Origin of the sequence: Cellvibrio zantedeschiae (assembly GCF_014652535.1) — a bacterium.
Lineage (GTDB): Bacteria > Pseudomonadota > Gammaproteobacteria > Pseudomonadales > Cellvibrionaceae > Cellvibrio > Cellvibrio zantedeschiae.
On the sequence record NZ_BMYZ01000001.1, the window covers coordinates 1,612,923 to 1,670,593 of the forward strand.

The window sequence follows — 57,671 nt, forward strand, 5'->3', positions numbered from 1 at the left end:
TTACAAGAGCAAGTGTATTTAGTTTTTAGCGGGCCTTCTAATAATGTCTTGCCCGAGAATTTATGATTATCAAGGCAATTCCTAGACCTTTAGGCGTACTACGAATTGCCTTGGCAATTTTCTCCCTTTCCCCTCTAATGATTTCTCCTTTATAAACCCCGCGTTGCCAATAGCTGCGCATAGTGCGGTTTGCAATCCGAAGACAAACACTTATGGATGGCTACCGAATCCGTTTAAGCGAACCCGGTAGCCTCCTGTACAACCTAAGGCTTCAAAAATTTATTTACATCAAGCCAGTGTATAAATGCATCAAACCATTTATTGCTGGTGCGATCTGGGTTGCCCAATCCAAAACCGTGACCACCATTTTGATAAAGGTGAAATTCCACGGGAATCTTCGCATCATACCAGGACTTAATTACCCCAAAATCGCCGTGAAAAAGAAAATCGTCAGAGGCGAGGGCGAAGAACATAGGCGGTGCATTTTTAGGTACTTCAACAGGTTCGAGGCTGCCGTAAATTGGTGAAATAAAAGCTAGCTTCACTTTCTTTGATTGGAGCGCTGTTGCCATAGTTAACCTTGCACCAGCAGAAAAGCCCATCATGCCGATTTTATTTACGTCTACATTCCATTCTTTGGCACGACTCGTAATTAACGCGTAGGCGGCCTCGGCATCTTGAAGCTGGTTTGTGAGATCGCCACTTGGTCTTCTAGGCGCTGATTTATCACCAGCCTTTGCTGCGTCGGCCATACGTTGGTTCATTTGGCCCTCAAACGCCTCAAGGGTATCTGCTGTAGGCTGAAGGCGATACTTCAATACAAAAGCATTAATGCCGCGAGCAGCAAGCGCTTCTGCAACTTCCCAGCCTTCATTTCCCATCGAAAGCCACATAAAGCCACCACCGGGGGCAACTATGATGGTGGTGCCGTTTGCTTTCTTAGGATCAGCCAGGAAGGGGGTTAAGGTCGCCGTGGTAATGTTCCGGGCCATGGGATCGCCCCATTGACGAAACCAGGATTCTTTTGCCGGTTGGTTAGCAACACCACCCGTACCCAGTGGAATGGCACGCGGCTCTTTAGGCGCATCCATGGGGTACATTTTTCCGTCTTGAGCGAACACGGCCGTGCTGCCCAACCAGATAAAACCTAGCAATAATAATTTTGAAAAGATGTTTGATGGCCGAATCATAATTTTTCTCCTAATAATATTTACAGCTTCCATTCAAAACTCATAATTACCGTGCAGACGTTTTATCTGGGTAATTTCAAGAGGTAAGAACAGAAAATTAGCTTACAAATGGAGAATCCTGCGCAGAAGGAACACGCTATTTTTATAAAATTTCTAGCCAGAGCGAAAAAATGATCAACTTTAAGAGCCACGCACTTTTTCTACTGACACAGTGCATCTGTATATTATATTACAACTGTAAAAGCAACTAATGACGTGCGAAGCTTATTTTGCTTGGAATGTGGAAATTTAACTAAGCTGGGGCTAGGGCTCTTGCACTAAAGAATTTATAAGTTGTGTCGCTATCTAGAAAAGTCAGAAAGTTACCATGAACCAAATTCGTACATGTGCGTTGGTATAGATCATGCGTTATAAAAACAAACATACTAAACCGTAAATATTTTTGAAAAACCTCACTAAATTGGTGACCGATAAATTAATTTGGCACCAGAATTGGTCAGGTTTAAATTTAAATCGACTATTATTAGTTGCTTGTAATAACTGAAGCCATCAGATGGCATTATGCGAAAATGAGGATATTGCAGTGATTGTCAGAAACACTGAGAAGTTCGATACCTTCGAAACTTGGCGACAGTCAGAAATATTTCATAATTTCGCATAATGTATATTATGTTAAATTACGTATATGCCTCAATATCTAAGCTCGCGCCTGCTTTTTAGGGCCCCAATAATTGAATAACTGCGATCGACTATGAAACATACCCAGCTGTTAGAGCGTTTGTACGCTGAAGTAGAAACAGTCATTTTAAGCCGCCAACATCCTGTCACGGGTCTTTTGCCTGCCAGCACCAGCGTTAATATTCATGGCGATTACACGGACGCCTGGGTGCGCGATAACGTTTATTCCATAGTGTGTGTTTGGGGGCTTGGCTTGGCCTTCCGGCGCCAAGGCGAAAATAGCAAAAGCGACCAGCTTGAGCAGTCCACTATCAAGCTAATGCGTGGCCTGCTGCAATCGATGATGCGACAAGCCCCAAAAGTTGAAAAATTTAAGCATACGCTCAATAACATCGATGCCCTGCATGCAAAATACGATACAGCAACCGGCTTGCCGGTAGTTGCCGATAACGCCTGGGGCCATTTGCAAATTGATGCAACCTCCCTTTATTTGCTGATGCTCGCTCAAATGACGGCGTCTGGTTTACGCATAATCTGCACGCACGACGAAGTGGATTTCATTCAAAACCTCGTTTATTACATCTCAAGCGCCTACCGCATGCCCGATTATGGGATTTGGGAACGCGGTAACAAGGTTAACAATGGGCGCACTGAGATTAATGCCAGTTCTGTCGGCATGGCTAAGGCCGCAATGCAGGCACTTGATGGCTTCAATCTTTATGGTGAACATGCGTCCAAACGCGGCGTTATTCACGTAATTGCCGATGCAATATCTCTGGCTAGAACCACCCTAACCTCGCTGTTACCGCGCGAGTCTATGTCTAAAGAAGCGGATAGTGCGCTTCTCAGTATTATTGGTTTCCCTGCGTTTGCCGTTGGTAAAGAAACTTTGGCAACGCAAACTCGCGATTCAATTTTAACGAAGCTCGGCGGTAATTACGGCTGCAAACGCTTTTTGTTGGATGGGCACCAAACTGTTGTAGAAGAAAGTTCTCGTATCTATTACGAGCAAACCGAATTGGGCAAATTCGAAAATATTGAATCTGAATGGCCGCTATTTTTTACTTATTTATATATCAGCGCATTGTTTGACGGCAGCGATGCCACCGCAAAACATTACCGCAAAAAACTTGAAGCGCTCATGGTTCATGTGGATGGTGTTGGACTTCTCCCGGAACTTTATTATGTTCCAAAAGAAAATATCGAAGCCGAAAAGAAAAATCCTCGTTCGCAAACACGTGTGCCGAATGAAAACGTTCCACTGGTATGGGCGCAAAGTTTGTATTTAACTGGTTTGATGATGGATGAGGGTTTGCTTCGCACTGAAGACCTTGATCCTTTGAAAATGCGTCGTCGCTCCACAAAATTTGTCAAATCCCAAATCGCACTGGTTGTTCTTGCCGAAAATGAGGAAGTGAAATCCGCGCTTGCAAAGCAAGGGGTTATTGCTGAAACCATTCAGGATATTAAACCCATGGCAGTAGTGAGCGCCCCTAGCCTTATGGAAGCTTATGCGCATGTTGGTGAAAATAAAGCGCTTGGCCTGAGTGGCCGACCACGTCGCCGTTTGCAAAGTTTAACAACCTCACAAGCACACGAAATTAACAACAAAGTTTATTTGTGTTTAAGTTGGTTGCAAAGTGAAAAAGAAGATTACCGCATGTTCGATTCGAAAATGGTTATCGAATACGTTACGCAAGAAATTCAATATATTCACAAACATTGGTTGAGCTCTGAAGTTGCTGTCTTTACATTTTTAGTAGACAAAAAACTCTGTAAAATTCCAGATGCAAATAGTTTATTTGCCATGTTTCGCGATTATCAATTACGCAGTGAACAAGAATATGTGGGCTATGCATCTGCGAACCTGGCTTATAGGGCATCACGCGTAAACCAGTTAACTATCCCCTACTTTCATGTGAATTCAATTACTTCGCTGAATGAGACCAGTACGATTTTAGATAAAGAATTGGATTGCACATGGTTGGAGCCCACGGCAAAAAATATTCTGACTAATTTCAATACAGAAAACGACATTATTAATTTTAGAAAATCCGTTGCCTATTTAACGGATCGGCCAATGGATTTTGTCATTGATGATTTGAACACTAATGTCACCATTCGTGATTTCATCAAAGAAATCTATTACCGTGCACAAAGCAAAAATAATTGGTTGTTAGCGCGTTATTGTTTTGCGCGTATGAACTATTCACCGGTTGACCTTGGGGATAGCTTAACCGTTATTGCAGCACGTAACTTATCCATTACTGTGGGCGACAATAACTATACCGAAATTAAAGCAGACCAATCCTTCTCAAACACTGAGTTCTTTGAGGGGATTTACCACAATTTTAAAGATCCGCTTGAGCAAACTCTGGTGCTCGAATTGTTGTCTGCAATTGGCGGATTGATTCGTACCGAGCCCAAACTTTTTGATGGCTTACGCTCTATTCAGCTGCGTAATTTCCTAATGCTGTTTGCAATGGATAAGGATGATGCTGAAGATGTGAGTATGCTTGAATGGATCGGCTTGCAATCTCCCGCAAAAATATACAAGAAGTTAAAAAATGTGTTGATTTCCCGTACCAAAGTTTTTTCGCAGGGTGTAAATCATATTGTTCCCTACAAAATGTATCACGATGAATACACCATGATGAACGAAATTCTGGCTGCAGATGCTGCTAGCACTGATTGGTTGGAATGGCGTTTGGCGCGTGGATTGATTACGCATTTCGACAATCATTTCCTGAAGGAAATTTGGAACAGCCTTAGTCATGCTAAAAAACTGGTATTTGGTGTAGGAGATCCGGAAAGCTTTGTATTAGATTGCGAGATGATTCGCAGCTCTATGACTGCAGGCGAAGAAAGTTTTGCATTGCTAATTGATCAATTAACACATCAGCTCCACCCCGCTTATTACAAGAGCGCGGTGGTCGAAGCGCTTTATGCATTTACACAATATTGTGCAATCAACTCAAATGCAAAATTTAAAAAGCCAATAGTGTTTAGTGAAGTGCTTGAGCGTTCGGCAAAAGCCTATTGCGTTGAAGCTTATAAGGATAAGCTTCCCAACAGCTCACGCTTCCTGGATTTATTCTTGCAGCAATCTCCACATGTGCTGAATCTTTATATACACCTGACTTATTCAGCCATGGCAAAGCCTGATACCTTTGAGCCCATAATGACTTAAACATTTATGGCTTTGAAAATAAAAAATCCATCGTAAAGATGGATTTTTTATTTGGCGATTACAAATTTAAAATAGTTAACGACAGATAGCCCCTACCCCTTCAATCAAGTTAGAGGCCGCCTCACCATAACAACCTTTAACGTTGTCGATGTATTGGCTTGCTACAAATAAATTGTTCACACAAGATGCATCGCTAATCAAAATACCATAACCACCGGAACCGGTAATCACAAGACTGTTAAAAGTATTGCCTGCGGCAGGTTTGGTAATGTCATCATCCACTTGCGCTAAAAACACACCGTGTTGTTTAGAGTTGCGAATGTGCACGTTGGCGAAAGAGTTATTGGATGAGTCACGCATAAAAATACCTACAGTACTGGTATTTGTAATCGTCACGTCACTGAATTTGTTGTTATCAAAATGAATATCGGTAGAGATACCCGCGCCCTTATTGTTGTATAAATTTATACCAGAAAAGGTGCTGTTCTCAGTTTCATAACCAGCGAAACCGTCAAATTCATTATCGTAGGATGTATAGTCACGGATCATTAATCTGTAGCAGCCCAGTTCAGTCACCAGCCCGCCCGAAATGGCGCCGTACACTGTCACGTTATCAACCACGCAATCTTCGCAACGGCGAATGGTTATACCATTATTGCGCAATGGAAATTGATCACTGCATGGCCCACCCATACATTCTGAAGTTTGATTGACGCGATTGCCATCAATGTGCAAATTTTTAACTTGAATGTAACGGCGGGTCACCGTAGGAGACCGAACAGTTTGCCCCATCACAAATACAGGAATGTTGGCCTTATCTGCAACACGCAATAAAGTCGCAGCACCTTCGCCACGAACAATGATGTTATCGCGATCTAAAATTATTGGAGTTGCGCAAGTATATTTGCCTGCCGGGATGATTACTTCGCCGCCGATGGCTGGCAATCTATCAATCGTTTTCTGGATTGCGTCGCAGGTATTACCTTTAACCGTAACTGCGAAGCTTTGCTGCGAACAAAAAGCGATTAATATCAACCCGACCGCCCTTACGAAAAACCTTGCACTTCTCATCAAAAACACCTCAAAAAATATCATTACTCGCTACAGCTTTACCGCTACGAATTTTTGTCTCTCTTTAAAAGTAGCCTCCCTTGTCCACTTTTAAAGAAAAATGCGCCAATAGAACAAAACAATCTAATTTTTAAATACTTAGAACTTGCCTGGAAGAACGGGATTACAGTTCTCAATAGTGACCCGGCCTTGCAATACATGCCCTTTAGAGTATTCCGTAAAATAACAGGAGTTAGTTTTGGGATCGTAATTTTCAATCCACAAATGATCTTCCTTCCAGGTTGCGGACAAATGCATTTGTCCTTCTGGCACGCTAATAGTCATAACGCCGCCGTAATTTTTCACGAACATTTGCTCGTATTTAAAAAAGAACGCGCCCCACCCCACCACAATAACGATAAGGGCCGCTAAGGCGCCGTATTTGTAATTAACAAAACGGCCAATGATCCAGCCTAAAAGCCCTGCAAAGAGAATTACTGCAAGCCAGTATAGATAAGTAATCATAAAAAGCTCCTTAAAATAAAAAACTGCTTGGCAATGACTTGCCAAGCAGTTTTAGTAAAAATTTGCAGTATTACAAAGGAGTTTGCGGCTTTTGTAAACGACTATTTACGACGGAAACCAAAGGTACCTAATGCGGCTAAAAACAACAAACTTATAAGCCCGGTAGAACCACCGCCTCCGCCGCTGCTATTGTTAGATGAGCCGCCACCACCATTTGAAGTTGGTGTGTATGTTGTTTTAGCCGGCGTTAAATTTGCTGCTGTATCAACATTTGCATCAATAATGACAATATTTAATATCATCACCAAATTTTTATCAGTAACAGCCACATTATTATTTGCATCTGCAGTTGTGTAATTGCGTAAAGGCAAATCAGTAAAAGCAGAGTTTGTACCCAAGTTAAAAGTATTCAGCGCAGCCATGGCATCAACAATTGCCATGCCATTACCCGTTACTTCTCCGAATACTGTGAAGCCACCATTTTGTGAGTCCAGATTGCCACTGTTATCTACCGAATTGAAAAACCATTGATTGGTCGCTGAGTTAGGATTGCCGCCTACTTTAGCCATTGCGATAGTGCCACGTTTATTTGCATAAACCGGCTCGTTAATTACCGCAGCATTTTGTGTAACTTCTACCAGGGGAAACTTGTTGTCATATTTAAAACCACCACCCTGTACAATAAAACCTGGTACGGCGCGATGAATAATTGAATTGCTATAGGCTCCAGCTTTTACGTAAGTTAAAAAGTTTTCTACGGTTTTAGGTGTCGCTTTATCATAGAGATTAACCTGAAAATCACCCATGACGGTTTGGAACTGAACAATAGTGGCCATGGCTTGGGGCGCTGCCAAGAGTGCGGCAGAAAGACCCAATAATTTAATGTGGCGCTTGATGTTCGTCACCGCGTGTTTTGATTGGTTGATAGCATTTAAAAACATTCATATCCCCTGATACATCGACTACATTATTGAATGCACATCTTAACGAGAGATTGCACATCCCACAGCTATTAATTTGTTGTAATTTGTAATTTCACAATATTTGATTATTTAGAGATTACTCTGCCTCAATCTTTACCCAGCGGCCATTACCTTGAGGTTTTACTTCAAAGCGTGCCCATTGACGAAACTCACTGCGCAGGCAAATTCCTGTTTGGTAGGCGCCATCTCCAGCGAGGACCTTATAAATAACGCGATCTTTTTCAGGAATCACTCCGTCATCAGATCCATCCAACACTTGGCGCACACTCCACAATTTTCCGAGTTTGCCATTGCTGTAAAAGTTACCGGGAATAATATCCGCAGGGTGAGTAATATTTTTTTCCGCGTGTTGCTTTGCAAGCTCTAACAATTCGGTGAGATTTTCGGCAGTGATATCAACATAAGAATTCAATTGCTGCATGGCAGCTGCAAAATCTTCTTGTGTTAATTCAAACTGGCGTTCCGCCGGCTGCGTCTGTTTAGATTGACGGATACGTTTATGAAGATGCGCAGGATACCGGCGCCAATCGAACAGTGCGTTAAATAAAACTGCCATCAATAAAATTGCAATCACGTTAACGAGGATCGGCATAATTAAATAGTGATAACCCAGCAGATGCACTTCTGATCCACCAATAACCGCCGCTAATGAAGTGGCGCCACCTGGAGGATGTATGCAACGTGTGTAGTGCATAACACCAACAGCAAGGCCCACTGCAAGTGCTGGAGTCCAGGTTTGATCTGGAAATAATTTTTGGCAACTAACGCCAACAAATGCAGACAAAAGATGACCACCAATAACTGCCCAAGGTTGCGATAGTGCGCCCTGCGGCACGGCGAATAACAAAACAGCAGATGCACCCATGGACGTAACCATTACCAGCGTGCCCGCGTTCTCCATAAAGCCGTGCGGAAATTGCCAACGTGTAATCCAGTAGACCGACAAAATACCGAGCATTGCTCCTATTGCGGAAATCCATTTTTCGCCATGACTTGTCGTATTGCGCTCAAATCCAAATAATAAACGCAGCTCATGCAAAATATGTTTTATATTCATAAGTAAACTTGTGGGAAATTATTAGTTGCGATCAATCGCGAAGGCGATGACCCTTATGATTTTGATTAGATGAATTAACTAGCGAGTAATCACAATTTAATTAAGCTGTTTTAAATTGATTGCTATCCATGAGTCGAACCCAGGTGCGCTGCAACATAAGTGCATCATTGCTAGCGCGATGACGCTTTAATCCGAGCTCCTTTTCAATTTCTTGATGTAGTTTGTTCCAGCGTGCCGCTTCGCATTCCGGCATGATGCTCGCGAGATGATCGAGCTTAAAACTAGGGCTAAGATTGGCCGCATCAAACAACACCGCGAGCCACGCATAATCATGTCCCCATGCATCTGAATAAACCGTCATTCCTTTTAATTGGCGATTTAACCAATGCGCAACTTGGTCAACGGGTTTACCAAACGCCATAAGTAAATCGCGAGTAATTCCGTGTACCGCATAAGCCGACTCATCCCAATGGGTCCACTCCGGTTCCGGGCGAATCAAGGTGCAGGCCAAACGGCCATTAGGCAGCGCAAAACCCACCTCAATGGGATAGCTGCTGCTGCCAAATCCGGATGCTTCCAAATCAATCACCGCAGGGATTGTTGGCACCGCCACTTCAGAACTTGCATACATTAACTCTTTCATTATAGTTTTTTGAATCCTGTATGTTGGAGCGAAATATTAGTCCACCTTGGACACATTCAACTGTTTAAACAGTTTTAATGAGAACGCCAATAATACGCCCACCGCTAACACCAATGCCACCCAAAAAAGCCATTGTTTCCAATCTATAACCGATTTTGATCTAGAAAATGCATCGGGAGACACCTCAAGTGGATGCAAACTGGCCCCAACCCATACAGGTTTTGAGGCCCCAATGATCTGATTAAACACCTGTTCGCGATTGTTGGTGTGAGTTCCTTCTTCGATTGCCAATACATAAGGTGGTTTATTGTTGGTAATGATTTGCAATTGGGTTGGTTGCCAACCGAATATAAGATTTGGCGCAGCAATATTTTTAGCAGAATCGTTAAGTTCGATACGCCAATATTTGTCGCGATTGGCGTAAACACTAACAGGACTACTTTTTTGCCATTGACTACCAACCTGCGCATTAAACCAAATTCCCTGATGGCGCAGCTGCCAGTTTTGCTTTTCATTATTGCGAGAAAATATTTTTGCGCTATCACCGTAAGTATAAGTGCCAAAATCAATTGCGAGCGTATCTATAGGTGTGACCTCGTTGCGATTAAACTCCCAAGCCGCAACTGGATAAGTTTTACTATGCGAGCCAGGCAAATAAACGGTTGTTTGCGTTTTTGCCGTCGTGCCTTTTAAGCTCCAGGTTTCCTTATTGGTTTTTTGAATAACCTCTCCGATTTTTTGCTCACCAACAACCTGTGTGATTTGCAAATTTTCTGCACCACGTAAAATTTTTAGCCGCAGAAATTCAAAATCCTTTTTTGGGATTTTTACATCAATATAGTTTCGCTTTAAAGTTTCATCTTGCTGGGTAATTTGTACTAATGTTGATCTTGCCAACGAGTACCAATTCTTCAGGTTGCGAGTGCCTTCAAGCTCCACTTCTAAATACTGATTATTTATTTGCCCAACCCAGTCAACAGTTAAACTTGTAAGTTCGTGGTCAAGCTGGCTTATGTCGACTAAATAAAACTCCGGCGTAGCGTTATTCAGAGTTTTATCGGTGGTAGCGACCTGTGTATTGTTGCCGCGAACACTAATCTGGGAAGTGTGTAATTTACGTAACGTATCAGGTGTTGCATCTGGTGCTACCGGAAAAAATCTTAATGATTCAGATACAACTTTTTCTTCCGTAACTCTTGTGTCATTTGCAATAGAAACCAACCGGTAAGGTAAAGGGTTTTGCTCTGCGTCCAATACAACCAGATCCTGGAGTCCCGCTTCGCGACTATACTGATAAATTTCATGGCTCAAGGGAACTTGTATAAAGGTTCCCTCTACATCGTTGACTTGGTAGATTGGAGTTGCGCAATAGCTATTCATGCTGAATAAGGTTGCGCCAAGCAAAACGATGATGGAAAAGTACCGTTTTACATTATGCATTACAAAGCTATTTGCAAGGCTATTCATTAATAGTTGCCTCTTTGTCTCGACCATTGATATTTTCTTCAGTATCTGGTGATTTAATTTTTGCAGGAATCGGCGATAAATAACCGATCAATAAAATGAGTGCTCCTACTACCAGGAATGAAATAATCCCGGCAAGGGTGTCCTTACCAGACAAATCTTTGGCAATGAGTTTTATAATCACCAAGCCCAATAATCCAGCACCTATCATCCATAATTCGCGACGCTGAATTTTTCGCGATATATTCATGATGACTAGCGCACAGACCGTCCACAAAATTGACAATGCCATTTGCACTTCAACTGCATTCCATAAGCTATCGAAATAATAGGGAATAGATTGATAATGGCTTATAGCTCGCAAGGTGGCGACATTGAGCCATACAAACAACATTATGCCTAGCAAGCCCGCACGAACAGCATTTGAAATAAAACTAACTGCATCCAAAAAGTGACGTTTAGCCGCATATGCAAACACTAAGACGATACCGAATTGCGCTAAATCGAGCGGATTTAAAACCGGCAAGTAATGCTCTGTATTAGGCTGATTTTTATGGCATACGGCAAAAAACCAAATAGCAGAGAGTGCAAACAATGGAGCGGGAATCCAGTTTTTAAACTCTTGTTGATACGAAGTAAAAGGCCATATTTTTTTCTGCCCTGCACCAATCAGGACGATTACAGGAATCATGAGTGCGGCGAACCAAATCATTAACCCGGCGGTCCCCTGCAAATTAAATTGCGCTTTTTGCCAGGACACTTCCCAAAATATAAGGCCGAATATCCCCCAAGCTGTGAGCACATGCCAGGTGCGGAGCAATATACTTGCAGATGTTTGCATAATCTTTTCCCGATCCAAAAGAAAACCGTATTGCACGACAAAAAACAGTGCAATTGCAATCAAGCTAAAACCGTGGCTGGGATGAGTGTCATTTTCGTTAACAAAAAATACGATAATGAACAGAAGTAACATGAAAGGCAGAAGTGAATATACGCTCTTGATTATTGTATCCCACGACAATTTTTTGCCGATGAGAATTAAACTGACAGCGGATAAAGTAGCAAACAACATAATGGCAGCGAACAAATGCTGATCCATCACATGAACATTCATTTCGTTAATGCCGGCTACAAACCACCACAGAACTCCTAAAGCGATACCCACTGGAGCAATGATTTTTTCAGCCGAGCCTAAACGGTCGCCAAAGCTATATGAAAGATAGGCAATGATAAAACTAGTTAAGGCTAAGAGTGCCAAGCCAAGGAAATCACCGCTTATAACCGGTGTTAATCCGGTATCAATACCTTCAAAAATAATTAACGAAAAAACTGCTGCGCAATGTAACAAGTAGCCTACAACGCGCGGACGTAAACGCTCTTGTCGCAAACCGACCCAAACCAAACCGGTTGCCTCAAGCGCCCAGGTTACCGATGTCCAGCTTGCATCTAACGCGAGCGGAACTGCGAGCGTTGCAAATGACACGCCTAGCGCAAGAAACGATTCAATTAATACGCGGTGCGTCTGCAAATAACGGCGGCTCATTATTAGTGATAAAGCGATATACACCGCCGCCAATACAATCGCACTGATGGCCAAACCATATTCAGTGTGCTTTAACAAAGCAGTTTGCAAACCAAAAGCAATTAACGGTAATCCAAAAACCAGACTACCGTCTACCATTCCTTTAAGGTTGGTTGGCTGCTTGAAGGAAAACAAAATGGAAACTGCAAGATAAAGAACAAAAAATGCGATCAAGAATGGCTGGGTTGTTTCATAAAAAACTGGTTGGTATTTCAACACACCCCACGCAGCGGTAATTACAAAGGTGAACATAAAACCCACCCAATTTAATAATCGCCAAGCTTTTTTGAGTGCGATTGCCAGAATGCCAAAATTCAAAATTAGGTAGAAACTAAACAGACCGACATGACTCCCGTCTCCTGTTGACGTCAAAATAGGAGCGAGGAATCCACCAGCGGTTGCGAGAATGGCGAGTAACTGGGTGTTTTGCAAAAGCGCTAGCAACACGCCCAATATGACAACTACAAACAATAATCCAAATGCAATGCCGAGTGGGATCAAGCCATAAATTTTTGCTGCAGCAAACAGCGTGAGGTAAATAACAGCGATCCCGCCACCTTGTAAAACCAGCCCATAGCCCCCTACTCGCTCGCGCGTTTTCCAACCAAAAACTAATAATGCAATTGCGCCTAGTATAACGCCCGTTAAGCGCAGCTCTATGGGAAACAAGCCCTGGCTTGATGCATATTTAACAAGAAAACTTACGCCAAAAAACATGATCACCATACCGATATTTACAATCGGATTTCCTTCGGTAAAAAAACGGCGCACAGCTGCAAATATTTTGTCGCCTACATCGGGCTCACGTGGAATCGCGGGTTGTATAACAGCGCGGATAATTTTGGGTTGCGGAACGGCTTCAGGTAGATCGAGATCCAGCTCAAGGGATTCAGTAACTTTTGAAGATTGAGTGTCAGTTTTTGCAACGGCGACAGGTTCTGATGCAATCGCCTCATTGACGACTTCTGCGAGCGGCTTTTTAACTATCGGAGCGTCTTTAGTTGCAAACTTATCCAGCAATTCGTTTTTTAGCAGGGCGAGCTGTTGGCTGGTTTTTACTTGATCATCCTTAAGCGCCTGGATTGATTTTTCGAGTAAACCAATTTTTTGAATTTGTTGGAGCACTAGTCCGGCCAAGCCACCAACAAGCGCACCAAGCCCCCATCCGTGATAACCTAAAAATCCCCACCCAAAAAGAATACCCAGAATTGCGCCAGCAACCATCAACCCCATCGCAAACTCCCTTAGGCTCTAATCGCCTGTTTTATTGATACGTTATTTTGACAGCAAAAATAGTTTTTGTTACAGAGACGCATCGCAAAAGCTTTAATTAGCCAAAACAGCTTTATGGCTTTACGTTAAAATGTGCTGACTATTTTCAGGTGCTCATTGTAGATGTCCATTGCTGCGCGTTTAATTTCGGTTCCCTACTACCCCAGTTCCGCCGATTGGTTTGTGCAAGTGCGCCAATTGGCTATGCCGATTTGGTTAGATTCCGGCCGCCCCCACAGCAATTATGGCCGCTTTGATATTATCAGTGCAGACCCAGCAATCACCCTTAAAACTGTCGGCCAACTAACGCATGTTGAAGCTGATGGTATTTGTAAAAGCTCAACAGAAAATCCATTCACGCTTCTGCAAACCTATCTTCCTCACCATCACAACACCTTAGAGCAGCTTCCTTTTTGCGGTGGTGCCCTGGGCTACTTTGGTTATGACTTGGGCCGAAGACTGGAAAACCTCCCGGAATTAGCGCGGCAGGATATTGGTTTGCCGGATATGTGTGTGGGTATTTATCCCTGGGCGATTGTGCAAGACCATCAGGAGCAGCAGTCCTGGCTTGTGATCAATCAGCATATGGCCCCGGCTTATAACTTTTTGGAAATTGAGAGGGTTTGCTCGAACGAGTTCCAAAAAGCCAGGCTTCACGACTTAAAGCAAACTCTCAAGAGTGATGAAAATTCATTTAATATCAGTAACTTCGAAAGCAATCTTAAAGTAATCGACTATAGCTCAGCCATTAAAAGAGTTAAGGCTTACATTACGGCTGGTGACTGCTATCAGGTTAATTTTGCGCAACGCTTCAGCGCCGAGTTCGAGGGTGACAGCTTCTTAGCTTACCTTAAATTGCGTGATTCGCTCCCATCCCCCTTCTCTGCTTATATGGAACTTAAGGAGGGGGCAATACTCAGCTTGTCCCCAGAGCGGTTTATAAAGCTGGAGCAGCAAGTAGCCGAAACCAAACCCATCAAAGGAACTATTGCTCGCGGCAAAACACCTGATGAAGATTTAGCAAATGCAAAAGCTCTGGAAGCCAGCCTGAAGGATCGTGCTGAAAATTTGATGATTGTGGATCTACTCCGTAATGACCTCAGCAAAACCTGTACAGATGTTAAAGTCCCCGAATTATTCAGCTTACAAAGTTTTGCCAACGTTCATCACTTGGTTAGCACTGTGACAGGAAACTTGAAACCTGGAGCAACCGCACTGGACTTGCTCGCTAGCAGCTTTCCTGGCGGTAGCATTACTGGCGCCCCTAAAATCCGTGCGATGGAAATTATTGAAGAACTTGAGCCGGTAAGACGCTCGGTTTATTGCGGTAGCCTTGGCTACATAAGTGCCTGCGGCAATATGGACACCAATATCGCGATTCGCACCCTCCTTTGTGACGGAAACAAAATCCATTGTTGGGGCGGCGGTGGAATAGTTGCAGATTCAGAAATTGAAAAAGAATATCAAGAGAGCATCGCGAAAGTGAAAGTGCTTTTGGAAACCCTGGAACAAAATTTCAGTAAACAAAAATCATAAGCGAGGAGAGAAAATGTTAATCCAAAATCATCAAGTAGATTTGGAAACGCCCACCGGAATCATGCGTTGTTATGTGTATCGCCCGAAAGAAGATGCAGCGACGGCAGATAAAAAATACCCTGCAATTTTGCTCTACTCCGAAATTTTTCAGCAGACTTCGCCAATTCGTCGCAGTGCGCAAATTATGGCTGGCCACGGTTTTGTTGTGATAGTTCCAGAAGTATTTCACGAGTTAAATCCAATCGGCACGGTCTTGGGTTATGACGATGCCGGGCGTGATAAAGGTAATGCCGATAAGGTGGCGAAGTATCTCGAAGCTCACGATACTGACACCCAAGCGATGATCGATTACTTGCAAACCCTAGCCTACTATTCTGGAAAAGTTGGCGCTATGGGTTTTTGTTTGGGCGGCGGTTTGGCTTATCGTGCAGCGATTAACCCAGCTGTTTCTGCAACCAGTTGCTTTTATGCGACCGACATTCATTCAGGCCTAACACCATCGCAAGCTGGCAATGATAGCCGCACGCGCACAAAAGAAATTCGCGGTGCTCTGCAAATGATTTGGGGTAAACAAGATCCACATATTCCGCCAGAAGGCCGCGCGATTGTGTACAAAGAGTTGGTTGATGCAAACGTAAACTTTAGCTGGCACGAAGTGAACGGTGTTCACGCTTTTATGCGTGACGAAGGCGATAGATATGATGCCGAGTTGCAATTGTGGGGTTACCAAACTGCGATTGGATTTTTCAGGACGAATCTTTACTAATTATTTCTGGATTAGCAAATAAAAAAGCCGAAGTAAAAACTTCGGCTTTTTTTGTATCAACTTTGACGAATCAAAACTTACAAAGTCAGTTCACGATTACTTGCTTTGATAAATTCTTTCTTCAAATCTTCGTAAGTGTGTACCGCTGGGAATTGCGGGAATTGTTCGATTACATTTTGCGGCGCATGGAACAAGATGCCTTGGTCAGCTTCGCCTAGCATTGTTGTGTCGTTGTAAGAATCACCGGCAGCAATTACACGGTAATACAAAGTTTTCAAAGCCAATACCGACTGACGTTTTGGATCGCGTTGACGCAAGGTGTAACCTGCAACCATGCCGCGCTCATCAATATTCAAACGATGGCACAATAAGGTTGGGAAGCCCAATTGACGCATCAAGGGTTGTGAAAATTCGTAGAAAGTATCTGACAAAATAATCACCTGGAAACGCTCGCGCAACCAATCTACAAATTCAACAGCGCCTTCTAATGGCTTCAGAGTGGCGATTACATCCTGAATTTCTTTCAGACCAAGATTGTTTTCTTCCAAAATGCGGATACGTTGTTTCATCAACACATCGTAATCAGGAATATCGCGTGTAGTCGCTTTCAGCGATTCAATTCCTGTCACCTTTGCAAATTCAATCCAGATTTCCGGAACCAAAACACCTTCCAAGTCGAGACAAGCAATTTCCACAACAACCTCCAAATTAGCTAAATATGTAGCCGGTATAATTTACGAATTTTAATAAAACAAAATTTCTATAAATAAAATGCCGACTCAAGGTCGGCATTTTACGTCAACACAGAAACATTAGGGCGTGGGTGCAACCCAAATCAGTTGCGTAATCTGTGCGATAAACATCAGCGGGTTCGGAATAATACCAATAATCAAAATGAATGCCGCCGCACCTAACACCATGATCCCGCCAGTACGTTGACCCCAATTAAACTCGGCATCGAAGCGATGCATATGTTTCTTGGCGAGGAACAAGCTGATGATGGTACGTAAGTAGAAATAAATGCTGATTGAAGAACCAAGCACTACGAATGCAAGTGCAATCCAACCCCAAGGACCTGCACCAACTGCTGCGGTAACTACATAAAATTTACCGATAAAGCCAGCGGTTAACGGAATACCTGCAAGTGAAAACAGAGCCAAGGTGAAAATCGAGGCCAAGTAAGGACGGCGCCAGAACAGACCGCGATAGTCGTTTAGCATGTCGGCATCACGTCTATCTTTTGCATGCGACATCAATGTGACCACACCGAAAGCCGCCAAAGAAGTCATCACATAAATTGTTAGATAAACAGCAAAACCTTCCACGCCAAACTGAGGGCCACCCACTAGTACCAACAACAGCAAATAACCAAAGTGTGCGATAGATGAGTAACCTAACATACGTTTGATATTGTTTTGCTTGAGCGCGAGCAAGTTACCTACCAGCATGGAAATACAGGCTACGGCGATCATAGTGAATACGAAAGGCATTGAGGCTAAAACATTTTTGGATTCGATAATTGCAAAACGAACCAACACAGCAAAGACCGCAACTTTCGCTGCCGTCGCAAGGAAAGCGCCAACGGGTGCGGGTGCGCCTTCGTATACATCTGGTGTCCACAAATGGAATGGGGCAAGCGACAGTTTGAAGAACAAACCAATTACTAACATCATGCCGCCAACAACAATCAATAAGCTTGGTGCCTCAGTAATTTTTGCACCGATTTCGGCAAATGCGAGTGAGCCAATTTGTGCATAAATTAAAGCAATACCGAACAACATAATCGCTGATGCAGTTGCAGACAAAACCATATATTTGATCGTAGCTTCTAAAGAACGTGCGCGATCATAGGTGTAAGCAACCATACCGTAGAGCGCTACAGACATCATTTCCAAACCTATAAACAGTGAGGCCATATGATGCGCACAGCACATAACAATGCCGCCAGCAGTCGCAATAGAAATCAATAAATAAATTTCTTCACGATTGCGCTTGGATGATTCGATATAAGCATTCGTTAAAGTTGTTGCCCCTAAGGCCGCTACCAAAGTCAACGCAGAGAAAAATAAAGCAAAGCCATCAACCACAAATAACGGAGTAACAGTTTGCGGGAGTAATGAAGCTGCTTCCGGAAAGAAATAAGGTTTAAACGCAACATAGACAGTTGAAATTAATGCGATGTTTAATCCAGCTACGGTTACCGTAGCGTTCCACCAGTGATTGCGTTTAATAGCAATTGCAAGCATGACAAATACGGTTGTCGCGCAGGTAATCAATAAGGGCAAAAGCGCCTGAAGATTTTCTAAAGTTATTGTCATTGCAACCTCACTGCGCAACAGGAACAGTTTTAGAGGCAGTAATTATCTGCTCAACACTATTCATAACTGCTGCTGATGTATCCAAGACTGGTTGAGGATATAAGCCCAACCAAACCATAATCAAAATCAAGCTAACCATCATGGTCAGTTCACGCGCATTGATACCAGGAAGTTGCTCTGTACTTTGCGGAGCACCATGGATGGAGCGCTGAACCATAATTAATGAATAAACTGCACCAAGCACCAAACCGGAAGTCGCGAACAAAGTGACTGTTTGATTAACTTTAAAGGTTCCCACAAGAATCAAGAACTCACCTACGAAGTTACCAAGACCGGGTAAGCCGAGTGACGCAGCAGCGAAGAACATAGCGATTGGAGGAATACCAGACATGCGAGCCGATAAGCCGCCCATTTTATTTAAATCGCGCGTTTTCAAACGCTCATAAAGCTGGCCGGAAATAATAAACAAACCAGCAGCTGATACACCGTGAGCCAACATCTGCACAACCACACCTTGCATTGCGATTTGATTGAAAGAGTAAATACCAATCAACACAAAGCCCATGTGCGAAATTGATGTGTATGCAATCAGGCGTTTGATGTCATCTTGTGAGTAAGCAACAAAAGCACCGTAAATAATACCGGCCACACCCAACCACATGGCGATAGGAGCAATTTCTTGGGATGCATGCGGGAAGAATGGAATTGCAAAACGCAACATGCCGTAAGCAGCGGTTTTTAACAGAATACCCGCTAAGTCCACTGAGCCAGCGGTGGGCGCTTGCGAATGCGCATCTGGCAGCCATGAATGGAAAGGAACAACCGGGAACTTCACTGCAAATGCGATGAAGAAACCGAGCATCAAAATCATTTCCATTCCTTCACTCATTTGCGTATTGCGCAAAGCAGCGTAATCGAAGGTCAGGACATTGGTTTGCATGTAGTGAACGAACACCAATCCAACAATCGCCAACAACAAAAGCAAACCTGAAGATTGGGTGTAGATGAAGAATTTGGTTGCTGCACCTACCCTACTGTTTCCTTCAACTGATTTATGGCCCCACAGGGAAATCAGAAAATACATTGGAATCAGCATCATCTCCCAGAAGAAGAAGAACAAAAACATATCCAGTGCGAGGAATACACCGGCAACTGCACCGAGAATCCACAACAAGTTCAAATGGAAAAAACCAACTTTACGTTGCACTTCTGACCATGAACACACAACAGCTAACACGCCTAAAAAGGCAGTTAACAACAACATCAGGATCGATAAACCGTCCAAGGCTAAATGAAAGCTAATGCCAAAACGTGGAATCCAATTAACTTGAAGCTCTTCTGCCCAAACTGATTGGCCAGATGCCAGGTTAGCAAGTGAGTAATCGTATTTGAGCCATAAATGTAACGTGCATGCGAATAACGCAAACATACTGATCAAAGCAATCCAACGTGGAGCTTTGTTGCCGAAACGTTCGGCTTGCCATGAAAGCAAGCCGCCAATAAATGGGATGAGTATGAGCCAGGTAAGCATCTTTTCTCTGGTTCCTTAAGTTCTTACAACAACACAAGCGCGGCGAGAATAATCACCACACCGGCAGCAATAGTGGCAGCGTACCAACGTACACTACCGGTTTGAGTTGCACTCAACAGTCTGTATAACTGCGTAATGCTGGCAGGAATCAGATTGAAGGTTTTATCAACTGGATCTCTACGCAAAATTCGCGTGAGGAAAACATAAGGCTTAACAAGAACCTGATCGTACAACCAATCAAAACCCCAAGCCGCAAACCAGAACTTGGTGAGCACTTTACCAATTGATGAAGACGCAATTGATCTAACAATTTTGGTATCGAAGAGGAACAGGAACGTTGCCAATAAAGTACCAATAACAGCAGTTGAGATAGTCATGATTTCAACGAGGTGCTTGATGCCCTCTTCTGCATGTGGATTAGTTGGCAATACACCATCAAGTGGAGGGGCAATCAACGCACCTACACCAGTAGAGAGAACCAAAAGAATCCCGAGCGGTAACCAGTAGTCAGCACCGTGAAGCGCATGAACTTCAGTTTTAGCTTCGCCGTGGAAAGCAACGAAGATCAAACGGAATGTATAAATTGCGGTCATGAATGCACCAGCCAAACCGGCGTAGAACAATTCAGGATGGCTGGTTGCATAGGCTTCCAAAAGGATTTCGTCTTTTGAATAGAAACCAACAGTAACCCAAGGCAAAGCAACCAGAGCTGCACCACCTATGAGGAAACAAGCGTAAACAAATGGAATCTTTTTACGCAAACCACCCATTTTGAAAATGTTTTGCTCATGATGACAAGCGATGATCACTGCACCCGATGAGAGGAACAACAACGCTTTAAAGAATGCGTGAGTCATCAAGTGGAAGATCGCTGGCTGATAAGCTTTGACGCCCAATGCCAAGAACATATAGCCAATCTGGCTCATTGTTGAGTAAGCGAGAATGCGTTTGATATCGGTTTGAACGAGCGCCGCAAAACCAGCAATGAATAAAGTCACTGCGCCTACGACACCAACGAGGTAGAGAACGTCTGGAGCCAATTCAAATAGAACATGTGTACGCGCAATTAAATAAACACCAGCAGTTACCATGGTTGCAGCGTGGATCAATGCAGATACAGGGGTTGGGCCAGCCATCGCATCGGCCAACCATGTTTGCAATGGCAATTGCGCAGATTTACCTACAGCACCACCCAACAACATCATTGTGGCGAAAACAATTGCGGAAGAACCAACAGTAAATACGGTAGGTGCTTTGGCAATTACTTCTTGAATATTCAATGTGCCCAAATGTTGGTAAAGGATAAACAAGCCAATGGCCATAAAGGCATCACCCACACGGGTAACAACAAAGGCTTTACGTGCTGCAGCACCATTAGCAGGATCGCGATAGTAGTAACCGATCAACAAATATGAGCAGAGACCTACACCTTCCCAACCGAAATACAAAGACACCAGGTTATCGCCCAATACCAACAAAATCATGCTGGCAAGGAAGAGGTTCATGTAGGAGAAGAAACGCGCATAGTCTTCATCGCCACGCATATACCAAGAGGCAAATACATGAATGAGGAAACCTACACCCGTAATTACGCCCAGCATGGTCAGCGACAAACCATCCAGGTACAAATTAAATTCAGGTGTAAAACCTGGAATACTTACCCATGTCCACAACGGCAATACAAACGCGCCTGACTCAGGTTTGTGTTGCAAGAAATCAAAGCCAGCATAAGCCGCAACGAGCGCAGCCAAACCAACGGAACCTACACCTACAAACGCCGCAACATTTTCAGACAAACGTTTGCGCGCTGATACAAGGATCAGGAATCCGATTAGAGGAAATAAAATTGTTAAATAGAGTTGGTTCATCCGCGCATCTCACTTGCTGCATCAACATCCAGAGACTGGTAGCGACGGTAAAGTTGAATAACGATTGCCAAGCCAATTGCAGCTTCTGAGGCAGCCAGAGTCAAAATTAAAATAAACATAATTTGGCCGTCGGGTTGTACCCAACGCGCACCGGCAACTACGAACGCCATAGCGGCAGCATTCATCATGATTTCAATGCTCATCAATACGAAGAGCAAGTTGCGGCGAATCAGCACACCGGCCAAACCCACTACAAAGAGCAATCCGGCCGCTAAAAGGCCATGCTCCACGGGAATTCCGTGGGGAATACTAAGCATTGTTATTCTCCTTATCGTCTTTATCTGCATCGCGGCCCAAATGCCAGGCGGCAACCATAGCGGCGAGCAACAACATGGAGGCTAGTTCTACCGCCAAAACGTAAGGGCCAAATAAAGCAATACCTACTTCTTTTGGACCAACAGTAGTGATGGTAATCAGAGTTTCAAGATTAGGTTTGATGGTATAAACCAGTTCAACCAAAAGCGCCAAAGACAGAAAAGATGGGCCGATCCACGCACGCGGCGATAGCCATTTTCTTTCCTGGTCATCAATCACAGCACCGAGGTTGAGGATCATCACCACGAATACGAAGAGCACCATAATGGCTCCAGCGTAAACGATCATTTCGAGTGCAGCAGCGAAAGGCGCACCTAATGCAAAGAAAATCATTGCCACAGCGAGCAATGAAACCACCAGATACAACAAAGCGTGCACCGGGTTGGCGTTAGTGATAACTCGAATCGATGCAATCAAAGCAATTGCAGCGGCGAGGTAGAAAGCTATTGCAGGTCCCACGTCGGTATATTCCTTTGATTGATTAAGGTAAAAGGCTCTTCACGTTTACCGGTTGTGCTTCGTTTTGCGCACCACCTTTTGGCTTGCCTGCAATGGCCAAACCAGAAACGCGATAGAAGTTATAGTCAGGATATTTTCCCGGGCCAGAAATCAACAAATGCTCTTTCTCATACACCAGATTTTGACGTTTGAATTCCGCCATTTCGAAATCCGGTGTCAATTGGATTGCAGTAGTCGGGCAAGCCTCTTCACACATACCGCAGAAAATGCAGCGCGAGAAGTTGATACGGAAAAACTCCGGAAACCAACGACCATCTTCACGCTCGGCTTTTTGTAGAGAAATACAACCAACCGGACAAGCAACCGCACAGAGATTACAAGCAACACAACGCTCTTCACCATCGGGATCGCGCGTCAGAATAATGCGACCACGGTAACGTGGTGGAACATAAGGCATTTGCTCGGGATACTGAATCGTATCGCGCTTGCGCCATGCGTGGGTAAATACCATCCACAAGCTGCGGAACTGAGTATATGTACCGTGTAAAAGTTTAATCATTTCTGTACCTCAACCTTAAGCCGCTGTGGGTTCTAACAACAGCACTACCGCAGCAGTAGCTACCAGGTTTACAAGCGTAATTGGTAAGCAGACACGCCAACCGAAATCCATGATTTGGTCATAACGTGGACGTGGCAAAGCCGCACGAACCAGAATGAACATCATGATAAAAAACGCTGTTTTAGTCGCGAACCAAACAAATGGTGGAATAAAACTCAACGCGTCGAACGGAGGCAACCAACCACCGAAGAACAAGACGGTAATCAATGCAGAAACCAGAACCACACCAATGTATTCACCCACGAAGAACATACCCCACTTCAAACCGGAATATTCAGTGTGGTAACCCGCAGCGAGATCTTGTTCTGCTTCTGGGGCATCAAAAGGTGAACGGTGAGTTACTGCAATACCGGCAACGGCGAAAGTCAGGAAGCCGAGAATTTGCGGGAACACAAACCAGCAATCTTTTTGCGCATTAACAATTTCTGTCATATTGAATGAGCCGGTGATGGTCACAACGCCCATCAAAGACAAACCCATAAACACTTCATAACTTACTGTTTGTGCAGTAGCACGAACACCACCAAGCAACGCATATTTATTGTTGGAAGACCAGCCGCCAAACATTACCGCGTATACAGCCAAACCAGCCATCGCAAAGAAGAACAGCAGGCCTATATCCAAATCTGCTGCAACCCAACCTGGAATGATTGGCACAATTGCAAACGATAAAAGCAAACCGCTCATCGCAATCGCAGGAGCCAACCAGAAAGTTAACTTATCAACGAAAGGTGGAGTCCAGTCTTCTTTAAAAAACATTTTGATCATATCAGCAGGCAATTGCAGCAAACCGAAAGGACCAGCGCGATTGGGGCCGTAACGATCTTGCCAAAGTGCGAGCAAACGACGCTCAACAAAGCTGAGGAAAGCCGCGCAAACAACCACACCAAAAAGTACGATCAACGATTTAACAACGGACCAAATAATTGCGATAACTTCAGGAGTGAAAATATCCATTACACACTCCCCTTCAAGCTAACAGCCAAACCGGAAGCGACCTTCGGTATACCAGACAGAACCGGAACACCAACTACGCCCGCCGCCAAATCAGTTGAAACCTTAACCGGCGCAACAAACACAGCACCGCCCGCGATAACTTCAGCGTTTTGACCATTTACCAAACCGAGTTTTTGCGCATCGCTAGATGACACAGCTACGTAAGGAGTCGCGATACGCGTTGCAAACACTTCTGAGCGCGATGACATTTCGTCACTGCCGAACAAGTGATAAAGCGGTGCAGATTGCAAACCGGAAACCGCATTTGGAACTGCGCTGAAATATTCAGCGGAAGCAGAAGCTTCAATCAAACGCACACCCGGATCACCTGCACGTAAGCTGCCACCTACTTCATCCTGGAATTTGTTCCAAGCTTGCGGTGAGTTCCAACCTGGAGCCCAGGCAAATGGAATCAATTGCGAATTGTTGGTTGGTCCAGAAATACCTTCCATAGAGAAAGACATCGCTGAATCCTGATCTTGTGGTTGGCGAATTTCATGTACGTTTTGGTTTGCACGCATTGCAGTGCGACCAGAATAACGACGCGGTTCACGCGCAATACGCGAGCCGTGAATACGCAAACTTGAATCAGGCGCAGCCGCTGAGATTGCTGCTAATGCTGAATTAGATTGAGCAAGATTTGCAGTCACATCATCCAACACAGTCCAATCAACTGACTTGTTATCCAAGGTTGATTTGATTGCGTGCAACCAACGCCAGCCTTCGCGAATTAATTGCTCAGGCTTGTAGTAAGACGCATCGAAAACCTGGAAGAAACGTTGCGCACGGCCTTCCATATTTACGAGGGTACCGTCGCCTTCTGCAAAGCTTGACGCTGGCAATACCAAGGTCGCTTTTTCAGCAGTAGCAGTTGATTGGTGATCAAGAACGATAACAGCTTTCGCCGCTTTCAAAGCGGCATCAACCAATTCTGCAGGAGCGCGTTGATACAAATCGTTTTCAACAACAACCAATACATCAGCTTGTCCATCGCGAACTGCAGTCAAAATAGTTTCTACGGATTCGCCACCTTGTGTATTAAGCAATGCAGTACCAAGACTGTTTGCTTCCAACAAGGTTAGAGAAATTCCAACGTCTTTTTCACGCTTTTTCAGCGCGTAAGCGATGTTTGCAGCAGCCTGGATTACAGCTTCAGATTTCAAACCAACGCCGGAAATAACGAGTGGTTTATCTGCAGCTAACAAACCAGCAGCAATCGTTTGTGCCTGTGCAGTTTGTTCATCAGACAAACCTGCAACTGCGGGCGATGATGAATCAATAATATTGGCAACTGCGAAACCTAAACGCGCAATATCTGCAACAGAAGCGCGAGTCGTAGTTGCAGCAATATCATCCAAACGCGTTGCAGTTACGCTTGCGATATACACCGGGCTTTTTTCAGATTGCGCAATATTTTTAATAGGAGCTGCGTTCCACTCAGGAACTTTTTTCGCTGCCGCCATTTTCAATGCGAGAGTTTTTGATGCTTGACGAACAGCAAGCGAAACACGTGCAGCAGTTTGAGTAACATCTTCACCCAAAATAAACACTGCATCAGCTTTTTCAATGTCACGCAGATTTGGAGTAGTAACACTGCCCTCTTTCAACACTTTATGAACGAGTGCATTAAGTGCTTGTTCTTCAGCTGCAACACCGTAAGAGAACTTACCGGCACCAACCAAACTTGCCAACGCAAAATTGGTTTCTAGAGATGCGCGTGGAGAGCCAATACCTACAACGCGTTTACCGCGCAACAAATCAGCAGCTTTATCCAGCGCAGAATCAATAGTGAAAGTCTCTGAGCTTGCATTCAAACGAGGCTTAGTTGGGCGATCTTCACGGTTTACATAACCATAACCAAAACGACCACGATCGCAGAGGAAATATTGGTTTACTGAACCGTTAAAACGGTTTTCGATACGACGAATTTCACCGTAACGCTCGCCCGGGCTGGTGTTACAACCAACCGCGCAACTTTGGCAAACGCTGGGTGCAAATTGCATATCCCATTTACGGGTGTAGTGATCAGCGTGAGTCTTATCGGTGAACACACCCGTAGGACAAACTTCAGTCAAGTTGCCAGAGAATTCGCTTTCCAGATCACCGCTTTCAGGACGACCGAAATACACATTGTCGTGCGCGCCGTAAACGCCGAAATCTTTACCGCCTGCGTAATCGTCGTAGTAACGAACACAACGGTAGCACGCGATACAACGGTTCATTTCGTGGTTAACGAATGGGCCGAGATCCTGATTGACGTGAGTACGTTTGGTGAAGCGGTAGCGACGGGTATTATGGCCAGTCATTACGGTCATATCCTGCAAATGGCAGTGACCACCTTCCGCGCACACCGGACAATCGTGCGGATGGTTGGTCATCAACCACTCAACAACGCTTTTGCGGAATGATTTTGCTTCTTCGTCTTTGATTGCAATGTAAGTTTTATCGTTGGCGGGCGTCATGCACGACATCACCAAACGACCGCGAGTGTCGTTTTCGTCGTTGAATTGCTTAACAGCACACTGACGACAAGCGCCAACAGAACCTAAAGCAGGATGCCAACAAAAATAAGGAATATCGAGGCCAAGACTCAAACATGCTTCGAGCAAGTTATCTGAGCCGTTAACATCGTACTGTTTACCGTCTACGTGAATGGTCGCCATTCTGCGTCTTACCTTTCTTTAAGGTCGTTACCGTTTAAGACAACTCGAAAGTTATTACTTAACGGATTTAAAGTTTAAAGTGATCGTGAAATCACTTCGTGAAAAACTACGCGTTAAAGCTGTTAAAAATTATTTAAGCCTTAATCCCTTTCGCAAATTCTGCGGGGAAGAATTTCAACGCGCTTTGCAGTGGTTCCATAGCTCCCGGGGCGTGTGCACAGAAAGTTTTGCCCGGGCCGAGGAAGCGAGTGAGTTGTTGCAAGGTGGCGATATCGCCCTCCTGCCCTTCACCCGCTTCGATGGATTCTAGGATCTTCACAGTCCACGGCAAACCATCGCGGCAAGGTGTACACCAGCCACAAGATTCGCGCGCAAAGAACTGCTCAAGGTTACGCACTGCTGAAATAATGTTTTGTTTATCGTCCACAACCATGATCAAGGCGGTACCCATACGGCTGCCGGCTTTCATGATGGTGTCGTAGTCCATCGCCAAATCAAGGTGTTCTGGCATCAAGAAGTCGGTTGAAGCACCGCCCGGCAACCAGCAGCTCAGCTCGTAGCCATCAGCCATACCGCCGCCGTGGGTATAAAGCAATTCGCGACCGGTAGTACCGATTGGCAGTTCCCACAAACCTGTGATTTTTGCGCGACCTGAAATACCGTACATTTTGGTACCGGCATCAGGACTTTTACCTTGCGACAAACCTTTGAACCAATCTGCACCGCGCAACAAAATCGCGGGAATGTTCATCAAGGTTTCAACGTTATTTACGATGGTTGGCTTGCCCCATGCGCCCGCTTGCTGCGGAAATGGTGGCTTAGTACGTGGGTTGGCGCGGCGGCCTTCCAAGCAGTTAATCAATGCAGTTTCTTCACCGCAGATATAACGGCCAGCGCCTAAGTGAACGTGAAGTTCAAAATTGAAGCCTGAACCTAAAATGTTTTCGCCGATGTAACCAGCTTTGGTCGCTTGCTGGATTGCAGCATTTAAGCGCTCGCCAGCGATAATGTATTCGCCACGCAAGAAGATGTAGCCTTTGCTTGCGCCAATCGCATAAGCGGCAGTGATCATGGCTTCAACTAACTGGTGTGGAAGCTCTTCCATCAGGAAGCGGTCTTTAAAGGTGCCCGGCTCCATCTCGTCTGCATTACAAACGAGGTATTTCTGGCCAGCATCTGGCCCCATTGGAATCAATGACCACTTAACGCCAGTCGGGAAGCCTGCACCGCCACGGCCACGTAAGTTAGATGCCTTAACTTCGGCCTGTACATCAGTTGGCTGCATGGCAACTGCTTTTTTCAAAGCTGAATAGCCTTCCAGTGCTTCGTAATCTTCAATCGTCAACACTGACTTACCAGCTTTGGTGTAGCGCCAGGTCAGAGGATGTGTTTCCGGGCCTACGTTGGTTAGGCCGACATTGATATTGGAGGTCATTTGTATTGCTCCAATACTGAGTCAATGTTTTCTGGAGTCACATTGAAATGGGTTGCATCGTTAACCATCAACACTGGAGCTTTATCGCAAGCGCCCAGGCAAACAATCGGTAGCAAAGTGAAGCGATCATCAGCCGTGGTTTGGCCTGGCTTGATGCCAAGCTTTTGCTGGATTGAACCGTAAAGCTGGTCAAAGCCCATCAGGAAGCAACCAATACTGTCGCACACTGCAATTACGTGACGGCCAACTGGTTGGCGGTAGATGCGGTTATAAAAGGTCGCAACACCTTCAACATCGCCCGCGCCTACACCGAGGATATCGGCGATTGCGTACACAGCGCCATCTGGCACCCAGCGACGCTGGCTTTGCACGATTTTCAATGCATCAATAATCGCAGCGCGTGGCTCCGCGTAATGATGAATCGCGTGTTCAATTTGTTCACGCTCGAAAGCACTGAACTCAAAGTCGCCAACGCGATCGCTGGCAATTGTCTGGGTAGTATTAGCGGTCAACATCGGCCATCACAAAGTCAATTGAGCCTAGGTAGGCGATAAGATCAGGGATCATAGAACCATTGATCACAGACGGAATTTGCTGCAAGTGCGCAAAGCTTGGTGTACGTATACGCGTACGGTAACTCATGGTGCTGGCATCGGAGGTCAGATAGTAGCTGTTGATGCCTTTGGTGGCTTCAATCATCTGGCAGCTCTCGCCTGCAGGCATAATCGGACCCCATGATACCGACAGGAAGTGCGTAATCAGGGTTTCGATGTCTTGCAAAGTGCGCTCTTTTGGCGGCGGACAGGTCAGCGGATGGTCAGCTTTGTACGGACCTGCTGGCATGTTTTCCAAGCATTGCTTGATGATACGCACTGATTGATGCATCTCTTCCAGACGCAATACTGCTCGCTCATAAGCATCGCCATGTTGGCCAACTGGAACATCAAATTCGAAGTTCTCATAGCCAGAATATGGGCGCGCTTTACGCAAGTCGAAGTCAACACCAGTTGCACGCAAGCCCGGGCCGGTTACGCCCCAAGCCAACGCCTGGTCTTTGTTGTATTGCGCAACATCAACAGAACGCGCAACCAAAATAGAGTTTTGCAGGGCAGCTTTTTCGTATTCTTTTAAACGTGCTGGCAACCACTCAACAAATTCACGCACTAAACGATCCCAACCTTTTGGCAGATCGTGGGCAACACCGCCGATACGATACCAGGCCGGGTGCATACGGAAGCCAGTAATCGCTTCAATCACATCGTAAGCTTTCATACGGTCGGTAAACATAAAGAACACCGGCGACATACCGCCCACATCCTGGATGTAAGTACCGAGGTACAGCAAGTGTGAAGTGATACGGAAGAATTCAGCCAACATGACACGGATGGTTTTAACGCGATCCGGCACTTCAATTCCCGCCAGTTTTTCTACGGCGAGAACATACGGCAAGTTGTTCATTACACCGCCGAGGTAATCGATACGGTCAGTGTAAGGAATGAAAGAATGCCATGATTGACGTTCAGCCATTTTCTCAGCACCACGATGGTGATAGCCGATGTCCGGAACGCAATCGAGAATTTCTTCACCATCAAGTTGCAACACAATACGGAAAGCACCGTGCGCTGATGGGTGGTTAGGGCCGAGGTTCAAGAACATGAAGTCTTCGGTATTGTCTTTGTTGCTGCGTTTCATACCCCACTCTTCGGGGTTGAACAACAAAGCTTCCTGTTCTAAATCCTGCTTAGCGGCGTCGAGTTTAAAGGGATCAAACTCAGTCGCACGCGCTGGATAGTCTTTGCGCAGTGGATGGCCTTCCCATTTCGGGGGCAACAAAATACGCGATAAATGCGGATGGCCTTCAAACACAACGCCAAATAAATCCCAGGCTTCACGCTCATACCAGTTGGCGTTTGGCCAAATACCGGTTGCGGTCGGGAGTTTCAAATCGTCGAGTTTAAGCGCTACCTTGATACGAACGTCGCTGTTGCGATCAATCGAAACCAAGTGATAGAAAACGGTGAAGTCTTCAACTGGCATGCCCAAACGATTTTGACGAAGACGCTCATCGGTAGCGGACAAGTCGTAAAGCATTACGAATGGGCGCGGTACTTTGCGTAAAAAAGTTAATACATCGATTAACTTGTCGCGCGGCACCCAAAGCGTAGGCACATTATCGAGAGTAGTCTGAAACACAAAAGCATCTGCACCAAACTGCGTATGCAGCTCGCGCACTACTTCATGCTCAGCGCCCAACACTGGGCTTATGGTGACGTTTTCGGTCATTATTTACGGTCGCTTAGGCTAATTTTTAAAATTAAACTTCATCAGGTGAACGCAGGTTAACAGCGGCAATACGCTCTGCCTGTTTGCGATCACGCTCAGGTTGTAATTCAGCGCGATACACGCCTTGCTCACCAACTGTCCATGACAATGGGCGACGCTCTTCACCAATAGATTGTTGCAACAAGGTCAATGCTTGCAAGAAAGCTTCCGGGCGTGGAGGGCAACCGGGAATATATACATCGACAGGAAGGAACTTATCTACGCCCTGTACAACCGAATAAATATCGTACATACCACCTGAGTTAGCACATGCACCCATGGAGATAACCCATTTTGGCTCGAGCATTTGCTCGTACAGGCGTTGAACTACAGGCGCCATTTTTATAAAACAGGTTCCAGCAACCACCATCAAGTCAGCTTGACGTGGCGATGCACGAATTACTTCTGCACCAAAGCGCGCGAGATCATGTGGAGAGGTGAACGCTGTAGCCATCTCAACGTAGCAGCATGACAACCCGAAGTTGTATGGCCACAAAGAGTTTGCACGACCCCAGTTAACACCGGCGTGGATCATATCTTCCAAGCGCCCCATAAATACACTTTTATGAACTTCGTCTTCCATCGGATCAGTGCTGGCAAAATTCGCAACGGTTTGCTGCGTCTGCATTGGGTAAGCACCTTGTGCACCTTCTGGATTAGCGCGTGTAAGGGTGTACTTCATTCACAAAACCTCAATTATTCTGCTGACGATTTATCGGCAAGGCGAGCGCGCGCAAGTTCAGCGCGACGATGGCGTTGAGCGGGAGCCCAATCCAAACCGCCGATACGGATCAAATAAACCAAACCTGCCAACAGGATAGCGATAAATAGAACAGCCTCGGCAAAACCAATCCAACCGCTTTCGCGAACGGACACTGCCCAGGCGTAGAGATAAAGCGCTTCAACGTCGAAAATAACGAAGAGCATGGCAACCAGATAGAATTTGGCCGAGAGTCGCAGGCGCGCGCTACCTTGGGATACAACGCCGGATTCGAAAGGGTCGTTTTTTGCTCTACCCCAAGCTTTGCCGCCGAGCCATTGGGGAATAAAGAGCATAACGAAGAGGAGAAAACCAATACCGCCAAGATAGGCTGCAATTGACCAAAATTCAGTGCTGTTTTCCGGGGATAATGACAAGCGAATCACCCTATTTTTTTAGATGAGAAAACAAAATGCGCAATTGGTATAAAAAATAACCTAAGTGCGACATACCCAACAAAATCGGGGTGTAATATAGCAAAGATGAGGAATAACGACAAATTGTTATTCCCTCATTATTCAGATATTTGCACTAAATTGAATCAAAAATCCGGAATAAATTATCCATCCAACCCCAAGAGTTTTTAGTGTAGCTCTGCTATTCTTTGCTCCTTCCGTTTTCACCAACAGAATCGCTCTTATGAATGACCCACTAATTTCGCTTGTTGATATCGAGCAAAAATTACAACACGAATCTCCCCAAAAAATTATTAAATACGCTCTCTCGCAATACGAGAATATCGCGATTTCGTTTAGTGGCGCAGAGGACGTAGTCTTAATTGAAATGGCGCGAAATTATCGCCCGGATGTGCAAGTGTTCTGTCTGGACACTGGCAGACTTCATCAAGAAACCTACCGTTACCTTGAAAAGGTCCGCAAACACTACGGTATTAAAATTGAAATTATGGCGCCAGATGGCGAAGCTTTGCATCAATTGACCAGTGAAAAAGGTCTCTTCAGCTTCTATGAAGACGGGCATCACGAGTGCTGTGGAATTCGCAAAACCCAACCCTTGCGCAAAAAACTGGCAACCGTAGACGCCTGGATTACCGGTCAACGCAAAGATCAAAGCCGTACTCGCGCCGAAATTCCTGTTATTCAAGACGATAAACTATTTGCTCGTCCCAACGGCACGCTGACCAAATTTAATCCGCTTGCCAATTGGAGTTCACAGGAAGTCTGGGCTTACATTCGCATGTGCGAGATTCCTTACAACGAATTGCACGACAGAGGCTTTATCTCAATTGGTTGCGAGCCCTGCACTCGCCCTGTTGGTCCCAATCAGCACGAACGAGAAGGTAGATGGTGGTGGGAAGAAGCGACCAAGAAAGAGTGCGGTCTGCATTCGGGGAATATTTCCAACTAAAAAACAGGCACCACTTTAAGATGTCGCATGCTTACGCAGACGTAAAATTGGTGGTCGCCTGAGCTTCAGGCATAATGCCGATCATTAAAATCCCTATGGTTTTAGCATGTCACGCTTTTCGTTAAAAAAATTTATGCCGCCTGCTGAAACCGTCAAAAACAGCAAATCCTTGCGTTTTTTAGGGTCGCTGCTCGACGATCCAAATCTATTCCACATGAATCGTCGCTCCGTTTCCAAAGCTTTTTTCTGGGGCGTTTTTATTGGGCTGCTTCCTCCAATCCCCATTCATACTCCGGTTGCAGCAAGTGCAGCTTTAGTTACAAGAGCTAATTTGCCGCTAACGATTGCAGCCTGTTGGATCGCAAACCCAATTACCATTCCATTTATTATGTATGCGTTTTATCACCTGGGGCGCTCCATATTACATATGGAGCCTGCGCCAGATATGGAATTTACCTGGGCGTGGTTAACTCATGAGTTTGAAATTATTTGGCGGCCTTATTTGCTTGGCTCATTGATTGGCGCTAGCAGCTTATCGACACTCGCCTATTTTTTATCAAATTATATGTGGCGGCTTAACGTAAAGCGAAGATGGTATGCGCGACAAAAACACAGGGCTGTCGAACATCAATTGGATAACTAAATTTTTATTCGTAACGCAAAGCATCCGCAGGTTGAACGCGACTTGCTCTCCACGCAGGATAGAGCGCGGCAAAGAAACAAATAAATAAAGAAGTGGCCGACACTTGCACAACATCAGACCAATATAAATTAGATGGCAAATAGCTAATGGGGTACACATCAGAATGCAAAAACTGAATTCCTAATAACCTTTCCAAACCTGCAATTAAATCTGTTACCACCCAGGACAAAAGCACGCCGAGAATCGCACCGATACTTGTACCAATCAATCCAATCAAACCACCTTGAATCATAAAAATACCAATGATTTCTTTGCTTGATGCACCAAGCGTTCGCAAGATTGCGATATCACCTTGTTTATCGACTACCACCATAATCAAGGTAGAAATCAAATTAAAAGCGGCAATACCAATAATTAAGAAGAGCAGCAAGCTAACCAGGCTTTTGGACATTTGAATAGCTTCGTAAATGGTGCCGTGTGTGCGCATCCAGTGGGAGCCAAAATAACCAACAGGTAACTGATTGACAGCGTTCATCACAATTGACGGAGCTTCAAATAAATCATCAACCTGCAACCGAATCCCGCTTACTTTTCCTGGAAACTCTGACGCTTGGGATGCTGCATTTAAATTCATCAATGCCAAAGTCTGGTCAACATTGGTGTTGCTTTTTAGGATTGCAATAACGTCGAGCATTAAAATACCCGGTGTTGCATTGGCATCAGCGGAGCGCGGAATGATTAAGGTAATTTTATCGCCGACATTAACGTGTAATTTGTCCGCTATGCCCTGCCCAACAATAACCGCCTGCGAATTTTGACTGAGTAGCACCAAGGCACCAGCCGGTAAATATTGTTCAAGCGAACTAAGCTTTACTTCCTGTGCAGGATCGACACCAAATAAATTAGCGGGCGCCACATGTTTCTGATGATTAAATAATCCCTGGATTTGCACAAACGGTGCCGCGGCAAGGATGCGTTTATCTTGCTTAAGCTGATCAATCAAGGAAACATAATCAGCAATACCTTCGCGGTGGTAAATCATAGCTTGCGGCAGAATCCCTAAAATGCGCTCACGCAATTCTCTGTCGAATCCATTCATAACTGACATAACGACAATTAACAATGCAACGCCGATTACTAAACCAGCAGTAGACAAGCGCGAAATAAAAGATACCAATTGGCTGTGCTTACGCGAAATGCCGTAACGCGCTCCCACCAAAAATGTAAAGCGATTAAAAACTGCTTTTACATTCATAGTAAAACGCCATCCGCGAGCGTTAGAGTTCTATCCATTTTTGCAGCAAGTCGCAAATCATGCGTGACAACGATAAAACTGGTACCAATAGATTGATTAAGTTCCAGCATTAATTGTTGAATGCTATCTGCCGAATGTGTATCCAAATTGCCGGTAGGCTCATCCATTAATACGCAAGCGGGCGATGTTACTAATGCGCGTGCAATAGCGACTCGCTGGCGTTCACCACCCGACAATTCTGAGGGTTTATGCTCAAGGCGATGACCAAGACCAACACGCTGCAACATAAGCGTCGCTTTTTCTTTAGCCAGTGACTTGCTCATTTTGCCAATCAATAAGGGCATGCAAACATTTTCCAATGCGGTAAATTCCGGCAACAAATGATGAAACTGGTAAACAAAACCCAGGTTTCGATTGCGCAAAAAACCGCGCTCATCGGCACTCATGCTCGATAACAACTCACCTGCAACCGAAACTTCGCCTGCGTCAGGTACATCCAATCCGCCAAGAATATTAAGTAGCGTTGATTTACCTGAACCAGATGCTCCCACTATGGCGACGCGCTCGCCAGAACGAATATCAATATTGATATCTTTTAGAACACTGACTGCCAATGCACCTTCGCCGTAATGCTTGCTTACGTCTGTACAATTTAATACTGATGTGGTTGATGATGAAGGTGCAGAACTATTCATAACGCAATGCCTCGGCGGGCTCAATTTTACCGGCACGATAGGCCGGATACAGCGTAGCTAAAAAACTTAACGTCAATGCTGTCAGTGTGATGGTAACAAGATCTTGCCACATTAAAAAACTTGGCAAACCGGTAATATAAAATGTTTCGGGGTCGAAAAAATGAAAACCGAATGCTGATTCAAGCAAACTCATAATCGGGTTGAGTAACCAGGTCAAAATGCAGCCGGCAATTACGCCGATAAATGTTCCAACGAAACCAACGGCGCTGCCCTGCACTATAAAAATTCCCATCACTTGTTTTGCAGTTAAACCCAGGGTACGTAGTACAGCGATATCAGAACGTTTGTCAGCCACCATTAACACCAAGCTCGAAACTATATTAAATACTGCAATAAAAATTAAAATGTTCAGCAGCGTGCCGGTTACAATTTTTTCCATTTTCACCGATTGAAAAAGACTGCCCTGGGTTTGGCTCCAATCTTTTACCTTGTAATCGTTACCAAACTTAGCGCTCAGTTCTTTCATTACATTTGCAGCATCATATAAATCTACTGTTTTTACGTGCAGCCCTTGCGCGCCGGCCACACGAAAGAATTTTTGCGCGTCGCTTAAATGGATAAGCGCCAAATTAAAATCTACTTGCCCACCCACTTCAAATACGCCAACAAGCGTAAAATTTTTATTGCGGGGGAAAATACCGGCCGGTGTAATATTAATATCCGAAGAGGTAATCATGACCTTGTCGCCCGGCGCCAATCCCAACTGGCGCGCCATCATACTGCCCATGACTACACCAAACTCACCAGGCTTCAAATTGGTCAATGAACCAATGAGCATATGCTTATCTATTACCGAAATTTTCAATTCTTCTTCGGGCAAAACACCTTCAATTTGTATGCCCTGGATATCGCTGCCATAACCAACTAACGCTTCACTGGCAATGTAGGGCGCCGTGCCTATAACTTTGGGGTGTTCACGCACTCGCTGCGCAATTTCAGACCAATTGCTCAAGGCTGGTTCGCGATCAATATAACCATGGGGGATCACGCTAAGCAGGCGCTGCTTCATCTCCCTGTCCAGCCCATTCATGACCGAAAGTACAATAATGAGGGCCATAACTCCCAATGCCATACCAATTAGCGAAAAAGCACTAATAAAGGAAATGAATTGGTTACGGCGCTTGGCGCGGGTGTAACGCAAGCCTATATAGAGAGGTATGTTTTTCATCATGGGGCGCATTAAACCTACTAACGTAGCTGATGTAAAGGCATAGCTCCAAGTCAGGATATGTTCGATTCGAAGCTCGCCCAATTGCCTTTTCTCGGAACAAATGCCGGCCTTGTGCTATGTTTAATACTCTAACCGCACAAGAAATTAAGAGAAGTTGCCATGTCAGAGCGTCGTAGTTATTTTCGGATTGATGAAACTATCGCCCTAGAGTTCAAAAATGTAGATGAGCTTACGGCGAACAAAAACCAACCGGATGCTTTATTTAATAACGCAAACTCATTAAAGCTTTACTCCGAACTTAAAAAAATTGACGCAGACAACGCCCAATTCCTGTTCCAAATTAAAGAGCTTAGCCGCCCACTCGCTGAATATTTGCACAACTTGAACCGCAAAATTGAATTGCTCGGCCAGCAATTAATGGCAGACCAAAAGCCTTCTCCCCCCTCTAAAACGATCAAGCAAGTTAACCTTAGTGAAGGTGGTATTGCCTTTGGAAGTTCAAGCGCACTCAACACCGATGATTTTATCGGTTTGCGTATTGTTTTCTTACCCAGCAATGCCGGCCTGATTTTATTTGCCAAAGTGATCCGCTGCGAGCCAAGCAATACCGGAGAGTTTCAGGTAGCTGCAAAATTTCATCGTATTACTGATTTGCAGCAACAGTTAATTGGCCAGCAAATTATGCGTGCACAAATGGCGGAAAAGCGCCGACTTCAAGAAAACTCCTGATAAAAGAATCGCTAGGGATTTTGTATTATGAAAACCTTACTTTTATTGTTGATAGCCACTCTGGGTTTGTTCATTTCAGAATTGAGCGTGGCTGACACGGTTAAAATTCCCGTGGGCGCACAAACACCGGAATTGCAACAGGTTGCAAGACCCGCAACAGGCTTAAGCAAGACTCAAGTGAAGAGCCAATATGGCGAACCTAAACAAGAAAACCCCGCTAAAGGTAAGCCGCCTATTTCAAGTTGGGAATATGCTGAATTTACCGTTTATTTTGAGAATGATCATGTCATTCACAGCGTAATTAAGCCTGTGTTACATGAGGAAAAAGAAATCATTATTAAAACAACAGACGAGATGTCGGAAGATGATTTAAAGCTTAAATAAGTTTTTACAATCACAAAAAAAGGCGCATCTAAAATGCGCCTTTTTTTGTTCTAGCCCAGCTTATTTTATCGACGGCTCACACGGTTCATACCGTCCAAAGCCGCAATGCGATAAGTTTCTGCCATAGTAGGATAATTAAATGTAGTGCTCAGGAAATATTGAATTGTATTACCCGCACCCTTCTGCCCCATAATCGCCTGGCCAATGTGCACGATTTCAGCAGCTTCCGCTCCAAAACAATGGACCCCCAGAACCTCCAGGGTATCCACGTGGAATAACAGCTTTAGCATACCCACGTTTTCGCCAGAAATTTGTCCGCGCGCCGTATTTTTAAAGAGCGCACGCCCTACTTCATAAGGAATTCGCGCCTGGGTTAATTCTGTCTCAGTTTTACCTACCGAACTAATTTCCGGCAGAGTATAAATGCCCGTTGGAACATCTGATACCTGCACACAGGCATCACCTAAAATTCCACCTGAAACGGCACGGCCTTGGCCATATGATGCGCTCGCCAAGCTTGGCCAGCCAATCACATCACCTACGGCATAAATATTTTCTACACTAGTGCGATAGCAGTCATCGACTTTCAAATTACCACGGTGGTCAGCCTTCAAGCCCACAGCATCTAAATTCAGCGAATCTGTATTTCCGCTGCGGCCGTTACACCACAAAATAGCATCGGCCTTTAAACGTTTGCCGGATTTTAGATGCAAGGTAACCGAATGCTCATTTGATTCAATTTTTTCATACTCTTCGCTATGGCGAACCGTTACACCGCTATCGCGCAGGTGATAACTAAGCGCATCAGAAATTTCATCATCCAAAAATGACAAGAGACGGTCACGGTTATTGATTAAATCAACTCGCATTCCCAAGCCTGAAAAAATCGACGCATATTCACAACCAATGACACCAGCACCGTAAATAATGATATGACGAGGAGTGTGTTGCATTTCCAAAATGCTGTCGCTGTCATAAAGACGTTCCTGACTGAAATCAATGTCATCAGGACGATAGGGACGAGAACCCGTAGCGATAATAATATCTTGCGCAGTGAATTTTTCTTTTGCACCGTCTTGCAGCACGAGGCTAATAGTATGCGCATCAATAAAAGACGCTTGCCCAATCAGTACATCAACACGGTTGCGAACATAAAAATTGGTGTGCAGTTCAACTTGTTTGGGAATTACGCGAGCGGCAGATTGCAAAACACGGGGGAAAGTCAGGCGGCGGCTATCGCCAATTTCACGGAATAAGCTATCTGATTTGAAATGAATAATTTGTTTTACGACATGACGCAGAGACTTTGATGGGATGGTGCCTTTGTGTGCGCAACTTCCGCCTACAACGCTTCTATTCTCAATAACCGCGACACGCTTGCCCGCCTTGGCGGCTGCAATTGCAGAACTTTCGCCCGCAGGACCAGATCCAATTACCAGCACGTCATACATGTAATCTGCCACTTTATCCCCCTAGCGCTCATCTTGATCAAATACCTATTTAGAGACATAGGCACGATTGTTAAAACTCTCGAATGCTGTAACTGCCGAATATTGAAACTATTGTAGCAATGAAACTTGCCGAATGCCTCAGGCGACAATAACAAACGCTTAAAACCTCAAATAATGTTCAACTTTTAGTCGATTTCCTTGCGGCCGCTCTGCACTGACGAATTCCAGGCAATTCCTCTTCCATGTGATCAACGTATTGGATACAAATTTCGTTAATAAGAGAAGAGATAAAAAATTAAGGTACAAAACCCACTTTTTCCGAGCGCGCGGGTACAATGAAGCCACTTGCACTAACAGGGTTAAAAGCGCTTCACGATGGTATCTATTAGCAATCCTCCCGTTTCATCCCGCTCTGGCAATAAACAAAGCTGGGGGCAGCTCCACGGCAGCGCACAAGCACTCGCCATACTGAACGGCGCTTACGCGACAAATGGCTTTAGCTTGGTGATTACCGCTGACACTAGCAGTGCGCTACGCCTGGAAAGTGAGCTCGCGTTTTTTAACCAACGCGACGATTTTAATATTCTTCATCTGGCCGATTGGGAAACCCTGCCCTACGATACGATTTCACCCCATCAGGATATTATTTCTGACCGCTTAAAAACGCTCTATCAATTACCTCAAACCAAACAAGGTATTTTAGTTGTCCCTGTGACATCTTTATTACAACGTTTGATGCCGTCCGATTATTTGATAGGCAACAGCTTGATGGTTGAGTGCGGTCAAAAAATAAATATAGATGCCGTGCGCCGCAATTTTGAAAAGGCTGGATATCACTGTGTAGATACAGTTTACGAACACGGTGAATATGCCGTGCGCGGTGCCTTGCTGGATATTTTCCCTATGGGAAGTGAACAGCCTTATCGTCTGGATTTGTTTGACGACGAAATTGAAACACTGCGAACGTTTGATCCGGAGACCCAATTAACTGTCGAACAAGTTACAAGTATTCAATTACTACCTGCAAAAGAATTCCCGCTGGATAAGTTTGGCATTAATCGCTTCAAGCAAAACTGGCTGGAAAAATTTGATGTAGACCATAAATCCTGCCCAATATTCCAGGATATTAGCGCAGGTATTTCGCCACCGGGAATCGAATATTATTTACCCTTATTTTTTGAAAGCTGCAGTACGCTGTTCGATTACCTTCCTGAAAGCACGCAAATTTATGGCTTGGGTGATATTGAAAAAGCAGCAGAAAATTTTTGGCTTGAATTACTTCGTCGCTACGAAAGCCGCCGCGTTGATCCGCAACGCCCCATTTTGCCGCCGAAAGAAATATATATCGCCATTGACGAATTGTTCAGTCATCTGAAAGATTATTGTCGCACCTTCATTACTGCAGATGTTTTAGAAGAAAAAATTGGCCAGACCAATTTTTCGACGCAAATACCGCCCAGCTTGCCGATTCGTTCCCAGTCAGAAAATCCCCTGGCAGCAATCCAGGCTTTTTTGATGGAGTATGAAGGGCGTGTACTTTTTTGTGCGGATTCTGCGGGTCGCCGGGAAAGTTTATTGGAGCTTTTAAATCGTATCCGTGTAGCACCTGCGATTTTGGATGGCTGGCCAAATTTTGTTAATGGCAATGAAAAAATAGCCATCACTACCGCGCCGCTTGAACAAGGTTTGGTGTTGGCTGACCCCGCCATTGCGTTAATTACCGAAACTCAATTGTTTGGCGAGCGCGTTCAGCAAACTCGCCGCCGCAAGCAAAGCCAGGACAATTCTGAATTAATTGTTAAAAACCTGACTGAATTAAAAATTGGTTCGCCCGTGGTGCATATTGATCATGGTGTTGGTCGCTATCGTGGTTTGGAAACTATCACTATTGATGACCAGACCAACGAGTTTTTAACGCTCGAATATGCCGATGAAACCAAACTCTATGTTCCCGTAACCAACCTGCATTTGATCAGCCGTTACAGCGGCACTGATGAAGAGCTAGCGCCGCTGCACAAACTGGGCAGCGAAACCTGGCAAAAAGCAAAACGCAAAGCGGCAGAGCAAATTCGCGATACTGCTGCAGAATTATTAGAAGTTTATGCTCGTCGCGCTGCACGCAAAGGTTTTGCATTTGCAGATCCGAAAGAAGCTTATTTGAATTTTGCATCCAGCTTCCCATTTGAAGAAACACCAGATCAGCAACGCGCCATTGAAGCAGTAATTGCCGATATGCTTTCGCCAAAACCTATGGATCGTTTAGTGTGCGGCGATGTAGGCTTTGGTAAAACAGAAGTCGCTATGCGTGCTGCATTCGTAGCAAGCCACGGCGGCAAGCAGGTTGCGATTCTTGCGCCAACAACACTACTCGCACAACAACACTACGAATCATTAAAAGATCGCTTTGCCGATTGGCCAATTACTATTGAAGTGCTCTCTCGTTTTAGAACCGCGAAAGAAGTGAATGAAGTTAAACCGCGCATTGCTGAAGGCAAAATTGATATTATTGTGGGCACCCATGCGTTACTGTCGCCAGATATTAAATACAAAAATCTTGGCTTGTTAATTATCGATGAGGAACATCGTTTTGGGGTTCGACAAAAAGAACAACTCAAAGCTTTGCGCGCTGAAATTGATATTTTGACCTTAACTGCCACACCGATTCCGCGTACGTTAAATATGTCCATGTCAGGCATTCGCGATTTGTCTATTATTGCAACGCCACCTGCACGCCGTTTGTCTGTTAAAACCTTTGTACGTACACACGACGATAACATTATTAAAGAAGCGATTCTGCGTGAAATTTTGCGCGGTGGCCAAGTGTATTATTTACACAACGAAGTCAGCACTATTGAAAAAACAGCGCGCGATTTACAAGAGCTTGTTCCTGAAGCGCGAATTGTGGTGGGCCATGGCCAAATGCGCGAGCGCGACCTTGAACGCGTGATGTCGGATTTTTACCACAAGCGTTTTAATGTGATGGTGTGTACCACTATCATCGAAACCGGTATCGATATTCCCAATGCCAATACTATTGTTATTCATCGCGCTGACAAATTTGGTTTAGCACAATTGCACCAACTCCGCGGTCGCGTAGGACGTTCACATCATCAAGCCTACGCTTATTTATTGACACCGGATAAACGCTCAATGACAGGCGATGCGGTAAAGCGTTTGGAAGCCATTTCTGCAGCAGAAGATTTAGGTGCTGGCTTTACCTTAGCCACTTACGATATGGAAATTCGCGGCACAGGTGAATTATTAGGTGATGAACAAAGCGGGCAAATTCAAACCATCGGCTTTTCACTTTATATGGAAATGCTTGATCGTGCGGTTAAAGCTATTCGCAAAGGAAAAATTCCTGATCCGGCTAATGAATTTGATGGTATGGTGGACGTAAACTTACGCATCCCAGCCTTAATTCCGTCTGATTATTTACCTGATGTTCAATCGCGTTTGATTATGTATAAGCGCCTCGCTAATGCCGAAACAGACGAAGCCCTGCGTGAATTACAAGTGGAAATGATTGACCGCTTTGGCTTATTGCCAGAACAAACTAAAAATTTGGTACGCGTCACACAAATAAAATTAAAAGCGCAGACAATTGGTATTACTAAACTGGAAGCCAGTGCTCGCTCCGGTGTTATTGAATTTACCAGTGACACAAAAGTTGAGCCGCTTACCATTGTTAAAATGGTTCAAGCAGCACCTCATGCTTATAAGTTGGAAGGTGCAAATAAACTTAAATTTACTTTGCCCATGGAAACCACAGAGCAACGCTTGCAACAAGTCACCGGCTTACTTGATAAGTTAATGCCGCAATAATGATAAGCTTGAGAAAATATCTATGCTGACAAAAAAATATTCAACGCTTGTGCTATTAAAAATCGGTTTAATGTTGCTGCTTGGCAACCTCAACGCGCATGCTCAAACTGCAACAGAAGGTCTGCAAACCCACGAACGCATGTATCAGGTAGAGCTTATTGTTTTTGCGCGCGCCGAAACCAATCCGCAAGAACATTGGCCAACAGATGTTAAATTGAGTTATCCGGAAAATTTAGTCAGCTTGAAAAATGAAAGCAATCCGGATGGATTTTCGTTATTGCCTTCCGCCGAGCGATCATTAAATTCACAAGCGGCAACTTTAGCGAGAAGTGGCACCTATACCCTGCTTTACCATCAAGCCTGGCGTCAAATGATTTATGCTCGTAAAACCAATATTTTTATTAGTGGCGGTAAAACCTTCGGTGGACATCAAGAGTTGGAAGGCAGCATTGCACTGAGCGTTGGCCAGTTTTTAAAAATCCAAACGAATTTATGGCTGTCGCAATTTGTACCCGCTGGTACAAACTTGACCGACACTTGGCCGGAATTGCCTTCCCTGCCCTTTACTGACACGGCTCAATCGGATAAAAATCAGGATTATTTGATCAAACGCATAGTGAAAGTGAGCCAGGATCGTAGTATGCGCAGTAACGAAGTTCACTATATAGATCATCCACTGCTGGGTATTATTGTTAAAATTATCCCCTACGAACCTGACAGCAAAACGAATTAATAGCAAAACAACTTATCCAATAGCCATATTGTGTTGAATGCAGCATACCCAAGGAGTTATTCAATGAGTACTAGTCCATACGCGGGAAAATTATTACCGAAAGAAATGTTGGTGGATGTCACCTTGCTGACCGCTGCTTATTACGATAAAAAGCCAGATCCTGGCATTGCGGAACAACGTGTAAGTTTTGGAACCTCTGGCCATCGCGGCTCATCGTTCAAAACCAGCTTCAATGAAAATCACGTATTGGCCATCACCCAGGCAATTTGTGATTACCGTGCTCAAGCCGGCATTACTGGTCCACTTTATGTTGGGATTGATACGCACGCATTATCAGAACCTGCGCAGATTAGTGCAGTTGAAGTTTTTGCAGCAAACGGCGTTGATATTTTCTTAGCCAGCGGCGGAGAGTTCACACCAACCCCGGCTATTTCACATGCAATTCTTACATACAACAAAGGCCGTACCACTGGTTTGGCAGATGGAGTAGTTATTACACCGTCGCACAATCCACCTGATAATGGTGGGTACAAATATAATCCCACCAACGGCGGCCCGGCCGATTCAGATGTCACCAACTGGATGCAAGCACGCGCTAATGAATTGTTGGAAAATAATTTACGCGATGTAAAACGCATGGAATATCGCGTTGCTATCAAAGCGCCGAGTACTCACTATCATGATTACGTTAGCCACTACGTTAGGGATTTAATTAATGTGGTGGACATGAGTGCGATTCGCGACGCAGGTGTTCGCTTGGGCGTAGATCCCTTAGGCGGCGCAGGTTTGCGTTACTGGAGTGCAATTGCCGATTTTTACAAAATTGATTTGCATTTAATTAATCAAATTATTGATCCCACATTTGAATTTATGACGGCAGATTGGGACGGAAAAATTCGCATGGATCCATCGTCTTCTTACACCATGCAAGGCCTGCTCGCTAAACGTAATGATTATCAAGTTGCCTTCGCGTGCGATGCTGACCACGACCGTCACGGGATTGTAACGCCCAGCGTAGGACTCTTACCGCCCAATCATTATCTGTCAGTAGCAATTCAATATTTATTTTCAAATCGTCCTCAATGGAGCGCCACTACCGCGATTGGTAAAACGGCTGTAAGCAGCTCGATGATTGATCGTGTTGCAGAAAAATTAGGTCGTCGCTTGCACGAAGTGCCAGTTGGTTTTAAATGGTTTGCCCCCGGCTTATTTGACGGCTCACTAGGCTTTGGTGGTGAAGAAAGTGCTGGCGCATCTTTCTTGCGTGTTGATGGCCGCGTGTGGACGACCGATAAAGATGGTTTGATTCCTGCGTTATTGGCGGGTGAAATTGTTGCAAAAACCGGTCGTGACCCAGGTGAACATTACAAAGCCCTTGCAGATGAATTTGGTTACGCAGCAGAGAGCCGCGTAGAAGCTCCAGCAAACACCGCTCAGAAAAAAGCGCTGTCAAAACTGTCCCCAGATCAAATCACTTCAACAGAATTGGCGGGCGAAAAAATCGAAAGTATTATTACCAATGCGCCAGGAAATAATGCTGCCATTGGTGGGATTAAAGTGTCCAGCAAGAGCGGTTGGTTTGCGGCGCGTCCGTCTGGCACTGAAGATATTTACAAAATTTACGCCGAAAGCTTTAAAGGAAAAGAGCATTTACAGCAATTAATTGCAGAAGCGCAATTAATTGTGGATAAAGCCATAAGCTAAATAAAAAAGCCGCTGTTTACAGCGGCTTTTTTATTTCACACTTTAATTTCAAAAGTATCAGCATCCATATAGGCAGGAAAATTTGTACGATGCTCTTTTAGCTTATCTGCGAATAGCTCCACGACAAATGCACCAGGCTCTTGTGATGTGAACACCACCTCTCCCAATGAACTGTATACACTGGAATCGCCAGAATAGTGTTGATGTTTTTCATCCATTCCAACACGATTGACACCTGCAACATAACTTAGGTTTTCTATAGCACGTGCTTGCAGCAAACGATTCCAATGTAGCGAGCGCGCACTCGGCCAGTTGGCAACGTAAATAGCTAAATCATAATCGTTGCAATTGCGGCTCCACACCGGGAAACGCAAGTCATAACAAATAAGCGGCAGAATTCTCCAGCCGTTTAACTCGACCAACACGCGCTCATTTCCACAAGCATAGCGTTCATGCTCGCCAGCCATACGAAATAAATGCCGTTTGTCATATTGCACGTAACTTCCGTCCGGACGCATCCAAACGAGGCGATTAAAATGCGTATCGTCGACTTTAACCACCAAACTGCCTGTAACAACCGCATTCAATCGTTTAGCCTGATCGGCCATCCATTGATAAGCCGTTCCATCTACACGTTCGGCATAATTGCGCGCATTGCTACAAAAACCCGTAGTAAAAACTTCAGGGAGAATAATGAGGTCAACATCCTCCAGATTGCTTATTGCTTTCGCAAAGGTATCAAGATTAAGTTGAGGATTATTCGGAACAATTTCTTGTTGAATAAGAGCAAGTTTAAGGTTTTGCATAATGATAAGCCTGTAAAAATCTGACAGAACTTTAAATGCTATATAGGTTGAATTAGGTTGTTTGTGGCTTATTTAAATGTAGCCCAAAATAACTGATAACAAAAGCACTGAGCGAAGAAAGGCTGGCCACCAAAAAAGTAAGACTTGCGCTGTGGTCCCATAATAAACCACCAATTAAAGCGCCCACGGCACCACCTGCCCCAAAGCCAAGCGAACTGTAAAGCGCCTGCCCTTGACCTTGATGTGCACCTTTAAAATGGCTACGAACAATTTCGATAGACGCTGCGTGCGCAACACCAAAACTCACCGCATGTAATAACTGTGCAAATAACAACACCCACAGCCACTCAGCACAGTAACCAATGAGATACCAACGACATGCTGTTATGAAAAATGTAATCAGTAAAAGATTACGCACATTAAATCGATGCATAATTTTAGGCATAACTAAAAAGATCGCTACCTCTGCCAACACACCTAAAGCCCACAAAAGCCCGGTGGAAGTACTCGAATAACCATAGCCCTCTTGTAGATACAAACTATAAAAAGTGTAATAAGGGCCATGACTTAATTGCAGTAAAAAACTCGCAAATAAAAAGCAAATCATTGCAGGCTGTTTTACCAAATTCAAAAAACCATTGGTAGATTCAAACGTTTTGGTTACTGGAACCGCTTTTAACGATAAGCTTGATAGAAAAATCAATAATAGAAAACTTAAAATGGCAAGAGGTAAAAATCGAATAGGTAAGAAATCAAACAACAAGCCCAACCCCACAACCGCCGCGATAAAACCAACAGATCCCCATAAACGTATTTGACCATAGCGCTGATATTGATTGCCGAGATATGACAAGGTAATGACTTCAAATTGCGGTAAAACCGCGTGCCAGAAAAAGGTGTAACAACTAATTACCAAAACCAGCCAGGCGTAATGATTGCTAATTAAAACACCCGCAAAAAATACGCAGGCAATAGCGCTTCCCTGACGAATAATTTGCAACCTACGCTGAGTTTTATCTGCGAGCCAACCCCAAAAATTCGGGGCGATGATGCGAGTCCCCAAAATAATAGCGGTTATAAAACCTACATCTTGTGAGCTATAACCGAGGGATTTTAAATAAACGCCCCAATAAGGCGTTAATGAACCCACCACAGCAAAATAGAAAAAATAAAAACTGGAGAGACGCCAATACGGAAGCTGTTGTGAGACGTCAGGAGTATTGGGCATAGTGAGCTTGAAATTGAAATATCTGTAACAAATTACAGACTTGTTGGAGGCCGCCATCTGCTTTCGAATGACGGCATATATCTGCTGCTACTTTTTTACGCTTGCGGGAATTACAGGAACGGAATGCTTTACTGCACCATTCTGGCCACGATGACGCAACATATGATCCATCAATACTAAAGCTAGCATTGCTTCTGCAATAGGTGTTGCACGAATACCAACACAAGGATCGTGGCGACCTTTAGTAATTACCTCAACAGGATCGCCGTGCACATCAACACTTCGGCCGGGAATATGCAAACTCGACGTTGGTTTTAACGCAATATTGGCAATAATATCCTGGCCGGAAGAAATACCGCCCAAAATACCGCCTGCATTGTTAGATAAAAAACCTTCCGGTGTTATTTCGTCGCGATGTTGGCTACCGCGCTGATCAACCACACCAAAACCTTCACCAATCTCTACACCTTTAACCGCATTAATACTCATTAATGCATGTGCAATTTCTGCATCCAAACGATCAAAAATAGGTTCGCCTAAGCCCGGCGGAACATTGGTTGCAACTACGGTGATCTTCGCGCCAATGGAATCGCCTTCTTTATTGAGCGCTTGCATAAAAGCTTCCATTTCTGGAACTTTGCTTGCATCGGGGCAGAAGAAAGGATTTTGTTCAACCTGGTCCCAATCGACTGATTCGATTTTGATAGGCCCGAGTTGTGATAAATAACCGCGAACTTCAATTCCGTAAAAATCTTTTAAATATTTTTTCGCGATAGCGCCAGCGGCAACACGCACAGCAGTTTCACGCGCTGATGAGCGACCACCACCGCGATAATCGCGCACACCGTATTTTTGCATGTAGGTGTAATCCGCATGCGCCGGGCGGAATTGATCTTTAATATTGGAATAGTCTTTGGAGCGTTGATCAGTGTTTTCGATCATTAAACCAATTGGGGTACCGGTTGTTTTGCCTTCAAATACACCAGATAAAATTTTCACCAAATCATCTTCACGACGTTGAGTGGTATAACGTGAGGTACCGGGTTTGCGACGATCCAAATCAATCTGCAAATCTTCTTCTGTCAACGACAAACCGGGTGGGCAGCCATCAACAATAGCGCCGAGAGCAAGACCGTGGCTTTCGCCAAATGTAGTTACTGTAAATAATTTACCGTAGGTGTTACCAGACATGTTTATTCCAACCCGGATGAAGGCTTTTGCAAAAATTAGAAGCAATTATACGTGAACTAAACATACTTTTACACGCGCATGCGTAGGGCTCGGTCCCGTTCCGTGCTATAAATCCTGATGAATAAAAATCAGACAATCGGCCTGGCCCGATTAAGGAGCTAATATGATGACGAAAAAACATACAGCGGCACTGATATTAATCGCAGCGATGAGCTGTTTAGCCTGGGCAGACGATGCCCAAAAACCGCGCCAACCGGGTGAATACCCACACACTGCCGATTCTCTTGAGCAGCCCAATGTTCCCAGTGGCAAGCTGGAAGGCCCCTTTGAATTTCACAGCAAAGTTTTTGCAGGCACTGTAAGGCAATACTGGATTTACCTGCCCGCAAATTACAAACCTAAAGCGAAAACGAAGCCGAGCCTCTTGGTGTTTCAGGACGGCCAACGCGCCACTAATCCTAAAGGCTCACTACGAGTACCTGAAGTGCTTGATAATTTGATTCACCAGAAGGCGATTCCGCAAACCATTGGCGTGTTTATTACGCCCGGCAACACTAGCGAGCATTACCCCGATAATTTGGGCATGTCCAACCCCAATCACCGCGCGCCTGAATACGATGCCTTGAGCGACGATTACTCGCGGTTTTTGATTGATGAGCTTCTGCCAGAAATCGCAAAAAAATATCCATACAACCCTAGCCCTGAAGAACACCTTATTGGCGGTACCAGTAGCGGTGCGATTTGTGCATTTACAGTGGCTTGGCACAGGCCTGATGTTTTCCGCAAAGTGATCAGTATTATCGGCAGCTATACATCTATAGGTTATGTGCCCGCAACTGCTGACAAACCTTTGGTTGCTGGTGGAGATATTTATCCCGGAATGATTCGTAAATCACCTATTCGTCCTATGCGAATTTTCTTACAAGATGGCAGCAATGATCTCGATAACGAACATGGCAACTGGTTTTTAGCCAACCAACAAATGTTGTTGTCTTTGCAGTGGGCAAACGCGAATGCGGATAAAACCGGTGATAAAGGCCCTCGTTACGATATCAATCATGTATGGGGCGACGGTGCACATTCTGATCAGCACGGCGGTAGTTTGTTGCCAGATATTTTGCGCTGGATGTGGCGAGATAAAACCAAATGATTTGACTAGATTGATATCAGCTTCACTTTTGGCCAGCGTTGTGCAAATTGTTTTTGGTGCACACGCTGGCGATAAACTTCTGGACTAACACGAGTTGGATTGTATTGCACACGGCAAGCGAAAAGATCCTGTAAACCGTGTGGTGCAATGACCGCGAGAGATCCATCGGGCTGCAAATTTACCCCTACACAAGTAGCAAATTCTGGCCAGCTTGCAATGCCCCCTTCAAGCGAAAGAAATGGCTTTGCAAAACCTGAATTTTGCTTAAGCCATACATGAACTGCTGCCTGATTTACTAGCTCCCATTTGATTGGGATTAATCTGACTCAATTTTTGTTGTAGCTCTTTTTCTCTTTCGGCAGATAAATTTTCGGAATCAAAATAAACAACATCGAGATACGGTAATTCTGAGGGCTTTGTGTATCCATGTAAGTAATCCCAAACCAGATTGCGGACAGCTCCAGCACCAATACACCACGATTCCAAGCCTAATTGCTCAGCTGCCGACAATGCTTGCATAAACCAATCAGATGATTGGGCTATGTCGATAAGCTGTTTTTGTAGCTCGCGCTCTGAATACACGAAACTTAAAACGCCGATTGCAAATCTTGTTTGCGCAACATAAAAACACCGTGCCCGCCTCGTTCAAATTCAATCCATGTGAAAGGTAATTCAGGGAAAGCAGCTTCTAATGCAACCCAGGAATTTCCGACTTCTACAATCAACACACCCTCATCCGTTAAATAATTAGCGGCTTCTTTTAATAGTCGACGAGTGAAATCTAATCCGTCATCTCCAGAGCCCAAACCAACTTCGGGTTCCGCGTGATATTCCGCAGGCATGCTTGCCAAATCCTCAGCATTAACATAGGGAGGATTTGACACGATTAAATCAAATTTTTGCCCCGCAAGATTGGCAAACAAATCTGATTGCATTGCAAAAACCCGATCTTCCAAATCGTGTTGTTGAATATTTTCTTCGGCAACTGCGAGCGCATCAAATGAAATATCGCTCAATTGAACTTCCGCTTCAGGAAACGCGTAAGCGCAAGCAATACCTATACAACCGCTACCCGTACACAAATCCAGAATTTGCGCGGGTTCGCTAGTTAACCAGGGCGAGAATTGCTTCTGGATTAATTCGCCAATTGGCGAGCGTGGCACCAACACGCGCTCATCAACTATAAAAGGCAGGCCCGCAAACCATGCTTGCCCTGTTATGTAGGCCGCAGGAATACGCTCCTCAATACGACGCAATAAATTTTCTAACACTCGTTCGCGCTCAACACGCGTGAGCCGTGAACTCAGCCATTCGTTCGACAAAGGTGGAGTAAGATGAACCGCATGCAATACCAGCTGTTCAGCTTCATCCCAGGCATTGTCTGTACCGTGACCAAAATAGAGTTTTGCTGCAGTAAACTCGCTAGCCCCCCAACGAATGAAATCGCGCAAGGTTAATAATTCATCGCATAGATCAAGGGTGCTTGCCATAATTAACTCACTAAATCAAAACTGGTTAGGAAATTGACCCCATTCTACCCAAACAGAACTGCAGATATAAAAGAATCTTAAATCAGATTCGTTTTGACGCGCTTTACAGGGTAAAATGCTGTCCTATTCAACCTCCACATAGTAGATGTGGGGCTTTATTGCACAGCGAGGCGTCTATGAAAGAACATTTTGCGAACATTATTACCAGCATTGGGGAAGATCTAAACCGCCCCGGTTTGCAAGATACGCCCGCGCGTGCCGCCAAGGCTTTCCAATTTTTAACCCGTGGCTACCACCAAACACTGGATGAAGTTGTTAACGGTGCTTTATTTCCTTCCGATTCGAATGAAATGATTTTGGTTAAGGATATTGAGCTTTACTCCATGTGTGAACATCACTTATTGCCGTTTATCGGCAAAGCGCATGTTGCTTACATTCCAACAGGAAAAGTACTTGGGCTATCCAAAGTTGCACGCATTGTTGATATGTACGCCCGCCGTTTACAAATTCAAGAACAACTGACTACGCAAATTGCAGAATCGATTTTAAAAATCACTGGCGCAAGCGGTGTTGGCGTTATCATCGAAGCTAAACACATGTGTATGATGATGCGCGGTGTTGAAAAACAAAACTCGCTGATGAAAACCTCTGCTATGCTCGGCGGCTTCCGCAGCAGCCAAGCGACACGCATGGAGTTTTTGTCGCTGGTTAATTAATTCGAGATTAATCCAAAAAAAACGGACATTAAAGTGTCCGTTTTTTATTTGTGCTTTATAAAACACAAAATTTAATTTTCACCCACTTTTACTATCTCCACCCGCGCACTTCTGTCTCCCCTACCCGCTGGAGCCAAACTACCAACACCGAATGTTTGCAGTCGCTTGGCATCTACCCCAGCTGCTACCAAAGCGCTTTTAATTTGCTCCGCATTCTTTTTGGATTCACTTTGTTGTTGCGCAATTGGGACGAGTGAATAGTCGTGCCCCACAAGTGCAAGGTTTAATTTGGGCTCTAAGCCAAGCAAAGCAACAAGTGCTTGAATGTGCGCCTGCTTTATTTGCAGATGCGCGCTACCTTGGGCATCTTTGCTTACAAAATCAGGAAACACAAAATAACCATTGGTATTTAATAGCTTGTTTAATGTTTCGGGGCTGGAGGCAACACCAAATTCGCTGATTTTACTTAAATGCAATACTTCCAGCTGCACATAAGCGCGTTTATTACCGCGCATGACGGCATAGATAACAACATAAAAAGGCTTTTCATCTGCATTAGTAATTTCGTAAGCACCATATAGCTGATGTTGATCCATACCGTACAGCTGAATAATTTTAAAATGGTTGTTTGCCCAGCTGTTGCTCGTACCGCAATCGCGCGCCTTACAATGAAATAACTCACGCAAATTATATTTGTCGATTTGATCCTTAAAAAACGCAAACCCCATTTCAGCATTATGATCTGCAGGCAACTCAAAAGTAGTTCGCTCCAAACTTCCACTCAAACGTTGGGAACGATCCACTAACCAGCTGCTATCGACTTTCTTATAGGCGCTTAAAGCCAACAAAAAATTACCTTCCTGGCCAGCGCTGTGAAAAACTTCGCGCGCATTCGGATAAGCCTGCAACTTCAATTCAGCAGCATAAAGCGGCAAAGACAGAAGAAGGATAAACACAATCGAAATTATTTTTTTCATTTAATCTCTTTTGTCAAAAAATGAATTAAGTACCGCTGCAACCTTAGTTACTTCTTTTTCCATATGTAGATGATGACCACCCGGCAGGCGAGTCACAAAAACCTGTGGATAAGCGTCGACAGATTCACTATATTTTGGAAACAATTTTGGCATGCCTTCGTCCGCTAATACCAAGGCAATCGGACAAGTAGCACGCGCAACAAATGCCGCCATTTGCTCCGGTAATAATTTTACTGCTGAAGGAGCCAAAAGGCGTTGATCCGTGCTCCAATGATAACCTTTTTCAACCTTTTTCAAGCCGCGCTCGGTCAAAGCTTTGGCTGCAGCATAACTTAACGGAAACATACCTCTCTCACGTGCTTTTATTGCAGTAACCACATCGGGATAAAGAGACAAGGCCTTAACAGACTGGGCTTTAATTCCCTGTATTGATCGCGCTAATTGCACGGGAGTATCTTCACTGCGTGTTGGCTCTGGCAATAAACCTTCAATTAAACCCAAACGCGAAATTCGCTCTGGAAATGTTCCTGCACATAAGGTCGCGATAATTGCGCCGCGAGAATGTCCAAGTAGACCAAACTCTTTCCAACCTAGCTGATCTGCTATTGCAAATATTTCGGCAACGTCTTCCCATATGTTGTAAGGAAACGAACCCAGGCGATGGCTCGTTTGGCCGTGCCCTGCCATATCAAGCGCAACAATATAAACATTGTTTAACAGTGGGGCTAAAGCAAAAAAACTGGCGGAATTATCGAGCCAACCATGCAGAGCTAAAATTGGATAATGCTCAGGATTACCCCAAGCTTGCGCAGCAAATTGCAACCCGTCGACATTAAATGTGAGCTCTTGCGCTTGCATAATTCATCCCAATACATGCCTTAACCAACGCAATTCGCCGCAAGCACTAGCCGCAACATCACATTCGATTAACGCCATAGAACTGGTATTCATTGGATGAGCGCCACTTGGACTACCGCAAAAGAGATCGATAAAATCACCCACAAAAGGTTGATGACTGGCCAGGAGCACTGCGTTTAAATTTGCCGTTTGAAGTGAATCAAATAAACCGGCAGGATCGCTATCTGGCGTAATTAAATCTGTTGTTTTAATGGATAGGTTAATACCTTGCGCAGCTAAAATATCTCGAACGATTTGCGCGGTTTGCTGAGCGCGCACCAAAGGGCTTGCCCAAATTTCTTCAACATGGCTGATTTCGCGCTTCGTCTGTTGTTATTTGGTTTTCAGCCTGACCATGGCGCAAAACAAAAACTTGCATATCACTACCTCAAATATGCCTCAGCATCTGATGTCAAAAACTGAATTTAATCGTCAACTTCAGTAAATTTATCCGGCTCTGGCCAGTCAGAAAAAGGAAAAGGTTTTTCTTCGCTGGCGTAAGTTAAAAATTTTAACGTATCGAAAATATAAATAGATAAGCTGTGACCAAATCGACGTAAGTTAATATTATCCACACCGGTTATCAGCGAGAAAATAAATTGGGCGATTACTAATATCCACATCACAATGCTGGCAACTTGCAGAACCGCCGCAAAAATCAGCATAAAAATCAAGCGCAGCCAATGCTTGCTGGACGTCAGGTTAGATTTAATTTGTTCATTATTCACGACTTAAACCCCTAGATAATCCACATCAGTATTTTGCTCGCCCATCATCAAACCACGTGCAACGTCTGCAATAGCTTTGTGTTCAAACAAAATTCCGTGCAAACCGGAAACCAACGGCATGTACACGCCAAGTTCGTCAGCTTTTTGCTTCACTTGCTTAAGCGTATTTACACCCTCTGCAACCTGTCCCAAACCTGCAACCACTTCATCCAGATTTTTACCTTGGCCCAGCGCAAAACCTACTCGGTAATTACGACTTAGATCAGATGTACAAGTCAGAATCAAATCCCCCACTCCGGCCAAACCTAAAAACGTCATTGGGTTAGCTCCCATGAGATGCGCAAAGCGCCCCATCTCTGCGAGACTTCTGGTCAACAACATAGCCTGCGTGTTTTGTCCGGCACCTAAAGCCGCTGCCATACCACAAATAATAGCGTAGATATTTTTTAGCGCACCACCCAACTCAACGCCGTAACGATCGTGGTTGGAGTAGACGCGGAAGGTCGCAGAACACAAGGTTTTTTGCACGCAATCAATGACACGCTCATCACTGCTTGCAATAACAGAGCCCGTCTGCTGCTTGCGCACGATTTCTTTTGCGAAGTTTGGGCCGCTCAAGACCCCAATTGGATGATCTGGCAACTCCTGCTCAAGAATTTGACTCATAAGTGTAAAGCCCTGGGGTTCTATGCCCTTGGCAGTACTAATCACTATGGCGTCTTTGCGAAGATAGGGACGTATAGCCTGTGTGACTGACCGAAAAGAATGGCTGGGGATGGACACAAAAATGAGGTCACTTTGACTAACGGCCATTTGCAAATCAGAGGTGATTTCAAGCGAGTCATCCAAATGGTAACCAGGAAGGTACTGAATGTTTTCGCGCGCGGTTTGACACGCGGCTGCATGCTCGGGAGAACGCATCCACAAGAAAGTTTTGTGATTATTGTGGGCGATGATATTAGCAATCGCTGTGCCGAAACTTCCCCCCCCCAACACAGTTACGGTCAAACTTATAGTCATAATGAAAACCTGAGCAAAAAATGAGAACAAATAACGTTTTATCAACAAGCAAAAAGTGAAAAAAAGTGATACCAAAATAAAAATGTAACTTTTCTGCACAAATTCTTTCACAAAAAAATTGTCCACATTTTCTGTGGATAACTTAGTGGATAGTTTTTGGGAAACAGGTCCAAAGCCTTATAAAATCTGCCAGCACCTTAAATTGGTTATTTTTTAACCGCATCAATAATGTCTTTATTAATCAATTGGTTACAGAAATTTATAAGTGTTTTTTGAGCTTTTTTGCCGATTGTTTAACTATTTAGTACATCTGGTGATCAACGCGCATCAGATGTGCATAAAAAAGTTAGTGGTCATTAACCGTGAATCCTCGGTAGAAGCAAAACTTTTACAATGCAAGCAATATTAAACAAAATTTTATATCGAGATTTAAAGTTGTTTTTTGTACTTTATGTGCTGATTTTCGCACTCTATTTAGGTGTAAATTGGCCGTAACTTCCATTAGCATAAAGCAGTGGTGCGAATTCAACATCGCCCAACCGAACCTGCTGAATATGGGCAATCACGATCTGGTGTGAGCCGTAGCTGATAAACATATCTGTTTCACAAAAAAACACAGCTTGTGCATCAGCCAAATAAGGAGAAGCTTTTTCTTTATGCCAATTGCCCAAACTGAATCTGTCTTTTCCAGGCTCCCGACCGGCACATAAGTTAGAAATATCCTCGTGTTCCTGACCAAGAATGTTGACGGAAAATTTGCTGCCCTGGGTTGAAAAATATTCTTGCTGGGAAACCAGCTTGTTTATACAAACCAACAAAGAGGCGGGATTATCAGAGACAGATGTCACAGATGAGGCAGTCATTGCGAATTTTTCGCTTCCAATACGTGCAGCTATCACACAGACACCTGAAGCCAACCGGCGCATTCCAAGCTTCATTGCCTCACTAACGGGTTTATCGTGCATAACATTTCCTCTTATTAGCCCCTTATTCTGACAGAGACTTACAACGAAACAAGTAAGAAACAATAAAAGTATTCTATGAGGTTACTAAGCGCCCAAGTTGCCTAGAAAATATCTAAACCCGCGAATAAATTGAATTTTTTATATTTTTTCGTTGACGAACTTGGGGGGCATAGATAATATGCGCACCACTTGAAATGCAGTGCATCTTAAGTATTCGGAGTGTAGCGCAGTCCGGTAGCGCGTCTGCTTTGGGAGCAGAATGTCGGGGGTTCGAATCCCTCCACTCCGACCACTTTTTAGAACCCTAATATCAAGTCCAGTACGCGCCCGTAGCTCAGCTGGATAGAGCATCCGCCTTCTAAGCGGATGGTCGCAGGTTCGAGCCCTGCCGGGCGTACCATTCAGGGTTATCAACCCAACCTTCTCAAGTTTTACTTCTACGGTGGCTGTAGCTCAGTTGGTAGAGCCCAGGATTGTGATTCCTGTTGTCGCGGGTTCGATCCCCGTCAGCCACCCCATTTCCCCTGTTGTTATTAGTCGCCTCTATTTATCGCTTCATTCACTTTTAATGCTTGGATAGCACTCCTCGCTGTGTGAAAATGCGCGCATATTTTATTTTCATTTTTTAACCTTTTCTGGAGATATCTGTGTCTGCATTAGTATTGGACGGCAAAGCTCTTGCTGCAAAAACTGAACAAGAATTATCGCAACGTGTTTCTGCATTAAAAAGCGCAACCAATGGCCAAACACCGATTCTTGCCACCATTCTTGTGGGCGATGACCCAGCGTCAGCCACTTACGTAAAAATGAAAGGCAATGCCTGTTCACGTATTGGTATGGATTCACTGAAAGTAGAATTGCCATCCAGCACTACAACCGAACAATTGCTCGCGAAAATTCACGAATTAAATAACAACCCAAATGTTCACGGCATTTTGCTGCAGCACCCTGTGCCAGAGCAAATTGACGAGCGTTTGTGTTTCGATGCAATCAGTGCCGCTAAAGATGTTGATGGAGTAACCTGTTTAGGTTTCGGCCGCATGAGTATGGGCGAAGAAGCCTACGGTTGTGCAACACCAAAAGGCATTATGCGTTTGCTGGAAGCTTACAATATTGAATTCTCTGGTAAGCACGCTGTTGTTGTAGGTCGCAGCCCTATTCTTGGCAAGCCAATGGCCATGATGCTATTGAATGCAAATTGCACTG

General features: G+C 44.6%; 49 protein-coding genes, 3 tRNA genes and 1 pseudogene (1 of these 53 only partly in view). 16 read left to right on the top strand and 37 right to left on the bottom strand.

The features are described from left to right. Nucleotides 1-263 precede the first annotated feature (263 nt). Nucleotides 264-1,190, bottom strand: a complete 927-nt coding sequence (locus tag IE104_RS07135; protein WP_189417054.1) for an alpha/beta hydrolase — start codon at nt 1,188-1,190, stop codon at nt 264-266. A 751-nt stretch (nt 1,191-1,941) separates the two neighbouring features. Here IE104_RS07135 and IE104_RS07140 point away from each other — a divergent pair. Next, the gene (locus IE104_RS07140; protein ID WP_189417055.1) at nt 1,942-5,058 is read left to right on the top strand and encodes a phosphorylase b kinase regulatory subunit alpha/beta; all 3,117 of its coding nucleotides are present in this window, start codon (nt 1,942-1,944) and stop codon (nt 5,056-5,058) included. 75 nt (nt 5,059-5,133) lie between these two features. Here IE104_RS07140 and IE104_RS07145 read toward each other — a convergent pair whose 3' ends face one another. The 7 genes from IE104_RS07145 to IE104_RS07175 all read right to left on the bottom strand — a co-directional run bounded on the left by IE104_RS07145 (nt 5,134) and on the right by IE104_RS07175 (nt 13,595). Beyond that, the gene (locus IE104_RS07145; protein ID WP_189417057.1) at nt 5,134-6,093 is read right to left on the bottom strand and encodes a right-handed parallel beta-helix repeat-containing protein; all 960 of its coding nucleotides are present in this window, start codon (nt 6,091-6,093) and stop codon (nt 5,134-5,136) included. Nucleotides 6,094-6,267: 174 nt separating this feature from the next. After that, nucleotides 6,268-6,633 carry a hypothetical protein gene (locus IE104_RS07150; RefSeq protein ID WP_189417058.1) on the bottom strand — a complete coding sequence of 122 codons (366 nt, stop codon included), beginning with the start codon at nt 6,631-6,633 and terminating at the stop codon, nt 6,268-6,270. A gap of 101 nt (nt 6,634-6,734) precedes the next feature. Then, a complete protein-coding gene (locus tag IE104_RS07155) occupies nt 6,735-7,574 on the bottom strand; it encodes a peptidylprolyl isomerase (protein WP_189417060.1) in 840 nt (279 codons plus the stop codon). Nucleotides 7,575-7,692: 118 nt separating this feature from the next. Next, the gene (locus tag IE104_RS07160; RefSeq protein ID WP_189417062.1) at nt 7,693-8,673 is read right to left on the bottom strand and encodes an HPP family protein; all 981 of its coding nucleotides are present in this window, start codon (nt 8,671-8,673) and stop codon (nt 7,693-7,695) included. Nucleotides 8,674-8,773: 100 nt separating this feature from the next. Beyond that, entirely contained in the window at nt 8,774-9,316 is a 543-nt protein-coding gene (locus tag IE104_RS07165) for a 3'-5' exonuclease (RefSeq protein WP_229837692.1), read from the bottom strand. A gap of 36 nt (nt 9,317-9,352) precedes the next feature. Next, nucleotides 9,353-10,783 carry a DUF3999 family protein gene (locus tag IE104_RS07170; protein WP_189417063.1) on the bottom strand — a complete coding sequence of 477 codons (1,431 nt, stop codon included), beginning with the start codon at nt 10,781-10,783 and terminating at the stop codon, nt 9,353-9,355. Next, nucleotides 10,776-13,595 (bottom strand): DUF2339 domain-containing protein, encoded by a 2,820-nt coding sequence (locus IE104_RS07175; protein WP_189417065.1) that lies wholly within the window; start codon nt 13,593-13,595, stop codon nt 10,776-10,778. The genes IE104_RS07170 and IE104_RS07175 overlap by 8 nt, the downstream gene beginning before the upstream one ends. Before the next feature lie 162 nt (nt 13,596-13,757). On the opposite strand from IE104_RS07175, the gene pabB reads away from it, so the two are divergent. Together pabB and IE104_RS07185 are read left to right on the top strand one after the other, a co-directional pair. After that, nucleotides 13,758-15,170, top strand: a complete 1,413-nt coding sequence (gene pabB, locus IE104_RS07180; protein WP_189417067.1) for an aminodeoxychorismate synthase component I — start codon at nt 13,758-13,760, stop codon at nt 15,168-15,170. 13 nt (nt 15,171-15,183) lie between these two features. Beyond that, a complete protein-coding gene (locus tag IE104_RS07185; protein ID WP_189417069.1) occupies nt 15,184-15,936 on the top strand; it encodes a dienelactone hydrolase family protein in 753 nt (250 codons plus the stop codon). A 77-nt stretch (nt 15,937-16,013) separates the two neighbouring features. Here IE104_RS07185 and thrH read toward each other — a convergent pair whose 3' ends face one another. From thrH to ndhC, 14 genes are all read right to left on the bottom strand, one after another. Further along, nucleotides 16,014-16,631, bottom strand: a complete 618-nt coding sequence (gene thrH, locus IE104_RS07190) for a bifunctional phosphoserine phosphatase/homoserine phosphotransferase ThrH (protein ID WP_189417070.1) — start codon at nt 16,629-16,631, stop codon at nt 16,014-16,016. Nucleotides 16,632-16,748: 117 nt separating this feature from the next. Further along, nucleotides 16,749-18,254: an NADH-quinone oxidoreductase subunit NuoN gene (nuoN, locus tag IE104_RS07195; protein WP_189417072.1), complete on the bottom strand. Its 1,506-nt coding sequence runs from the start codon at nt 18,252-18,254 to the stop codon at nt 16,749-16,751. Between the two features lie 7 nt (nt 18,255-18,261). Beyond that, entirely contained in the window at nt 18,262-19,785 is a 1,524-nt protein-coding gene (nuoM, locus tag IE104_RS07200) for an NADH-quinone oxidoreductase subunit M (protein ID WP_189417074.1), read from the bottom strand. Nucleotides 19,786-19,808: 23 nt separating this feature from the next. Beyond that, nucleotides 19,809-21,653, bottom strand: a complete 1,845-nt coding sequence (gene nuoL / locus IE104_RS07205) for an NADH-quinone oxidoreductase subunit L (RefSeq protein ID WP_189417076.1) — start codon at nt 21,651-21,653, stop codon at nt 19,809-19,811. Next, a complete protein-coding gene (nuoK, locus tag IE104_RS07210; protein WP_229837694.1) occupies nt 21,650-21,970 on the bottom strand; it encodes an NADH-quinone oxidoreductase subunit NuoK in 321 nt (106 codons plus the stop codon). Before nuoK ends, nuoL begins: the two co-directional genes overlap by 4 nt. Continuing rightward, complete coding sequence (gene nuoJ / locus IE104_RS07215) at nt 21,963-22,487, bottom strand: NADH-quinone oxidoreductase subunit J (RefSeq protein WP_268247515.1); 525 nt, start codon at nt 22,485-22,487, stop codon at nt 21,963-21,965. The genes nuoK and nuoJ overlap by 8 nt, the downstream gene beginning before the upstream one ends. Before the next feature lie 22 nt (nt 22,488-22,509). Then, entirely contained in the window at nt 22,510-23,046 is a 537-nt protein-coding gene (gene nuoI, locus IE104_RS07220) for an NADH-quinone oxidoreductase subunit NuoI (protein WP_189417077.1), read from the bottom strand. Nucleotides 23,047-23,061: 15 nt separating this feature from the next. Continuing rightward, nucleotides 23,062-24,063 carry an NADH-quinone oxidoreductase subunit NuoH gene (gene nuoH / locus IE104_RS07225; RefSeq protein ID WP_189417079.1) on the bottom strand — a complete coding sequence of 334 codons (1,002 nt, stop codon included), beginning with the start codon at nt 24,061-24,063 and terminating at the stop codon, nt 23,062-23,064. Then, nucleotides 24,063-26,765: an NADH-quinone oxidoreductase subunit NuoG gene (nuoG, locus tag IE104_RS07230; protein WP_189417081.1), complete on the bottom strand. Its 2,703-nt coding sequence runs from the start codon at nt 26,763-26,765 to the stop codon at nt 24,063-24,065. Before nuoG ends, nuoH begins: the two co-directional genes overlap by 1 nt. Before the next feature lie 133 nt (nt 26,766-26,898). Next, nucleotides 26,899-28,200, bottom strand: coding sequence for an NADH-quinone oxidoreductase subunit NuoF (nuoF, locus tag IE104_RS07235; protein WP_189417083.1), 1,302 nt, complete (start codon nt 28,198-28,200; stop codon nt 26,899-26,901). Continuing rightward, a complete protein-coding gene (gene nuoE / locus IE104_RS07240) occupies nt 28,197-28,715 on the bottom strand; it encodes an NADH-quinone oxidoreductase subunit NuoE (protein WP_189417084.1) in 519 nt (172 codons plus the stop codon). The genes nuoF and nuoE overlap by 4 nt, the downstream gene beginning before the upstream one ends. After that, on the bottom strand, nt 28,702-30,483 hold the full coding sequence (gene nuoC, locus IE104_RS07245) for an NADH-quinone oxidoreductase subunit C/D (protein ID WP_189417086.1): 1,782 nt from the start codon (nt 30,481-30,483) through the stop codon (nt 28,702-28,704). Before nuoC ends, nuoE begins: the two co-directional genes overlap by 14 nt. A gap of 31 nt (nt 30,484-30,514) precedes the next feature. Beyond that, entirely contained in the window at nt 30,515-31,204 is a 690-nt protein-coding gene (locus IE104_RS07250) for an NADH-quinone oxidoreductase subunit B (protein ID WP_189417088.1), read from the bottom strand. Nucleotides 31,205-31,218: 14 nt separating this feature from the next. Further along, entirely contained in the window at nt 31,219-31,620 is a 402-nt protein-coding gene (gene ndhC, locus IE104_RS07255; protein WP_373298483.1) for an NADH-quinone oxidoreductase subunit A, read from the bottom strand. 301 nt (nt 31,621-31,921) lie between these two features. On the opposite strand from ndhC, the gene IE104_RS07260 reads away from it, so the two are divergent. Beyond that, a complete protein-coding gene (locus tag IE104_RS07260) occupies nt 31,922-32,647 on the top strand; it encodes a phosphoadenylyl-sulfate reductase (protein ID WP_189417089.1) in 726 nt (241 codons plus the stop codon). A gap of 106 nt (nt 32,648-32,753) precedes the next feature. After that, nucleotides 32,754-33,290, top strand: a complete 537-nt coding sequence (locus IE104_RS07265) for a DUF2062 domain-containing protein (protein WP_189417091.1) — start codon at nt 32,754-32,756, stop codon at nt 33,288-33,290. A gap of 4 nt (nt 33,291-33,294) precedes the next feature. On the opposite strand, the gene IE104_RS07270 is transcribed toward IE104_RS07265, so the two are convergent. From IE104_RS07270 to IE104_RS07280, 3 genes are read right to left on the bottom strand one after another with little or no spacing between them, the layout of a single operon-like run. Further along, nucleotides 33,295-34,545 carry a lipoprotein-releasing ABC transporter permease subunit gene (locus IE104_RS07270; protein ID WP_189417093.1) on the bottom strand — a complete coding sequence of 417 codons (1,251 nt, stop codon included), beginning with the start codon at nt 34,543-34,545 and terminating at the stop codon, nt 33,295-33,297. Beyond that, entirely contained in the window at nt 34,542-35,240 is a 699-nt protein-coding gene (gene lolD, locus IE104_RS07275; RefSeq protein ID WP_189417094.1) for a lipoprotein-releasing ABC transporter ATP-binding protein LolD, read from the bottom strand. The genes IE104_RS07270 and lolD overlap by 4 nt, the downstream gene beginning before the upstream one ends. Then, nucleotides 35,233-36,471 carry a lipoprotein-releasing ABC transporter permease subunit gene (locus IE104_RS07280; protein WP_189417096.1) on the bottom strand — a complete coding sequence of 413 codons (1,239 nt, stop codon included), beginning with the start codon at nt 36,469-36,471 and terminating at the stop codon, nt 35,233-35,235. The genes lolD and IE104_RS07280 overlap by 8 nt, the downstream gene beginning before the upstream one ends. Before the next feature lie 159 nt (nt 36,472-36,630). Between IE104_RS07280 and IE104_RS07285 the strand changes: the two genes are divergently transcribed. Then, on the top strand, nt 36,631-37,200 hold the full coding sequence (locus IE104_RS07285; RefSeq protein ID WP_189417098.1) for a PilZ domain-containing protein: 570 nt from the start codon (nt 36,631-36,633) through the stop codon (nt 37,198-37,200). Nucleotides 37,201-37,227: 27 nt separating this feature from the next. Continuing rightward, complete coding sequence (locus IE104_RS07290) at nt 37,228-37,584, top strand: hypothetical protein (RefSeq protein WP_189417100.1); 357 nt, start codon at nt 37,228-37,230, stop codon at nt 37,582-37,584. A 65-nt stretch (nt 37,585-37,649) separates the two neighbouring features. Here IE104_RS07290 and sthA read toward each other — a convergent pair whose 3' ends face one another. After that, entirely contained in the window at nt 37,650-39,047 is a 1,398-nt protein-coding gene (sthA, locus tag IE104_RS07295; protein WP_189417101.1) for a Si-specific NAD(P)(+) transhydrogenase, read from the bottom strand. 363 nt (nt 39,048-39,410) lie between these two features. Between sthA and mfd the strand changes: the two genes are divergently transcribed. From mfd to pgm, 3 genes are all read left to right on the top strand, one after another. Then, entirely contained in the window at nt 39,411-42,860 is a 3,450-nt protein-coding gene (gene mfd / locus IE104_RS07300; protein ID WP_189417103.1) for a transcription-repair coupling factor, read from the top strand. A gap of 22 nt (nt 42,861-42,882) precedes the next feature. After that, on the top strand, nt 42,883-43,593 hold the full coding sequence (locus IE104_RS07305) for a CsiV family protein (protein WP_189417105.1): 711 nt from the start codon (nt 42,883-42,885) through the stop codon (nt 43,591-43,593). Nucleotides 43,594-43,656: 63 nt separating this feature from the next. After that, the gene (pgm, locus tag IE104_RS07310; RefSeq protein WP_189417107.1) at nt 43,657-45,297 is read left to right on the top strand and encodes a phosphoglucomutase (alpha-D-glucose-1,6-bisphosphate-dependent); all 1,641 of its coding nucleotides are present in this window, start codon (nt 43,657-43,659) and stop codon (nt 45,295-45,297) included. A 35-nt stretch (nt 45,298-45,332) separates the two neighbouring features. On the opposite strand, the gene IE104_RS07315 is transcribed toward pgm, so the two are convergent. From IE104_RS07315 to aroC, 3 genes are all read right to left on the bottom strand, one after another. Then, complete coding sequence (locus IE104_RS07315; RefSeq protein WP_189417108.1) at nt 45,333-46,103, bottom strand: amidohydrolase; 771 nt, start codon at nt 46,101-46,103, stop codon at nt 45,333-45,335. 52 nt (nt 46,104-46,155) lie between these two features. After that, on the bottom strand, nt 46,156-47,331 hold the full coding sequence (locus tag IE104_RS07320) for an MFS transporter (protein ID WP_189417110.1): 1,176 nt from the start codon (nt 47,329-47,331) through the stop codon (nt 46,156-46,158). A gap of 87 nt (nt 47,332-47,418) precedes the next feature. Beyond that, on the bottom strand, nt 47,419-48,522 hold the full coding sequence (gene aroC, locus IE104_RS07325) for a chorismate synthase (protein ID WP_189417116.1): 1,104 nt from the start codon (nt 48,520-48,522) through the stop codon (nt 47,419-47,421). A gap of 163 nt (nt 48,523-48,685) precedes the next feature. Between aroC and IE104_RS07330 the strand changes: the two genes are divergently transcribed. Beyond that, on the top strand, nt 48,686-49,672 hold the full coding sequence (locus IE104_RS07330; protein ID WP_229837696.1) for an alpha/beta hydrolase: 987 nt from the start codon (nt 48,686-48,688) through the stop codon (nt 49,670-49,672). Between the two features lie 5 nt (nt 49,673-49,677). Here the strand turns inward: IE104_RS07330 and IE104_RS19175 are convergent. Both IE104_RS19175 and prmB read right to left on the bottom strand, forming a co-directional pair. Further along, a pseudogene (locus IE104_RS19175) lies at nt 49,678-50,191 on the bottom strand (nucleotidyltransferase family protein). Nucleotides 50,192-50,259: 68 nt separating this feature from the next. Continuing rightward, nucleotides 50,260-51,162, bottom strand: a complete 903-nt coding sequence (gene prmB, locus IE104_RS07340; RefSeq protein ID WP_189417118.1) for a 50S ribosomal protein L3 N(5)-glutamine methyltransferase — start codon at nt 51,160-51,162, stop codon at nt 50,260-50,262. A 176-nt stretch (nt 51,163-51,338) separates the two neighbouring features. Here prmB and folE point away from each other — a divergent pair, with 176 nt between their 5' ends. Next, a complete protein-coding gene (gene folE, locus IE104_RS07345) occupies nt 51,339-51,878 on the top strand; it encodes a GTP cyclohydrolase I FolE (protein ID WP_189417120.1) in 540 nt (179 codons plus the stop codon). 71 nt (nt 51,879-51,949) lie between these two features. Here the strand turns inward: folE and IE104_RS07350 are convergent, their stop codons facing one another. From IE104_RS07350 to IE104_RS07375, 6 genes are all read right to left on the bottom strand, one after another. Then, nucleotides 51,950-52,855: a DUF4892 domain-containing protein gene (locus tag IE104_RS07350; RefSeq protein ID WP_189417121.1), complete on the bottom strand. Its 906-nt coding sequence runs from the start codon at nt 52,853-52,855 to the stop codon at nt 51,950-51,952. Further along, complete coding sequence (locus IE104_RS07355) at nt 52,856-53,713, bottom strand: alpha/beta hydrolase (protein WP_189417123.1); 858 nt, start codon at nt 53,711-53,713, stop codon at nt 52,856-52,858. A 3-nt stretch (nt 53,714-53,716) separates the two neighbouring features. Further along, nucleotides 53,717-54,031 carry a SixA phosphatase family protein gene (locus IE104_RS07360; protein ID WP_229837700.1) on the bottom strand — a complete coding sequence of 105 codons (315 nt, stop codon included), beginning with the start codon at nt 54,029-54,031 and terminating at the stop codon, nt 53,717-53,719. 146 nt (nt 54,032-54,177) lie between these two features. Further along, nucleotides 54,178-54,480, bottom strand: coding sequence for a DUF4389 domain-containing protein (locus tag IE104_RS07365; protein WP_189417125.1), 303 nt, complete (start codon nt 54,478-54,480; stop codon nt 54,178-54,180). A gap of 3 nt (nt 54,481-54,483) precedes the next feature. After that, nucleotides 54,484-55,500: an NAD(P)H-dependent glycerol-3-phosphate dehydrogenase gene (locus tag IE104_RS07370; RefSeq protein ID WP_189417126.1), complete on the bottom strand. Its 1,017-nt coding sequence runs from the start codon at nt 55,498-55,500 to the stop codon at nt 54,484-54,486. A 470-nt stretch (nt 55,501-55,970) separates the two neighbouring features. Further along, on the bottom strand, nt 55,971-56,465 hold the full coding sequence (locus IE104_RS07375; protein WP_189417127.1) for a flavin reductase family protein: 495 nt from the start codon (nt 56,463-56,465) through the stop codon (nt 55,971-55,973). A 215-nt stretch (nt 56,466-56,680) separates the two neighbouring features. On the opposite strand from IE104_RS07375, the gene IE104_RS07380 reads away from it, so the two are divergent. From IE104_RS07380 to folD, 4 genes are all read left to right on the top strand, one after another. Continuing rightward, a tRNA-Pro gene (locus tag IE104_RS07380) sits at nt 56,681-56,757 on the top strand. Between the two features lie 31 nt (nt 56,758-56,788). Further along, nucleotides 56,789-56,865: transfer RNA gene (locus IE104_RS07385), tRNA-Arg, on the top strand. A 42-nt stretch (nt 56,866-56,907) separates the two neighbouring features. Next, nucleotides 56,908-56,983, top strand: a tRNA-His gene (locus IE104_RS07390). 129 nt (nt 56,984-57,112) lie between these two features. Further along, nucleotides 57,113-57,671, top strand: partial view of a bifunctional methylenetetrahydrofolate dehydrogenase/methenyltetrahydrofolate cyclohydrolase FolD gene (folD, locus tag IE104_RS07395; protein ID WP_189417129.1) — the 5' portion only. 302 nt of this gene lie beyond the right edge of the window; only the first 559 of its 861 coding nucleotides appear in the window; it begins with the start codon at nt 57,113-57,115; its stop codon lies beyond the right edge, outside the window.

What these genes read in the sequence shown, in the direction of transcription:
- IE104_RS07265 (WP_189417091.1), top strand. Translation starts at nt 32,754, where the DNA reads ATGTCACGCTTTTCGTTAAAAAAATTTATGCCGCCTGCTGAAACCGTC.
- IE104_RS07375 (WP_189417127.1), bottom strand. Translation starts at nt 56,465, where the DNA reads ATGCACGATAAACCCGTTAGTGAGGCAATGAAGCTTGGAATGCGCCGG.
- IE104_RS07260 (WP_189417089.1), top strand. Translation starts at nt 31,922, where the DNA reads ATGAATGACCCACTAATTTCGCTTGTTGATATCGAGCAAAAATTACAA.
- IE104_RS07250 (WP_189417088.1), bottom strand. Translation starts at nt 31,204, where the DNA reads ATGAAGTACACCCTTACACGCGCTAATCCAGAAGGTGCACAAGGTGCT.
- IE104_RS07185 (WP_189417069.1), top strand. Translation starts at nt 15,184, where the DNA reads ATGTTAATCCAAAATCATCAAGTAGATTTGGAAACGCCCACCGGAATC.
- IE104_RS07280 (WP_189417096.1), bottom strand. Translation starts at nt 36,471, where the DNA reads ATGATGAAAAACATACCTCTCTATATAGGCTTGCGTTACACCCGCGCC.
- nuoG (WP_189417081.1), bottom strand. Translation starts at nt 26,765, where the DNA reads ATGGCGACCATTCACGTAGACGGTAAACAGTACGATGTTAACGGCTCA.
- nuoE (WP_189417084.1), bottom strand. Translation starts at nt 28,715, where the DNA reads ATGTTGACCGCTAATACTACCCAGACAATTGCCAGCGATCGCGTTGGC.
- IE104_RS07285 (WP_189417098.1), top strand. Translation starts at nt 36,631, where the DNA reads ATGTCAGAGCGTCGTAGTTATTTTCGGATTGATGAAACTATCGCCCTA.
- IE104_RS07355 (WP_189417123.1), bottom strand. Translation starts at nt 53,713, where the DNA reads ATGCAAGCGCAAGAGCTCACATTTAATGTCGACGGGTTGCAATTTGCT.
- IE104_RS07315 (WP_189417108.1), bottom strand. Translation starts at nt 46,103, where the DNA reads ATGCAAAACCTTAAACTTGCTCTTATTCAACAAGAAATTGTTCCGAAT.
- pgm (WP_189417107.1), top strand. Translation starts at nt 43,657, where the DNA reads ATGAGTACTAGTCCATACGCGGGAAAATTATTACCGAAAGAAATGTTG.
- IE104_RS07320 (WP_189417110.1), bottom strand. Translation starts at nt 47,331, where the DNA reads ATGCCCAATACTCCTGACGTCTCACAACAGCTTCCGTATTGGCGTCTC.
- IE104_RS07150 (WP_189417058.1), bottom strand. Translation starts at nt 6,633, where the DNA reads ATGATTACTTATCTATACTGGCTTGCAGTAATTCTCTTTGCAGGGCTT.
- IE104_RS07135 (WP_189417054.1), bottom strand. Translation starts at nt 1,190, where the DNA reads ATGATTCGGCCATCAAACATCTTTTCAAAATTATTATTGCTAGGTTTT.
- IE104_RS07155 (WP_189417060.1), bottom strand. Translation starts at nt 7,574, where the DNA reads ATGTTTTTAAATGCTATCAACCAATCAAAACACGCGGTGACGAACATC.
- nuoC (WP_189417086.1), bottom strand. Translation starts at nt 30,483, where the DNA reads ATGACCGAAAACGTCACCATAAGCCCAGTGTTGGGCGCTGAGCATGAA.
- IE104_RS07140 (WP_189417055.1), top strand. Translation starts at nt 1,942, where the DNA reads ATGAAACATACCCAGCTGTTAGAGCGTTTGTACGCTGAAGTAGAAACA.
- aroC (WP_189417116.1), bottom strand. Translation starts at nt 48,522, where the DNA reads ATGTCTGGTAACACCTACGGTAAATTATTTACAGTAACTACATTTGGC.
- IE104_RS07370 (WP_189417126.1), bottom strand. Translation starts at nt 55,500, where the DNA reads ATGACTATAAGTTTGACCGTAACTGTGTTGGGGGGGGGAAGTTTCGGC.
- IE104_RS07160 (WP_189417062.1), bottom strand. Translation starts at nt 8,673, where the DNA reads ATGAATATAAAACATATTTTGCATGAGCTGCGTTTATTATTTGGATTT.
- nuoI (WP_189417077.1), bottom strand. Translation starts at nt 23,046, where the DNA reads ATGATTAAACTTTTACACGGTACATATACTCAGTTCCGCAGCTTGTGG.
- lolD (WP_189417094.1), bottom strand. Translation starts at nt 35,240, where the DNA reads ATGAATAGTTCTGCACCTTCATCATCAACCACATCAGTATTAAATTGT.
- prmB (WP_189417118.1), bottom strand. Translation starts at nt 51,162, where the DNA reads ATGGCAAGCACCCTTGATCTATGCGATGAATTATTAACCTTGCGCGAT.
- nuoF (WP_189417083.1), bottom strand. Translation starts at nt 28,200, where the DNA reads ATGACCTCCAATATCAATGTCGGCCTAACCAACGTAGGCCCGGAAACA.
- nuoM (WP_189417074.1), bottom strand. Translation starts at nt 19,785, where the DNA reads ATGCTTACCTGGCTCATACTCATCCCATTTATTGGCGGCTTGCTTTCA.
- IE104_RS07290 (WP_189417100.1), top strand. Translation starts at nt 37,228, where the DNA reads ATGAAAACCTTACTTTTATTGTTGATAGCCACTCTGGGTTTGTTCATT.
- IE104_RS07170 (WP_189417063.1), bottom strand. Translation starts at nt 10,783, where the DNA reads ATGAATAGCCTTGCAAATAGCTTTGTAATGCATAATGTAAAACGGTAC.
- IE104_RS07305 (WP_189417105.1), top strand. Translation starts at nt 42,883, where the DNA reads ATGCTGACAAAAAAATATTCAACGCTTGTGCTATTAAAAATCGGTTTA.
- IE104_RS07350 (WP_189417121.1), bottom strand. Translation starts at nt 52,855, where the DNA reads ATGAAAAAAATAATTTCGATTGTGTTTATCCTTCTTCTGTCTTTGCCG.
- IE104_RS07330 (WP_229837696.1), top strand. Translation starts at nt 48,686, where the DNA reads ATGATGACGAAAAAACATACAGCGGCACTGATATTAATCGCAGCGATG.
- IE104_RS07165 (WP_229837692.1), bottom strand. Translation starts at nt 9,316, where the DNA reads ATGAAAGAGTTAATGTATGCAAGTTCTGAAGTGGCGGTGCCAACAATC.
- nuoH (WP_189417079.1), bottom strand. Translation starts at nt 24,063, where the DNA reads ATGGATATTTTCACTCCTGAAGTTATCGCAATTATTTGGTCCGTTGTT.
- folE (WP_189417120.1), top strand. Translation starts at nt 51,339, where the DNA reads ATGAAAGAACATTTTGCGAACATTATTACCAGCATTGGGGAAGATCTA.
- nuoK (WP_229837694.1), bottom strand. Translation starts at nt 21,970, where the DNA reads ATGCTTAGTATTCCCCACGGAATTCCCGTGGAGCATGGCCTTTTAGCG.
- pabB (WP_189417067.1), top strand. Translation starts at nt 13,758, where the DNA reads ATGTCCATTGCTGCGCGTTTAATTTCGGTTCCCTACTACCCCAGTTCC.
- IE104_RS07175 (WP_189417065.1), bottom strand. Translation starts at nt 13,595, where the DNA reads ATGGGGTTGATGGTTGCTGGCGCAATTCTGGGTATTCTTTTTGGGTGG.
- IE104_RS07270 (WP_189417093.1), bottom strand. Translation starts at nt 34,545, where the DNA reads ATGAATGTAAAAGCAGTTTTTAATCGCTTTACATTTTTGGTGGGAGCG.
- mfd (WP_189417103.1), top strand. Translation starts at nt 39,411, where the DNA reads ATGGTATCTATTAGCAATCCTCCCGTTTCATCCCGCTCTGGCAATAAA.
- nuoN (WP_189417072.1), bottom strand. Translation starts at nt 18,254, where the DNA reads ATGACAATAACTTTAGAAAATCTTCAGGCGCTTTTGCCCTTATTGATT.
- nuoL (WP_189417076.1), bottom strand. Translation starts at nt 21,653, where the DNA reads ATGAACCAACTCTATTTAACAATTTTATTTCCTCTAATCGGATTCCTG.